55 protein-coding genes and 1 tRNA gene (1 of these 56 only partly in view) are annotated in these 55457 nt (G+C 64.7%); 26 read left to right on the plus strand and 30 right to left on the minus strand.

All coding sequences use genetic code 11. The features are described from left to right. Window positions 1-290 precede the first annotated feature (290 nt). Both V6V88_RS16170 and V6V88_RS16175 read right to left on the minus strand, forming a co-directional pair. On the minus strand, window positions 291-611 hold the full coding sequence (locus V6V88_RS16170; protein ID WP_223575976.1) for a hypothetical protein: 321 nt from the start codon (window positions 609-611) through the stop codon (window positions 291-293). Between the two features lie 92 nt (window positions 612-703). Beyond that, window positions 704-1102, minus strand: coding sequence for a hypothetical protein (locus V6V88_RS16175; protein ID WP_223575977.1), 399 nt, complete (start codon window positions 1100-1102; stop codon window positions 704-706). 123 nt (window positions 1103-1225) lie between these two features. Between V6V88_RS16175 and V6V88_RS16180 the strand changes: the two genes are divergently transcribed. Continuing rightward, window positions 1226-1531, plus strand: coding sequence for a DUF2513 domain-containing protein (locus V6V88_RS16180; RefSeq protein WP_223576514.1), 306 nt, complete (start codon window positions 1226-1228; stop codon window positions 1529-1531). A 40-nt stretch (window positions 1532-1571) separates the two neighbouring features. On the opposite strand, the gene V6V88_RS16185 is transcribed toward V6V88_RS16180, so the two are convergent. The 3 genes from V6V88_RS16185 to V6V88_RS16195 all read right to left on the minus strand — a co-directional run bounded on the left by V6V88_RS16185 (window position 1572) and on the right by V6V88_RS16195 (window position 3528). Continuing rightward, entirely contained in the window at window positions 1572-1865 is a 294-nt protein-coding gene (locus tag V6V88_RS16185) for a hypothetical protein (protein WP_223575978.1), read from the minus strand. 93 nt (window positions 1866-1958) lie between these two features. After that, on the minus strand, window positions 1959-2345 hold the full coding sequence (locus tag V6V88_RS16190; protein WP_223575979.1) for a Rid family hydrolase: 387 nt from the start codon (window positions 2343-2345) through the stop codon (window positions 1959-1961). Window positions 2346-2370: 25 nt separating this feature from the next. Continuing rightward, the gene (locus tag V6V88_RS16195; protein WP_223575980.1) at window positions 2371-3528 is read right to left on the minus strand and encodes a DSD1 family PLP-dependent enzyme; all 1158 of its coding nucleotides are present in this window, start codon (window positions 3526-3528) and stop codon (window positions 2371-2373) included. Window positions 3529-3651: 123 nt separating this feature from the next. Between V6V88_RS16195 and V6V88_RS16200 the strand changes: the two genes are divergently transcribed. Continuing rightward, window positions 3652-4566: a LysR family transcriptional regulator gene (locus V6V88_RS16200; RefSeq protein WP_338615617.1), complete on the plus strand. Its 915-nt coding sequence runs from the start codon at window positions 3652-3654 to the stop codon at window positions 4564-4566. A 13-nt stretch (window positions 4567-4579) separates the two neighbouring features. Here the strand turns inward: V6V88_RS16200 and V6V88_RS16205 are convergent, their stop codons facing one another. After that, entirely contained in the window at window positions 4580-4978 is a 399-nt protein-coding gene (locus V6V88_RS16205; protein WP_223575981.1) for a RidA family protein, read from the minus strand. A gap of 166 nt (window positions 4979-5144) precedes the next feature. On the opposite strand from V6V88_RS16205, the gene V6V88_RS16210 reads away from it, so the two are divergent. Continuing rightward, window positions 5145-5453 carry a hypothetical protein gene (locus V6V88_RS16210; protein WP_223575982.1) on the plus strand — a complete coding sequence of 103 codons (309 nt, stop codon included), beginning with the start codon at window positions 5145-5147 and terminating at the stop codon, window positions 5451-5453. A 25-nt stretch (window positions 5454-5478) separates the two neighbouring features. Here the strand turns inward: V6V88_RS16210 and V6V88_RS16215 are convergent, their stop codons facing one another. Together V6V88_RS16215 and V6V88_RS16220 are read right to left on the minus strand one after the other, a co-directional pair. Next, the gene (locus V6V88_RS16215) at window positions 5479-5736 is read right to left on the minus strand and encodes a hypothetical protein (RefSeq protein WP_056324457.1); all 258 of its coding nucleotides are present in this window, start codon (window positions 5734-5736) and stop codon (window positions 5479-5481) included. Between the two features lie 100 nt (window positions 5737-5836). Next, window positions 5837-7486 carry an MlaD family protein gene (locus V6V88_RS16220; protein ID WP_223575983.1) on the minus strand — a complete coding sequence of 550 codons (1650 nt, stop codon included), beginning with the start codon at window positions 7484-7486 and terminating at the stop codon, window positions 5837-5839. 161 nt (window positions 7487-7647) lie between these two features. Between V6V88_RS16220 and V6V88_RS16225 the strand changes: the two genes are divergently transcribed. Further along, entirely contained in the window at window positions 7648-8133 is a 486-nt protein-coding gene (locus tag V6V88_RS16225; RefSeq protein ID WP_056324451.1) for a GNAT family N-acetyltransferase, read from the plus strand. A 50-nt stretch (window positions 8134-8183) separates the two neighbouring features. Here V6V88_RS16225 and V6V88_RS16230 read toward each other — a convergent pair whose 3' ends face one another. From V6V88_RS16230 to aqpZ, 3 genes are all read right to left on the minus strand, one after another. Next, a complete protein-coding gene (locus V6V88_RS16230; RefSeq protein WP_056324448.1) occupies window positions 8184-8492 on the minus strand; it encodes a hypothetical protein in 309 nt (102 codons plus the stop codon). Window positions 8493-8560: 68 nt separating this feature from the next. After that, window positions 8561-9418 (minus strand): 3-deoxy-8-phosphooctulonate synthase, encoded by an 858-nt coding sequence (kdsA, locus tag V6V88_RS16235; RefSeq protein ID WP_338615620.1) that lies wholly within the window; start codon window positions 9416-9418, stop codon window positions 8561-8563. A 134-nt stretch (window positions 9419-9552) separates the two neighbouring features. Beyond that, entirely contained in the window at window positions 9553-10266 is a 714-nt protein-coding gene (gene aqpZ / locus V6V88_RS16240) for an aquaporin Z (RefSeq protein WP_056324443.1), read from the minus strand. Between the two features lie 203 nt (window positions 10267-10469). Here aqpZ and V6V88_RS16245 point away from each other — a divergent pair, with 203 nt between their 5' ends. Next, a complete protein-coding gene (locus V6V88_RS16245; RefSeq protein WP_155721887.1) occupies window positions 10470-10607 on the plus strand; it encodes a hypothetical protein in 138 nt (45 codons plus the stop codon). Here V6V88_RS16245 and V6V88_RS16250 read toward each other — a convergent pair. Together V6V88_RS16250 and V6V88_RS16255 are read right to left on the minus strand one after the other, a co-directional pair. After that, entirely contained in the window at window positions 10595-11815 is a 1221-nt protein-coding gene (locus V6V88_RS16250) for a diguanylate phosphodiesterase (RefSeq protein WP_223575984.1), read from the minus strand. The two genes, V6V88_RS16245 and V6V88_RS16250, sit on opposite strands and share 13 nt — an antisense overlap. Before the next feature lie 302 nt (window positions 11816-12117). Then, a tRNA-Leu gene (locus V6V88_RS16255) sits at window positions 12118-12204 on the minus strand. A gap of 47 nt (window positions 12205-12251) precedes the next feature. Between V6V88_RS16255 and dapC the strand changes: the two genes are divergently transcribed. From dapC to V6V88_RS16280, 5 genes are all read left to right on the plus strand, one after another. Next, complete coding sequence (dapC, locus tag V6V88_RS16260; protein WP_056324436.1) at window positions 12252-13448, plus strand: succinyldiaminopimelate transaminase; 1197 nt, start codon at window positions 12252-12254, stop codon at window positions 13446-13448. A 24-nt stretch (window positions 13449-13472) separates the two neighbouring features. Continuing rightward, complete coding sequence (gene dapD, locus V6V88_RS16265) at window positions 13473-14294, plus strand: 2,3,4,5-tetrahydropyridine-2,6-dicarboxylate N-succinyltransferase (protein WP_062840712.1); 822 nt, start codon at window positions 13473-13475, stop codon at window positions 14292-14294. After that, window positions 14294-15433 carry a succinyl-diaminopimelate desuccinylase gene (dapE, locus tag V6V88_RS16270; protein ID WP_223576050.1) on the plus strand — a complete coding sequence of 380 codons (1140 nt, stop codon included), beginning with the start codon at window positions 14294-14296 and terminating at the stop codon, window positions 15431-15433. Before dapD ends, dapE begins: the two co-directional genes overlap by 1 nt. A 95-nt stretch (window positions 15434-15528) precedes the next feature. Next, window positions 15529-16434, plus strand: coding sequence for a 50S ribosomal protein L3 N(5)-glutamine methyltransferase (gene prmB, locus V6V88_RS16275; RefSeq protein ID WP_056324427.1), 906 nt, complete (start codon window positions 15529-15531; stop codon window positions 16432-16434). Then, window positions 16431-18365, plus strand: a complete 1935-nt coding sequence (locus V6V88_RS16280; RefSeq protein WP_280003969.1) for an ATP-binding cassette domain-containing protein — start codon at window positions 16431-16433, stop codon at window positions 18363-18365. The genes prmB and V6V88_RS16280 overlap by 4 nt, the downstream gene beginning before the upstream one ends. A gap of 140 nt (window positions 18366-18505) precedes the next feature. Here V6V88_RS16280 and V6V88_RS16285 read toward each other — a convergent pair whose 3' ends face one another. From V6V88_RS16285 to V6V88_RS16295, 3 genes are read right to left on the minus strand one after another with little or no spacing between them, the layout of a single operon-like run. Then, a complete protein-coding gene (locus V6V88_RS16285) occupies window positions 18506-18811 on the minus strand; it encodes a chorismate mutase (RefSeq protein WP_056324424.1) in 306 nt (101 codons plus the stop codon). 5 nt (window positions 18812-18816) lie between these two features. Continuing rightward, window positions 18817-21111: a UvrD-helicase domain-containing protein gene (locus V6V88_RS16290; RefSeq protein WP_056324422.1), complete on the minus strand. Its 2295-nt coding sequence runs from the start codon at window positions 21109-21111 to the stop codon at window positions 18817-18819. After that, window positions 21108-22316, minus strand: coding sequence for a fatty acid desaturase (locus tag V6V88_RS16295; protein WP_062840708.1), 1209 nt, complete (start codon window positions 22314-22316; stop codon window positions 21108-21110). Before V6V88_RS16295 ends, V6V88_RS16290 begins: the two co-directional genes overlap by 4 nt. A gap of 367 nt (window positions 22317-22683) precedes the next feature. Here V6V88_RS16295 and V6V88_RS16300 point away from each other — a divergent pair, with 367 nt between their 5' ends. Next, entirely contained in the window at window positions 22684-23064 is a 381-nt protein-coding gene (locus V6V88_RS16300) for a hypothetical protein (protein WP_280003971.1), read from the plus strand. On the opposite strand, the gene V6V88_RS16305 is transcribed toward V6V88_RS16300, so the two are convergent. Together V6V88_RS16305 and purN are read right to left on the minus strand one after the other, a co-directional pair. Beyond that, window positions 23048-24409, minus strand: coding sequence for an RsmB/NOP family class I SAM-dependent RNA methyltransferase (locus tag V6V88_RS16305; RefSeq protein ID WP_280003980.1), 1362 nt, complete (start codon window positions 24407-24409; stop codon window positions 23048-23050). The two genes, V6V88_RS16300 and V6V88_RS16305, sit on opposite strands and share 17 nt — an antisense overlap. 934 nt (window positions 24410-25343) lie before the next feature. Then, a complete protein-coding gene (gene purN / locus V6V88_RS16310) occupies window positions 25344-26000 on the minus strand; it encodes a phosphoribosylglycinamide formyltransferase (RefSeq protein WP_128828820.1) in 657 nt (218 codons plus the stop codon). Between the two features lie 158 nt (window positions 26001-26158). Between purN and V6V88_RS16315 the strand changes: the two genes are divergently transcribed. From V6V88_RS16315 to coaBC, 4 genes are all read left to right on the plus strand, one after another. After that, window positions 26159-27124, plus strand: coding sequence for a bifunctional riboflavin kinase/FAD synthetase (locus tag V6V88_RS16315; RefSeq protein ID WP_063955488.1), 966 nt, complete (start codon window positions 26159-26161; stop codon window positions 27122-27124). Further along, window positions 27114-29981 carry an isoleucine--tRNA ligase gene (gene ileS / locus V6V88_RS16320; RefSeq protein ID WP_338615626.1) on the plus strand — a complete coding sequence of 956 codons (2868 nt, stop codon included), beginning with the start codon at window positions 27114-27116 and terminating at the stop codon, window positions 29979-29981. Before V6V88_RS16315 ends, ileS begins: the two co-directional genes overlap by 11 nt. Before the next feature lie 2 nt (window positions 29982-29983). Then, window positions 29984-30514, plus strand: coding sequence for a signal peptidase II (lspA, locus tag V6V88_RS16325; protein WP_062840705.1), 531 nt, complete (start codon window positions 29984-29986; stop codon window positions 30512-30514). A 156-nt stretch (window positions 30515-30670) separates the two neighbouring features. Next, window positions 30671-31867, plus strand: coding sequence for a bifunctional phosphopantothenoylcysteine decarboxylase/phosphopantothenate--cysteine ligase CoaBC (gene coaBC / locus V6V88_RS16330; RefSeq protein WP_056324402.1), 1197 nt, complete (start codon window positions 30671-30673; stop codon window positions 31865-31867). A 159-nt stretch (window positions 31868-32026) separates the two neighbouring features. On the opposite strand, the gene V6V88_RS16335 is transcribed toward coaBC, so the two are convergent. The 6 genes from V6V88_RS16335 to V6V88_RS16360 form a co-directional block, all read right to left on the minus strand. Beyond that, window positions 32027-33016 carry a tripartite tricarboxylate transporter substrate binding protein gene (locus tag V6V88_RS16335; protein ID WP_062840704.1) on the minus strand — a complete coding sequence of 330 codons (990 nt, stop codon included), beginning with the start codon at window positions 33014-33016 and terminating at the stop codon, window positions 32027-32029. A gap of 114 nt (window positions 33017-33130) precedes the next feature. Next, a complete protein-coding gene (locus tag V6V88_RS16340; RefSeq protein ID WP_062840703.1) occupies window positions 33131-33820 on the minus strand; it encodes an AroM family protein in 690 nt (229 codons plus the stop codon). Beyond that, window positions 33817-34746: a DUF1177 domain-containing protein gene (locus V6V88_RS16345; RefSeq protein WP_062840702.1), complete on the minus strand. Its 930-nt coding sequence runs from the start codon at window positions 34744-34746 to the stop codon at window positions 33817-33819. Before V6V88_RS16345 ends, V6V88_RS16340 begins: the two co-directional genes overlap by 4 nt. Continuing rightward, window positions 34743-35447, minus strand: a complete 705-nt coding sequence (gene pepE, locus V6V88_RS16350) for a dipeptidase PepE (protein WP_062840701.1) — start codon at window positions 35445-35447, stop codon at window positions 34743-34745. The genes V6V88_RS16345 and pepE overlap by 4 nt, the downstream gene beginning before the upstream one ends. 71 nt (window positions 35448-35518) lie before the next feature. After that, complete coding sequence (locus V6V88_RS16355; RefSeq protein ID WP_062840700.1) at window positions 35519-36286, minus strand: IclR family transcriptional regulator; 768 nt, start codon at window positions 36284-36286, stop codon at window positions 35519-35521. A 144-nt stretch (window positions 36287-36430) separates the two neighbouring features. Further along, the gene (locus tag V6V88_RS16360) at window positions 36431-37471 is read right to left on the minus strand and encodes a metal-dependent hydrolase (protein ID WP_223576054.1); all 1041 of its coding nucleotides are present in this window, start codon (window positions 37469-37471) and stop codon (window positions 36431-36433) included. 107 nt (window positions 37472-37578) lie between these two features. On the opposite strand from V6V88_RS16360, the gene V6V88_RS16365 reads away from it, so the two are divergent. From V6V88_RS16365 to V6V88_RS16415, 11 genes are all read left to right on the plus strand, one after another. Further along, window positions 37579-38217: a DedA family protein gene (locus V6V88_RS16365; RefSeq protein WP_062840698.1), complete on the plus strand. Its 639-nt coding sequence runs from the start codon at window positions 37579-37581 to the stop codon at window positions 38215-38217. Window positions 38218-38230: 13 nt separating this feature from the next. Further along, entirely contained in the window at window positions 38231-38782 is a 552-nt protein-coding gene (locus tag V6V88_RS16370; RefSeq protein ID WP_223576055.1) for a hypothetical protein, read from the plus strand. A gap of 105 nt (window positions 38783-38887) precedes the next feature. After that, window positions 38888-39514, plus strand: a complete 627-nt coding sequence (locus tag V6V88_RS16375) for a dUTPase (RefSeq protein ID WP_196589514.1) — start codon at window positions 38888-38890, stop codon at window positions 39512-39514. A gap of 349 nt (window positions 39515-39863) precedes the next feature. Next, on the plus strand, window positions 39864-41918 hold the full coding sequence (gene tssI / locus V6V88_RS16380; protein WP_223576056.1) for a type VI secretion system tip protein TssI/VgrG: 2055 nt from the start codon (window positions 39864-39866) through the stop codon (window positions 41916-41918). Further along, the gene (locus V6V88_RS16385; RefSeq protein WP_062840694.1) at window positions 41881-42783 is read left to right on the plus strand and encodes a DUF4123 domain-containing protein; all 903 of its coding nucleotides are present in this window, start codon (window positions 41881-41883) and stop codon (window positions 42781-42783) included. Before tssI ends, V6V88_RS16385 begins: the two co-directional genes overlap by 38 nt. An 86-nt stretch (window positions 42784-42869) precedes the next feature. After that, on the plus strand, window positions 42870-45113 hold the full coding sequence (locus V6V88_RS16390; protein ID WP_223576057.1) for a hypothetical protein: 2244 nt from the start codon (window positions 42870-42872) through the stop codon (window positions 45111-45113). Between the two features lie 18 nt (window positions 45114-45131). Beyond that, the gene (locus V6V88_RS16395; RefSeq protein WP_338615631.1) at window positions 45132-46154 is read left to right on the plus strand and encodes an SUMF1/EgtB/PvdO family nonheme iron enzyme; all 1023 of its coding nucleotides are present in this window, start codon (window positions 45132-45134) and stop codon (window positions 46152-46154) included. Then, a complete protein-coding gene (locus V6V88_RS16400; RefSeq protein ID WP_338615633.1) occupies window positions 46151-47185 on the plus strand; it encodes an SUMF1/EgtB/PvdO family nonheme iron enzyme in 1035 nt (344 codons plus the stop codon). Before V6V88_RS16395 ends, V6V88_RS16400 begins: the two co-directional genes overlap by 4 nt. Beyond that, window positions 47182-48216, plus strand: a complete 1035-nt coding sequence (locus V6V88_RS16405) for an SUMF1/EgtB/PvdO family nonheme iron enzyme (protein WP_338615635.1) — start codon at window positions 47182-47184, stop codon at window positions 48214-48216. Before V6V88_RS16400 ends, V6V88_RS16405 begins: the two co-directional genes overlap by 4 nt. A gap of 8 nt (window positions 48217-48224) precedes the next feature. Beyond that, window positions 48225-49247 (plus strand): SUMF1/EgtB/PvdO family nonheme iron enzyme, encoded by a 1023-nt coding sequence (locus V6V88_RS16410; protein WP_338615637.1) that lies wholly within the window; start codon window positions 48225-48227, stop codon window positions 49245-49247. Next, on the plus strand, window positions 49244-50278 hold the full coding sequence (locus tag V6V88_RS16415; protein ID WP_338615639.1) for an SUMF1/EgtB/PvdO family nonheme iron enzyme: 1035 nt from the start codon (window positions 49244-49246) through the stop codon (window positions 50276-50278). The genes V6V88_RS16410 and V6V88_RS16415 overlap by 4 nt, the downstream gene beginning before the upstream one ends. A gap of 22 nt (window positions 50279-50300) precedes the next feature. On the opposite strand, the gene V6V88_RS16420 is transcribed toward V6V88_RS16415, so the two are convergent. The 6 genes from V6V88_RS16420 to V6V88_RS16445 all read right to left on the minus strand — a co-directional run. Then, window positions 50301-51413 carry an NADH:flavin oxidoreductase/NADH oxidase gene (locus V6V88_RS16420; protein ID WP_223576060.1) on the minus strand — a complete coding sequence of 371 codons (1113 nt, stop codon included), beginning with the start codon at window positions 51411-51413 and terminating at the stop codon, window positions 50301-50303. Between the two features lie 95 nt (window positions 51414-51508). After that, a complete protein-coding gene (ehuA, locus tag V6V88_RS16425) occupies window positions 51509-52279 on the minus strand; it encodes an ectoine/hydroxyectoine ABC transporter ATP-binding protein EhuA (RefSeq protein WP_223576061.1) in 771 nt (256 codons plus the stop codon). Continuing rightward, complete coding sequence (gene ehuD, locus V6V88_RS16430; protein WP_056324341.1) at window positions 52276-52947, minus strand: ectoine/hydroxyectoine ABC transporter permease subunit EhuD; 672 nt, start codon at window positions 52945-52947, stop codon at window positions 52276-52278. The genes ehuA and ehuD overlap by 4 nt, the downstream gene beginning before the upstream one ends. Further along, window positions 52944-53597, minus strand: coding sequence for an ectoine/hydroxyectoine ABC transporter permease subunit EhuC (ehuC, locus tag V6V88_RS16435; protein WP_062840689.1), 654 nt, complete (start codon window positions 53595-53597; stop codon window positions 52944-52946). Before ehuC ends, ehuD begins: the two co-directional genes overlap by 4 nt. Before the next feature lie 9 nt (window positions 53598-53606). Then, window positions 53607-54518, minus strand: a complete 912-nt coding sequence (gene ehuB / locus V6V88_RS16440) for an ectoine/hydroxyectoine ABC transporter substrate-binding protein EhuB (protein ID WP_081101021.1) — start codon at window positions 54516-54518, stop codon at window positions 53607-53609. 177 nt (window positions 54519-54695) lie between these two features. Next, window positions 54696-55457, minus strand: partial view of an ABC transporter substrate-binding protein gene (locus V6V88_RS16445; RefSeq protein WP_062840688.1) — the 3' portion only. 393 nt of this gene lie beyond the right edge of the window; 762 of the gene's 1155 nt are visible here — the last part of the coding sequence; its start codon lies off the right edge, out of view; its stop codon occupies window positions 54696-54698.

The raw sequence follows: 55457 nt of genomic DNA on the forward strand, positions 1-55457 counted from the left end.
GCCGGAAACGGCACCGCACTGATCGAAAATCGCAACGCTTGTGATCGTGTGCCGACACTATCGTTATATTCCCCTCACAAGTCAACATAATCCTAAAAAACACGTGCCAATAATGCAACAAAGAGAAACTGCGCGGTTATTCTGCACGTTTTTAAAGGGTAAACGAGTCCCTGCATAGGTGTTAACACCCATACATCATAAAAAAACAAACAAGGCTTATATAAATGCCATCAAAAGCGCGTACGACCTGCAATACGCCGTTCGGATGACACTATGGTTTGCCGCCAGGCTTACTCGTCGATAGGTAAACCCAACAAGTCGAGCGCCGCGCCAAAAGCATCGGGGCCCGAGCAAAGGAAAACCGCCACGTCGCCGGGGTTCATATTTTCCAGCACTTGGTCGATCTGTTCTTGAGCATTATCAACATTGTCGACATTGGCGGCGTGTATATCCGCTCCGGCATCGACTTTTTCGCGAGGCACGATGTCTGCGATTGCATTGAGATCAGCCACGCCCATGACGACATAAGCGCTGATGCTCTCGCCGTCCAGGGTGGTGTGCAGCTCGACGCCGCCCGCTACGTCGGCAACGTGCCGACTGAGTATTTCCATTTCCATCTTCCTTGATTTGCGGGCTGAACCCGCCTGGGCACGCACCTCACAGGTGCACACGCACGCCCAGGCGCGACTATAACAGCCTTAGGCTAACGTTTCTTGACACTGGGGCCAAGCGACTGGCGAGCAGCCCCGGAAGTGGCCGCCACGGTACGCCAACGCACCCCGGCTTCGGCCAGCACCCGGGCCAGCGGCTTCTGCGCGGCGAGGAACGCCGTCTTTTCGTCGGCGGCCAGCTTGCAGATGAACAACTGAGCCTGGAGTTGCGTGCGGCGCGCCTTGCGGTTGTCGGCTTCCTTGGCGAGCCATTCGCCCACCCAGGCCGCGGCAGCCTCGGCATCGCCTTGCTGCTTGACGTGCCCGAGCAGGTCGTAGACGGTCACGCCGTCGATGCGCTCATCCTCGCCGCGGGAGAGGAACAGCTTGGCGGACTGGCCCGTGTAGCCTGGAACGACCGCCAGACAATCCCGTTCTGCGGGTTTTTTCATGGTGTTTTCGAATGTGGTTTAGCAAGAACCCCGGACTGTAACGCAGGCGCGCCCGCCGTCCTATTGCCGTTGCGGAAGTCTGCTATCGTCAACGTGTTCTTTCATCCCAACATGGTGGACATCATGCAACGCGATTTCGATCTGGTCGTCACGATTCTGGGCGCCCTGCGCGACGCCCCCGGCCCCAACCTGAGCACGCACGACATCAAGAACGCCGCCCTGGCGCCGCACCCCGAAGAGCAAGGCCTGCAGCTCATCGCGCATCATCTGGACCTGCTGGAAGATGCCGGCCTGGTCAAGCAGATCAGCGAGACCGCGGCGACCGCTGGCGCCGCGCGCTGGCGCATCACTTGGAAGGGCTACGACGCCCTGGAGCAGGATGAGGACGACGAAGACGACGACGACGAGGACTTCGACGCCGAAGAATGAGACGCTGCGCCGAAAGGCGCAACCGGACGATTCGCGCGGCTTAGCGCAATGATTGATCCGTTTGCCGGCGTTGCCGGATGCGCCGCGTCAACAGCGCCGCCGCGGCGCCGATCACCAGGCTGAACATGAATGCGGCGATCGACAGCATCGCCGCCAGCTCATCGAATCCCCCCTGCCGCGCCAACACCAGCACGGCCACGAATATCGCCACCGACCACGCCACAAGGCCGATCAGCAGCTGCTTGACCGTCCGCAGGCGGCCGCACAAGGCGCCGCCTGCAAGTGCGGCGGCCACCATGGCAGCCATGGACCAGAACAGATACTCGTAGTGCATGGGGACGGTCTCCGCCAAGGGCATTGAGGCGCACGCATTATAGGCGGCGCCTGCCTGCCGCCCTTTGCTCTCCTGTCCGGCCGTGAACCCCGATCAGGCCAACGCCACCACGCTGATTTCCACCAAAGCGCCGTAGTGCAGTTCTCGGGTGGGCACCATGGCGCGGGCTGGCCGGTGGCTGCCAAAGCATTCCTCGTACACCGCGTTGACCTCATCCCACAGGCTGACGTCCGGGATGTACACGGTCACGTTGACCACCGACGACAGCGAGGAACCGGCAGCGTCCAGGATTGCGCGCACGCTGCGCAGCGCCTGCCGCGTCTGGCCTGCCGCATCCGCCGCCAGAACGGGGCGCACGCCAGGCGCGGCTGGCGGCAAAAAGCCCAACTGCCCCGAGACGAAGACGAACCCGTTGGCGCGAATCGCCTGAGAATAATGGCCCGCGGGCGGGGTGGCGTCGGGCGTTTGGATGAGGTCCATGCGAGCGTCCTTGATGATGCGCGGCTCACCAGCCACGGAAGCGTTCCCAGCGCGCCACCACGCCCGGCTCGCCGGTACGCACGACCTCGTAGGCGTCGTGCTGAGCGCACGTTGCGCACGCGTGGTTCGGCACGATACGCACTTTGGCGCCGATCGGCAGGTCGGGCAACACCGCGTTGCTGCCGGGGCGTACCTTGATGATGCCTTGCTCCTGGTTGGTTTCGGCAAGCAGCACGTCCGGGTAGACCGCGCCGTCCACGTCGCACACCAAGCCGTACAACTGGTCCACCGGCTGTTTTGCCGTGCCACGGTCCCGCGACATGGCCATCCACCCAGCGTCCACCAGGATCCAGCCCTTATCGGGCTGATGGCCGATAACGGTGGTCAGCACCGTGGCGGCGATGTCGTCCACGCTGCACACGCCCAGGCCGGCCATCACGAGATCAAAAAAGACGTACACGCCGGCACGGACTTCCGTGACGCCTTCGAGGTTGCGGGCAAAGTGCGCGGTGGGCGTTGAGCCGACGCTGACCACCGCGCACGGCAACCCCGCGTCGCGAATCACCTGCGCGCAACTTACGGCGGCCCACCGCTCCTGTTCGGCCATATCCGCGATCGCCTCGACGCTACGGCAGCCATACGATTCGCCCGCGTGCGTCATGACGCCGCGCAGGCAGGCGCCCTCTTCGTGCAGCACGCGCGCAATGGCCAGCAACTGGCCGGTGTCCTTGGGCTGCACACCGGCGCGGTGCCCGTCGCAATCGATTTCGATCAGCGCCGGGATGGCATCGCCGGCAGCCTTGGAACGCGCCGACACCGCGCGCGCGGCCTCGATGCTGTCGACCACCACCGTCAGATCGATGCCGCGCTGGCGCAAGGCCAGCACGCGATCAAGCTTCGACGGAGACACGCCGACGGCATACAACAGATCCGTGACGCCAGCGGCCGCGAATTGCTCGGCCTCCTGCAGCGTCGAGACGGCGGCTGGCCCTTGCGGGGTCGTCATGAGACGGCGCGCGACCTCGATGGATTTGGGCGTTTTCAGATGGGGACGCAACCTGACGCCGTGGCCGGCGATCAGCGCGTTCAGCCGGTCGATGTTTCGCGTCATGCGCGTTTCGTCCAGCAGCAGGCAGGGCGTTTCCAGCGAATCCAGGGTGGGCGCGGGGCTTTCCAGGGTCATGGGAATCTCTTGAGGGATGAGGGGCACGGGCACGGCTGGCCCGTTGGGATCAGGACGAAGTATGGCGCGCTCGCCACTTCCCATGTTTAATTCGAAATTAATATCCCATTAAGACTGGCCTGAATGATTACGACCGACGACCTGCGCTTTTTCCTGAGTCTTTCCACTGCCGGATCGCTGGCGCAGGCGGCGCGCTCGCTGGACGTGACGCCCCCAGCGGTAACGCAGCGGCTCAATGCGCTGGAAAAGCGGTTGGGCGTGAGACTGGTGAACCGATCGGCCCGCGGCATCGCACTGACCGACGAGGGCCGCCTGCTGGCCATGCGAGCGGGGCAGATAAGTCATGACCTGACGGTGCTGGCCGATGAACTTGCGGGCAGGCGCGGCGTTGTGGCGGGGCATCTGCGGGTGGTGGCGCCGCTGGGCTTTGGCCAGCGCTACATCGCCCCGCTGGTGGCCGACTTCCGAGCGCGCAGCGAGAACGTAACGGCCAGCCTGACGCTGTCGGACGGCCCTCCCCGCCTGGCGTCGGACAACTGGGACGTCATGGTGCACATTGGCGAACTGCGCGACTCCACCCTTGTCGCGCACCCGCTGGCGCCGAACCGGCGCATGCTGTGCGCGTCGCCCGCGTACCTGAAGCGGCGCGGCACGCCGGCCATGCCAGAAGACCTGCGCAACCATGACTGCATCGCTCTGCGCGAGAACGACGAAGACGTGACCCTGTGGCGGTTCAGGCGCGCCCGGGGCGCAGCAGTCGGGGTTCGCATCGCGCCCGTGTTGTCGTGCAACGCGGGGGCCACTGCGCTGGAGTGGGCGTTGGGCGGACACGGCATCGTCGCGCGTTCGGAGTGGGACGTGGCCACGCACGTCCGTACGGGCGCGCTGGTCCCGTTGCTGGCCGGCTGGAGCCTGCCCGATGCGAATGTGGTGGCGCTGGTGAAATCGCGGCAGGAACTGTCCGCGCGCACGGCAGGGTTTCTGGCGGCGCTGCGCTCGGCCTTCGCCGCGCCGCCCTGGCGCGGCGGGGCGTCCTAGGCGGAAGGACAGCTCAATCGAGCATCGCTTCCGCTTCGATCTCGATCAGCCATTCGGGCAACGACAACCCGCTGACGATGATCCACGACGATGGCGGCGGATCGACCTTGAAGCGGTCGCGAAGGGCCTGCGCCACGACCTCCTGTTCGGTGCTGACCGTCTCGCAAATGTAGATCCGCAGCATGATGACCTGCGACAGATTGCCGCCTGCGGCCGCCAGGACACGTTCCACGTTGTCCAGCGCCGCTTCGGTCTGCACTTGCAGCCCGGGTCCGACCGTGCGCTCGTTGGCATCGACGCCGACCTGACCGGACAGCAGCATGCGGCGTTGTCCGGTAACGATCACCGCCTGGCTGAAACCGTACTGCACGGAATTGAACACCGTATCGGGATTGACGACGACTCGGGACATGGGCTTCTCCTGTGCGGTCCGGCGTGGGACGGCTGGTCATTCTAGCAACCGCGCTGCGGGCGACGAAGCGCCAGCCGCACCGCGCGTCGAGTCGACCAAACGCGGTATGGAGCCGCGGCACGGCGTTTGCTACGCTGAACTGGTCTGTTCAGCCAGGGTCACGGCCATGAGCGAGAAGATCCGAGTTCTATGCATCCAGCCCGCCACGACGTCCGCGCGTTTCGCGTTCCTGGTGATTGCCCTGAAATGGTCATTGGGCGCCACGCCCCGGCCGTCGCGCCTGCAGATCGGCCCGCATGATCTGGCGCCCCAAGGATCGGAAGGCGCTTTCTGGCAGTTTGCCCTGCGGCACGCCTTTTCCAACCAGTCCATTCTGGTCACACGCGGTGAGCATTGGGATGTGTCGGCGTCGGTGGACGGCGACGAAGTCCGCGCCTTCGGGCGGACTTTTGCGCTGAGGCAGTGTCTTTTCTGACCCCGCGGTGCGCTACGCCTGCGTCTCAGGCGTCGACAGGCCCCTTGCGGTGATACGCCGCAAGCTCTTCGGCCGTCCAGCGCTGGCGCGCTTCGTCCTGACAGCAGGTGCGATATACCAGCGCGCCGACGTCCAGAAAACGCTTCACGTCGGCGTCCGACAGCTTTCCCTGCACGTGCAACAGGCAGTCGGCCAAGGTGGAAAGCACGCCGTCCCAGCCGTCAAACCTGCCAGGCGCCACCGGCAACGTGATCATGCGCGCCATCATTTCACTATGGTCCATGATGAGTCTCCCCTCTGTCGCGGCGCCGCTCGATCCGCTATCGCCTGGCGCCCCCAGGATGGCTTGCAGCAAGTGTCGTTCCTGAGGGGCAACGTAGGGTTCAACGCGTTGGCGCCCGCCCGGTCACCGGATCCGGCGCGCGTCCCCGCAACAGCGACCCCGGGTGCGCTTGCAAGTAGTCGGCCAGTTCGCGCAACGACCGCGCGGTGCGGGCCAGTTCCTGCAGCAGCGTGCTTGTGTTGACCGGCAAGCCCGCATCGGGACTCAGCAACCCGCCCACGGCGCCCAGCGATCGGCTGGCTTGGCGCAGCATCGCGGACGCCTCGGGCGCAAGCTGCGTGTCCAGCCGCTTGACCAGTCTGGAGGTGCCCTGAAGCAGGTTGCCCAGTTCCGCGCCCAGGCCCTCCAGCGGGATCTTCTCGATCTTCGTCAGAATGGAGTTCAGTTGCAGTTGCAGCTGATCGAGGTTGTTTGGCACCGTGGGGATGAAAGGCGCCTCTTCCATCTTGAACGTGACGGGCTTGGCATCAGGAAACACCGCCATCGCAATGTACAGCTGGCCCGTCAGCAGGTTGCCGATGCGCAATTGCGCACGCAGGCCCTGTTCGATCATGGCCGCCATCAGCTTGCCGCTGGGATGCTCCAGCGACGATCCGGAATACTCCCGGATCTCTTCGAAGGTCTTTGCGCCCAGCCGCTCCGGGTACAGCGTGGCATCCACCAGCGCGTAGAACTGGTTGGTCGTGCGGTCCAATTCCAGCCCGATGGCGTCGACCTGCCCGACCGAGGCGCCGAACGCGTCGATCGGGGCGCCGACGGAAAGGCCGCGCACCGACTGGTCAAACCGCATGCGGATATGCAACGGCATGCCATCCGGCTGCGCCCGCGCAGCGGTTTCTGAGGAGTAGATGACGAACGTGGCCTCCGGCTCGGCCGCGGCATGATGGCGGGTCTCTATCGAATCGAAGGCGACGCCCCCCACGATCACGGACAGCAGGGATTGCGAGCGCACGTCAAGCCCCCGCGCATCCACCGAAAAATCCACGCCGCTCGCATTCCAGAAGCGCGTGCCTTCGTTCACGTATGCATCGTTCGGCGCATCCACGAACACCTGGATGTCCACCCCCTTGCCGGTGCTGTCCAGGCGGTAGCTCACAACCTGTCCCACCGCGATGCGCCGATAATAGACCGGCGAGCCGATATCCAGCGATCCCAGGTCGTGTCCCTTGAGCGTGAAGCGCTTGCCCGGCCGGTCCTGCGTCACTTCGGGCGGGACCTCCAGGCCAACGAACGCGAATTTGGTTGCCTTGCCGGGATCGACGCCGCCGCGCAGGCCAGCCGGATCCAGGCCGATGTAGGCGCCGGACAGCAAGGTGCTCAGGCCGGAGACGCCGCTAAGCGTGAGCCGGGGCCGCACCACCCAGAACAAGGTGCCCTCTTGCAAAAGGCCTGCCGCATCCTTGTTGAGCCGCACCGTCGCGATCACGCCTGTTCTGTCTGCGTTGAGCGCCACGCGCTCCACAAGGCCGACATTCACTTCCTTGTATCGGACCTGCGTCTTGCCCGCCTCCAGCCCTTCTGCCGTCTGGAAACTGATCGTGGCCTGCGGGCCGGCGTCCATCCAGACCTTCAACACCAGCAGCAAGCCACCCAGCGCCGCGACGATCGGCACCAGCCAGATCCAGGAAAACCGGCGGCCACGGCGGGCCGGCGGGCGCTTTTGAGCGGCAGCAGGAGCAGTCTCGGGCATTGAAGGCATCCTTCGTGAGCACGCGTCCGGACTCTGGGTGCAATCCCGGTAAAGCGTCGCGCCAGCGGGGCCGCCGCGCAACAAGGGTAATCCCGACGTTTGCGCATGCCCGCTGCACAAAGAAAGAGTAGGATAGCCATCCCAGTAAACAGGAAACTTCCGTGAATATCGAAATCCGTCCTGCCGTGCCTTCGGACGCGGCCCAGATCCATGCCTTCATCACCGAACTGGCGGTCTACGAGCGCGCCGCCCATGAGGTGATCGCCAGCGCAGAAGACGTCGAGCGCACCTTGTTCGCGCAAGGCGCTCCAGCCCGCGCGTTGATGTGCCTGGTCGAGGGCAAGGCCATCGGCTACGCCGTCTATTTCTACAGCTACTCAACCTGGCTTGGAAAGAACGGCATCTACCTGGAGGATCTGTACGTCACGCCCGAGCATCGAGGCATCGGTGCGGGACGCGATCTGCTGCGCCATCTGGCGCGCGAGGCGGTGGCAAACGATTGCGGGCGGCTTGAATGGAGCGTGCTGGACTGGAACCAGCCCGCGATCGATTTCTATCAATCCATTGGCGCCCTGCCTCAGGACGAATGGGTGCGCTATCGGATGGCCGGCGACGCATTGCGCAATTTCGCCGAAGGCCGCCGCTGAGGCGGCCACTACGGCAGCCACTTAGGCAGCCACTAAGGCAGCCAGACCGATCAGAACTCCGGCAGGTCGAAAAGCGTGTGCAAGGTGGAGCTGGGCACCGGGACGGATGCGAGATGCTCGCGGCCCCGCGCATCCACCAGCACGCGCACCGCGCGCGATGCGACGGTCAGGCCGTCCACGCTGATTGCGGTCTCGACCTCGGCGCCTTCCTTGAGAAGTTCAATGACTTCGGAGGCTGCCGCCGTCGTGGGCTCCGAGATCCACCCGGGAACGCCGCGCACGGCCTGCCCCCAGCGCACGTAGGCGATATGGCCACTCATGGCCTCCTTGCGCACGGCGACGATCACATACAAAGACATCCAGGCCTCCCTAACGTGTGGCCTGGATCGTATAACAGCTTGGCGTCCGCGGCATGACCGCGCGAGTGTCAGGGCTCGATGTCGATGGGCGCAAAAGACTTCACCAGGTCGTCAAGCTGCTTGAGTTGCGTCAGGAAGGGCTCCAGCTTGTCCAGCGGCAAGGCGCTGGGTCCGTCGCACTTTGCGTTCTTGGGATCGGGATGGGCTTCCAGGAAGAGGCCCGCCAGACCGACCGCCATGCCCGCGCGCGCCAGTTCGGCCACCTGTTCGCGGCGCCCGCCGGATGCGGCGTCCAGGGCCGATCGCTGCTGCAGCGCGTGGGTCACGTCAAAGATCAGCGGACGGTTGCCGGATACGTTTTTCATCACGCCAAAGCCCAGCATGTCGACGACCAAGTTGTCGTAGCCGAAGCTCGTGCCGCGGTCGCAGAGAATCAGCTTGTCGTTGCCGGCCTCGGTGAACTTCTCGACGATGTTGAGCATCTGCGTGGGACTGAGGAACTGCGGCTTCTTGATGTTGACCACGCGTTGCGTCTTGGCCATCGCGACGACCAGGTCGGTCTGGCGGGCCAGGAATGCAGGCAGTTGCAGGATGTCGGCGACTTCTGCGACCGGCGCGGCCTGCCACGGCTCGTGCACGTCGGTGATGACCGGCACGCCGAACTCCTTTTTCACGGCTTCGAAGATCTTCATGCCCTCTTCCAGTCCGGGACCGCGATACGAATGGATGGACGAGCGGTTGGCCTTGTCGAACGACGCCTTGAACACGTAGGGGATGCCCAGTTTGCGCGTCACGCGCTGGTATTCCTCGCAGGCGCGCAGCGCCAATTCCTTGGATTCCAGGACATTGATGCCGCCGAACAGCACGAAAGGCCGATCGTTCGCGCAGGCGATCGAGGAGGAAATTACGACTTCTGGGGCGGTCATGATGGGAATCCTGTAAAGGTAAGGCAGGTGATAGTGCGTAATGTACAACCTGCCTCACCGCCGCATCATCTGGCTGGCCCCATTTTCGTGCCCGCGGTAGCCCTGAATCACGCGCGCGATGCGGATCGGACGTATCATGCGCGCTCGAGCGCCGGATCGCTGACCAGCCGGTAGGCCACCGCCCCGATGATCGCGCCCACGATGGGCGCCACCCAGAACAGCCACAACTGCTCCAGCGCCCAGCCGCCCACAAAAAGTGCCGGCCCGGTCGACCGCGCCGGATTCACGGACGTGTTGGTGACCGGGATGCTGATGAGGTGGATGAGGGTCAGCGCGAAGCCGATGGGAATGGCAGCAAAGCCCGCCGGCGCGCGCCGGCTGGTCGCGCCAAGAATCACGAAGATAAAGCCGGCCGTCAGCACCAATTCGGTCACCAGTGCGGACAGCAATGTGTATTTGCCGGGTGAATACGCGCCATAGCCATTGGCGGCAAAGTGGCTTGCCCGCAGGTCAAACCCCAGCTTGCCGTTTGCAATACATGCCAGGACCGCCGCCGCCGCAATCGCGCCCAGCACCTGCACGATCACGTACGGCAGGATTTCCTTGGCGGGAAAGCGTCCGCCCGCCACCAGCCCCACCGTGACCGCAGGATTGAAGTGCCCGCCGGAGATGTGGCCCACTGCGAAGACCATCGTCAGGACGGTCAGGCCAAACGCCAGCGCCACGCCCAAGAATCCGATGCCCAACTGGGGAAATCCGGCGGCGAGCACCGCCGCGCCGCACCCGCCCAGCACCAGCCAGAACGTGCCGAAGAACTCCGCGCCGCAACGCTTGGGTAATGAATACATGACCACTCCTCGATATCGGAAGCCCTAAGGTAGGGGCGGGCGCGAAGGTAACGGTCAAAATAGCCGGGTGGCGGGCGCCCTGGGATCGGACAGATGGGGGATGCGGGGGGACGACATTCAATGTCCAATTCACCCAGCCTCGTTGACGTCAAAAAACGGCGAGTGCCATGTTTTCAGCGGCCCGCCTTCGCCGGAGGAACACCGTGAAACTGCTACTCGCATTCGCTCCCTTCATCGCCTCCGCGTTGCTGGAGCACCGGATCGGCACGCACGCGGCCCTGGTGGCGGCGACCGCGGCTGAGAACGCCATCCCGACGCCCAAGAAGCGTCAAGCCGCCTGAACGCGCTCGGGCCACCGCACGTCGGGCACTGCATTCAGGGCGGGCTTTGCGAACAGATAGCCCTGAAAGCGTTCGAAACCGGCGGCCTGGAGCCAGCACCATTCCTCGACCCGCTCCACGCCCTCCGCGACGGGCGTGATGCCCATGGCGCTGCAAGCGCGCGCAATGCCGCAAACGATCGCCTGGCGGGGGCCGTCCAGATGAATGTTCTGGATGAGCTGCCGGTCGATCTTGAGCTTGTCCGGCTGAAATTCGGCCAGCAACGACAGGCCCGCGAACCCTGCCCCGAAATCATCGATCGCGACCCCGATGCCTGCCCGGCGCAGGCGTGCGATCGCGTCCCTGAAGGCGAACGGGCGCTCAATGGCTTCCTGTTCGGTGATTTCCACGATCACGTGCTGCGGCAAGAGGTCGCAGGCCGCAATCTGATCCACCAGGCGGCTGACCGCCGACGGGTCTTCGATCAGCGACATCGGCAGCAGGTTGACCGACAGCTTCACATTGTCCAGACCCAACCGCCGCGCCAGTTCGAAAGCCGCGGCTTTCGATTCCAGATCGACGCGGTAACGCTGAGCGGGATCGAGACTGGCGAACATCTGCTCGGGGGATTCTCCGGATCTGCCGCGGATCAGGAACTCGAAGGATGTGACCTCGCGCCGCATGGGATCGACGATCGGTTGCAGCGCAAAGGGATACGCGCGGGCGGGCGCGGCGGGGTCTTCCTGGATCGCAGCCGCGCCGCTCGCCGCAAACCGCCAGCGGGCAGCATCCTCGCCCTCGACGATATGATCGGTCCCCCGCGCGGCGGCATACCAGCCCAGGATCTTCACGACCCGGTCGTCTCCACGCGCCAGACGGGCGGAAACTGTCATTTTGGCAAGAATGCGTGAGGACACCTCTTGCGGGCCGAGCTCGCGCAGATCAAGCAAGGCCATCGCATCGCCACCGAACCGGCGGGCCGGCCCCTGGTCCTGCATCAGCAGCACGACGTTCTTGTGGGCGTCGTCACGCCGTATCGAATCGAAAAGGCGCGATACCGCTTCATCGGGCCCTTCCAGCAACTGCACGAAGTGCACACCGTCAAAGAGCATGATGCCGGTCACGTCCAATGCGGCGTTGCGCGCCCGGGCGGGCGTCAACAGATCGGTCAGATCCTGCGCATTCATGGTGTCGACAGCACGGCTGCGGTATATCAGTGTGGAAATCATGTCGTGCTCTTTCACGAACGGGTCGGACGTTGGACGAGTGCGGCGGCGTTGCCAAGCCGCGCCAGGGTCGGGCACGCGAAGATTGGGCGCGGGGCAAGGAGGCCATGGCGTCCGGGCCCGTTTCAGTGGCGTGGAAGGCGCGTCCGCGGCGGATGCGGATTCGCGGCCAACGGCAAGATGAAGGACGGCGTGGAAAAAGGGAAAATGTTCCCGTCCAGCCATTCCTTCCTAATTCCCGAAATGGTTAGCTCGAAACCTGATAGGTCTGAAACCTAACTCACGGAAAAACATGGGAAGTTTGGTGGTGCGAAGGAGGGGACTCGAACCCCTACACCTGTTACGGCGTCAGGACCTAAACCTGGTGCGTCTACCAATTTCGCCACCTTCGCAATAGGCCAAGCCCGCTATTGTAGCTTGCTTGTTAAAATCTTGCGTCATGAATCCGCGCCTCGATGCCCTGCACCCCTACCCGTTCGAAAAATTGCGCGCGTTGCTGGCTTCTGCCAGCTCGCAGCCGGACGGCATTACGCCCATCAACCTGTCGATCGGCGAGCCCAAGCACGCCGCGCCTGAACGCGTGGCGCAAGCCATCCGCGACGGCATGGCCGGGCTTTCCGTCTACCCGTCGACGAAGGGCGATCCGGCCCTGCGCCGGGCGATTTCGGAGTGGCTGGCGCGCCGCTACAGCATTCCGGCGCCCGATGCCGAAACGCAAGTGCTGCCGGCCCTGGGGTCGCGCGAGGCGCTGTTTGCGTTCACACAGACCGTAATCGATCCCGCGGCCGGTTCCGTCGTGATCTGCCCTAACCCGTTCTATCAGATCTACGAAGGCGCCACGCTGCTGGCGGGCGCGACGCCCTACTTCGTCAACGCCGATCCGGTACGCAATTTCGGCAGCGACTGGAACCAGGTGCCCGAAGACATCTGGAAGAAGACGCGCCTGGTGTTCGTGTGCTCGCCGGGCAACCCTGCCGGCAACGTGATGTCGCTGCAAGAATGGGAAACACTGTTCAAGCTGTCGGACCGCCATGGTTTCGTGATTGCGTCGGATGAATGCTATTCCGAGATCTATCTGGACGAGGGCGATCCCCCGCTGGGCGGATTGCAGGCGGCGCGGCGTCTGGGGCGGGACGACTACCGCAACCTGGTGGTGTTCTCCAGCCTGTCCAAGCGGTCCAATGTGCCGGGCCTGCGGTCGGGCTTCGTGGCGGGCGACGCGGCGCTGATCGGCCGGTTTCTGCTGTATCGCACGTATCATGGCAGTGCGATGAGCCCCATCGTGTCCGCAGCCAGCATTGCCGCGTGGACGGACGAGGCGCACGTGAAGGAAAACCGCCGCCAGTACCGCGAGAAATTCGACGCGGTGCTGCCCATCCTGCAAAAGGTGCTGGATGTGTCGCGGCCTCAGGCTTCGTTTTATTTGTGGGCGGCAACGCCCGGTTCCGATACGGCGTTCGTGCGCGACCTCTATGGCCGTACCGGTGTTACCGTGCTGCCAGGCAGCTTCCTCGCGCGCGAGGCGCACGGCATGAATCCGGGCCAGGGGCGCATCCGCATCGCCCTGGTGGCGCCCTTGGCCGACTGCGTGCAGGCGGCCGAGCGCATCGCCCATTTTGTACATACTTCTGTTTGACCAACCTTTAAAAGCTGAGCCGCTATGACTCTCGACCTGCAGACCACCATTGAACAAGCCTGGGAAAACCGGGCCAACCTGTCGCCTATCGACGCCAGCGCCGAAGTGCGCGAAGCCGTTGAACACACCATCGACGGGCTGGATCTGGGCCGCCTGCGCGTGGCCGAGAAGATCAATGACGACTGGGTCGTGCACCAGTGGATCAAGAAGGCGGTGCTGCTGTCCTTCCGCCTGAACGACAACGCCATCATGGGCCAGGCGCCGCTGCAGTTCTACGACAAGGTGCCGCTCAAGTTCTCGGAATTCGGCGACAACGCATTCAAGCAAGGCGGCTATCGCGTGGTGCCGCCGGCAGTGGCCCGCCGCGGCTCGTTCATCGCCCGCAACGTGGTGCTGATGCCCTCGTACGTGAACATCGGCGCCTACGTCGACGAAGGCACCATGGTCGACACCTGGGCCACCGTCGGCTCGTGCGCCCAGATCGGCAAGAACGTCCACCTGTCGGGTGGCGTGGGCATTGGCGGCGTGCTTGAGCCGCTGCAGGCCAACCCCACCATCATCGAAGACAACTGCTTCATTGGCGCGCGCTCCGAAGTCGTGGAAGGCGTGGTGGTCGAAGAGAACTCGGTGCTGGCCATGGGCGTGTTCCTGTCGCAAAGCACCAAGATCTACGATCGCGCGACCGGCAAGATCACCTACGGCCGCGTGCCCTCGGGTTCGGTCGTGGTGCCGGGCTCCCTGCCCTCGGCCGACGGCACGCACAGCCTGGCCTGCGCCGTGATCGTCAAGCGTGTCGACGCGCAGACCCGCGCCAAGACCAGCATCAACGACCTGCTGAGGGCTTGATGAGCAATTCGGCCGTACTGGATCTGGTCAAGGACCTGATCGCCCGTCCCTCCGTCACGCCCGCGGACGAAGACTGCCAGGCGGCGATTGCCGCCCGGGTCGAACGCATCGGCTTTACCTGCGAAACCATCGCGCAGGGCGGCGTGACGAATCTGTGGGCCCGGCGCGGCAGCGCCGCGCCGCTGACGGTCTTCGCCGGCCACACCGACGTGGTGCCCCCGGGCCCGCGCGAGAAGTGGAACAGCGATCCCTTCGTTCCCACGGAACGCGACGGCTGGCTGTACGGCCGCGGCGCGGCCGACATGAAGAGCTCGATCGCCGCCTTTGTGGTGGCGGCCGAAGAATTCGTGGCGGCTCACCCGCAGCATGACGGCTCGATTGCCCTGTTGATCACCTCCGACGAGGAAGGCCCCTCCATCGATGGCACCGCCATCGTGTGCGACGCGCTCAAGGCGCGGGGCGAGCAGCTGGATTACTGCATCGTGGGCGAGCCCACGTCGGGCGATGTGCTGGGCGACACCTGCAAGAACGGCCGCCGCGGCTCCTTGTCGGGCAAGCTCACGGTCAAGGGCATCCAGGGGCACGTGGCCTACCCGCACCTGGCGCGCAACCCCGTGCACCAGCTTGCGCCGGCGCTGGCCGAGATCGTCAGCATTGAATGGGACCAGGGCAACGAGTATTTCCCGCCCACGACGTTCCAAGTGTCCAACCTGAACTCGGGCACGGGCGCGACCAACGTGGTACCCGGCGAGGCCGTGGCGTTGTTCAACTTCCGCTTTTCCACGGCCAGCACGCCTGAAGGCCTGAAGCAGCAGGTTCACGCCGTGCTGGACAAGCACGGCCTGGAGTACGAGCTGGATTGGGAATTGGGCGGCGAGCCCTTCCTGACCCCGCGCGGATCCTTGACCGATGCGCTGGTGCAGGCGATCCACGCGGAAACCGGCGTGACCGCCGAGCTGTCAACCACCGGCGGCACGTCGGACGGCCGCTTCATCGCCAAGATCTGCCCGCAAGTCATCGAGTTCGGCCCCGGCAACGCCACGATCCACAAGGTCAATGAGCGCATCGAGGTCGCCTCGCTGGAACCGCTCAAGAACATCTATCGGCGCACGCTGGAAAACCTGCTGCTGCCCGCATGATGCCCGCGCCGGCGGGACGCCAGTCCCGCCGCGCACGCTTTCCAGCCCCCTTTCTGGGGGCGTTTTTCCGTTTTCCCCCTGGGACGGTGATTTGAATGCCTGATACGAACGCAACCTCCCGCGACGAACTGCAGACCGTGCGCGACTTGATCCGCTACGGCGTCTCGCGCCTGAACGGCGCCCAGGTGTCGCTGGGACATGGCAGCGACAATGCCTGGGACGAAGCGGTCTACCTGACCCTGCACGCGCTGCACCTGCCGCTGGACACGCTGGATCCGTTCCTGGATGCGCGCGTCGTGCGCGAAGAGCGCGAGCGTGTGCTGGACCTGCTGGACCGTCGCGTGGCCGAGCGCGTGCCCGCCGCGTACCTGACGAATGAAGCCTGGCTTCGCGGCCACAGGTTCTACGTGGACAAGCGCGTGATCGTGCCGCGCTCGCCCATCGCCGAGCTACTGGACGAGGGGCTGTCGCCGTGGGTGCAGGATGCGCTGGCCGTGGAGAACGTGCTGGACATGTGTACCGGCTCCGGCTGCCTGGCGATCCTGGCGGCGCTGGCCTTCCCGTACGCGCACGTGGACGCCGTGGACGTGTCCGCCGACGCCCTGGAAGTCGCGCGCCGCAACGTCGACGACTACGGGCTTGCCGACCGCCTGGATTTGCACGAAAGCAACCTCTTTGATGCCCTGCCCGCGCGCGAATACGACGTGATCGTCTGCAATCCGCCCTACGTGAACAGCGGCTCGATGCGCGCGCTGCCGCAGGAATACCTGCACGAACCGCAGCTGGCGCTTGCCGGCGGCGACGACGGCATGGACCTCGTGCGCCGCATCCTGCAAGCCGCCCCGCAGTACCTGTCGGAGAACGGCGTGCTCGTGCTGGAAATCGGCCATGAGCGCGATTTCTTCGAGGCCGCCTTCCCGCAGCTGTCGCCTGTCTGGCTGGATACCGAGGAAGCCTCGGACCAGCTTCTGCTGCTTACCCGCGAGCAACTGAGCCTGTGATACGCGCCAACGGATTGACCCTGCGCCGCGGCACGAAAGTGCTGCTGGACGGCGCCGAATTTGTCGTGAACCCGGGCGAGCGGGTAGGCATCGTGGGCAAGAACGGCGCGGGCAAGTCCTCGCTGTTCGCGCTGCTGACCGGCGCGCTGGACGCAGACGCCGGCACCTTGTCGCTGCCCGCCGGTTGGCGCATCGCCAGCGTCGAGCAGGAACTGCACGCGGACGACCGCCCTGCCCGCGAGTTCGTGATCGACGGCGACACGCATCTGCGCGCATTGCAGGCGCAGCGCGCGGCGCTGTCCGACGACCAGGGCACGCAGATCGCCGAAGCGGAAGCCGCGCTGGTGGAAGCCGGCGCCTGGAGCGCGGCCTCCCGTGCCGAGCAACTCCTGGCCGGCCTGGGCTTCAAGCCCGCCGAATGGACGCAACCGGTCGAGAGCTTTTCGGGCGGCTGGCGCATGCGCCTTGCGCTGGCCCGCGCGCTGATGGCTCCGTCCGAGCTGCTGCTGCTGGACGAACCCACCAACCACCTGGATCTGGACGCGATGCTGTGGCTGGAGAAATGGCTGGCCGCCTACGAAGGCACCGTCATGCTGATCTCCCACGACACCGAGTTCCTGGACGCGGTCGCGCGGTCGATCCTGCATTTCGACCATGCCAAGCTGACGCGGTATCGCGGCGGCTATGGCGACTTCCTGACGCAGCGCGCCGAGCGCCTGCGCCAGTCCAGCATCGCCTATGACCGCCAGACGCGCGAGGCCGCCCGCCTGCAAGGCTTCATCGACCGCTTCAAGGCCAAGGCGTCCAAGGCCAAGCAGGCACAGAGCCGCGTGAAGGCGTTGGCGCGCATGCAGGTGCTGGCGCCGCTGCAAGCGGAAGCCGGCATCGACATTCGCATCCCCTCCCCCGACCAGGTGCCGGATCCGCTGCTGACGCTTGAGCATCTGTCGGCGGGCTACACGGACGCCGAGGGCAATGCCGTGCCCATCCTGCGCGATGTGACGCTGATGGTTCGCGCGGGCAGCCGCGTGGGCGTGCTGGGCGCCAACGGCGCCGGCAAGAGCACACTGATCAAGACCCTGGCCGAGGAACTGCCCGTGCAGGCCGGCGAACGCCGCGCCTCGCGCGGTCTGGCGATCGGATACTTCCACCAGCATCAGCTCGACATGCTGGACGTGGACAGCACGCCAATCGCGCACCTGGCCCGCCTGGCGCCCGAGGCGCGAGAGCAGGAACTGCGCAATTACCTGGGGGGTTTCGGTTTCTCGGGCGATACCGTCACCAGCAAGGTGGGCCCGATGTCGGGCGGCGAAAAGGCGCGCCTGGCGCTGTCGCTCATCGTTTGGCAGAAGCCCAATCTGCTGCTGCTGGACGAGCCCAGCAACCACTTGGACGTCGAGACGCGCGAGGCCTTGGCCACCGCCCTGGCAGACTTCGGCGGCAGCATGCTGCTCGTGTCGCACGATCGCCATCTGCTGCGCACTACCGTGGACAGTTTCTGGATCGTGGCGGATGGCGCGGTGCGCGAGTTCGACGGCGACCTGGAGGACTATCGCGACTGGCTGGCCGCGCGCAATGCGGACGAACGCGCCGAGGCGCGGGAAAGCGCCGAAAACGGCAGTGACCCCGTCGTCGATCGCAAGGCGCAGCGCCGCGCCGAAGCCGAACAGCGGCAACGCCTGTCCGCCCTGCGCAAGCCGCTGGAGTCCAAGCTGGCCAAGGTGGAATCCGAAATGGAAAAGTTGCGGGGCAAGCTCGCGGCCCTGGACGCGGTGATTGCCGATCCGGACCTGTATTCCGACGCGCGTCGCGCCGAACGCCAGAAGGTCATGGCGGACCACGGCGAACACGGCAAGCGCATGGGGGAACTGGAAGAGCAGTGGCTGGAGCTGCAGGGCTCGCTGGAAGAGATCGACCAGAGCGAAGCCTGAACTAAAAGAAGCAGGCCCACCTATAAGCGGGCTTCAAATAGAAACCGGCCCCGAATTGGGGCCGGTTTTTTTGGGCTAGCTGTTTTCGGCTGGCCTATACCCGCGCACTTGCCTGACAGGCCTCGGGCGCGCGCCTGCGGTCACGAGTAAGGACGCTCGCGCAGGCGGGTGTGGTTGTCGATCACGGTGTCGATCACTTCGCGCAGGATGGTCTCGGCCAGATCGGGCGGCACGCCGGCTTCCAGTGCCAGGCGCCGGATGCGCTCGACCTGCTGGGCCTCGCGCCTGGGGTCCACCAGATCCATCCCGTGGTTGGTTTTCAGTTCGCCGATCATGTCCGTGCAACGGAACCGCACACCCAGCAGCAGCATGATCTGCTGATCGATCTCGTCGACTTCGGCGCGCAGGGACGCCAGCTCGGCTTTGGGGGAATCGTTGTTGGCCATATGTGTCAACCCTGAACAATGTCGAGCTTGGCGATACCAAGCGCCAAGGTTTTGGCGCCGACATCGCGGAAGTGGATTTCCGCCTGGGCGTCCTGTCCCGCGCCGCTCAGGCCGATGATCGTGCCGTCGCCGAAACGCGCGTGACGCACACCCTGCCCCACACGATACTGCTTGTCGCCCACCGTGACGCCGGTAGCGACACCGCGGGGTTGACGCGGCGCAATGGTGTTGGTCGGCTTGCGGCCAAAGGCATCGCCGCGGTTGCCGCCGCCCCACCCCGCGCCGGTCGCGCTGACCGGGGCCAGTCCGGCCTTGGGGGTCAGCCACTTCAGGTGCTGCTCGGGAATTTCATCCAGAAAGCGCGAGCGCATGGCGTATCGCGTCTGGCCATGCAGCATCCGGCTTTGCGCCAGGCTGATGTACAGGCGCTGCCGTGCGCGCGTGATCGCCACGTACATGAGGCGGCGTTCTTCTTCCAGGCCGGCCGGCTCGAGGATGCTGTTCTCGTGTGGGAACAGCCCTTCCTCCAGGCCGGTGATGAACACGGCGTCGAATTCCAGGCCCTTGGCGGCATGCACCGTCATGAGCTGGACGGCATCCTGGCCTTGCTGGGCCTGGTTGTCGCCGGCCTCGAGCGCCGCATGCGACAGGAACGCAGCCAGGGGCGTCAGGTTGTCGCCTGCAACCGCAGGCGCGTCCACCACACCCGGCATGAGCGTGGAGGACGTGTCACCGTCGGGCACCTGGCCGGCGGGCATGCCGTCGTAGTTTTCCTCGGACGCAAACACCGCCGCGGCCGTGATGAGTTCGTTCAGGTTTTCCAGCCGTTCGGCGCCTTCGCGCTCGGCCTTGTAGTGGGCGTTCAGGCCGCTGGCCTCGAGCATGTGCTCGACCATTTCGGGCAGCGGCAGCTCGCGGGTTTCTTCGATGAGCCGATGAATCAGCTGCGCGAACTGGGCCAGATTGGATCCGCCCTTGCCCGCAACCCGCGCTACCGCGCCATACAGGCTGGTGTCGTGCTCGCGCGCGGCATCGGCCAGCTGTTCGAGCGTGCGTGCCCCGATCCCGCGCGTCGGGAAATTGACCACCCGCATCCACGACGTATCGTCGTGCGGATTGGCCATCAGGCGCAGGTAAGCCAGCGCGTGCTTGATTTCCTGGCGTTCGAAAAAGCGCAGGCCGCCATACACCTTGTACGGGATGCCGGCCGAGAAAATGGCGTGCTCGATGACGCGCGACTGCGCGTTGCTGCGATACAGCACGGCGATTTCGCGGCGGTCGCTGCCCTCATGGATGAGGGAACGGATCTCGTCCACGATCCACTGCGCTTCCATGCCATCGGACGGCTGCTCGATGACGCGCACCGGTTCGCCCTCGCCCTGGTCGGTCCAGAGATTCTTGCCCAGGCGTCCCGAGTTGTGGCCGATGAGCGCGTTGGCCGAATCCAGGATATGACCGTACGAGCGGTAATTCTGCTCCAGGCGGATCACGGTGCCATGGGCATAGTCGCGCTCGAAGTCAGCCATGTTGCCGACGTTGGCGCCGCGGAAGGCGTAGATGGACTGGTCGTCGTCGCCCACGGCGAAGATGGCCGCGCCACCGCCCGCCAGCAGGCGAAGCCACTTGTACTGCAGCGTGTTGGTGTCCTGGAACTCGTCGACGAGGATGTGGCGGAACCGGCGCTGGTAGTGCTCGCGCACGGGCGCGTTGCGCGACAGCAGCTCATAGGCGCGCAGCAGCAACTCGGCAAAGTCGACCACGCCTTCGCGTTGGCACTGCGCTTCGTAGAGCTGGTAGATCTCGATCAGGCGGCGGCGGTGCGCGTCGTAGGCTTCGACGTCGGCGGGGCGCAGGCCCTCTTCCTTGGCGCCGTTGATGAAGCGCTGCACATCGCGGGGCGGGTACTTTTCGTCGTCCACGCCGTTGGCCTTCATGAGGCGCTTGATGGCCGCAAGCTGGTCCGTGACGTCCAGGATCTGAAAGCTCTGCGGCAGGCCGGCGTCGCGGTGATGCGCGCGCAGCATGCGGTTGCAAAGGCCGTGGAACGTGCCGATCCAGAGGCCGCGCGTATCGATCGGCAGGATGGCCGACATGCGCGCCAGCATCTCGCGGGCTGCCTTGTTGGTGAACGTGACCGCCAGAAGCCCAAAAGGCGAAGCCTGGCCGGTTTGAATCAGCCAGGCCATGCGGGTGGTGAGCACCCGGGTCTTGCCGCTGCCCGCCCCGGCCAAGACCAGGGCGTGCTGCGGTTCTAACGTTACTGCGGCGCGTTGTTCAGGATTGAGCTTCTCTAGCATCATGCCGCGTAGCGGCGCAGATGTTGAGCGAACTGCTCAAGCCCAGCGATGCCGCTTTGCTGGGCGCGCTGGCACCAGGCCTGCAGGTCATGAAGAAGTTGTTCGCTGCTGGCGCTGGAGCTTTCCCAGATGCGGCCGAGTTCACGGCGCATCTGCACCAGCGTCGACAGCGACTTGTTCTGGGCAATGGCCTTGTCCACGGCAGCCAGTTGCTCGGGCTGCAGGATTTCTTCGTTGCGGTGGATGGCACGGCGCACGCTGTGCAACTTGGTGTAGCCGCATTCGGCGTTGCCTTCCTGGCGCGAGGCCTTCAGCTTGGCCAGCTCTTCGCGGGCGGCGCTCTTGATCACGTCCGCATAGCGGGCCATGACTTCGTAGCGGTGCGTGATCACGCCTTGCAGCGTGCGCAGGTCGATGCCCGTGCGGGAGTCGTCCAGCTTGAGCTTGGGCGCAACCTTCTTGATCTTGGCCAGGCCGAAGAACTTCAGGATGTTGATGTAGCACCAGCCGATGTCGAACTCATACCACTTGGCCGAGAACTTGGCGGACGTACCGTGGGCATGGTGGTTGTTGTGCAGCTCTTCGCCGCCGATCACGATGCCCCACGGGAACACGTTGGTGCTGGTGTCCGGGCTGTTGTAGTTGCGATAGCCCCAGAAGTGGCCGATGCCGTTGACGACGCCGGCGGCCCAGAAGGGAATCCAGGCCATCTGGACAGCCCAGACGGTGACGCCGATGGCGCCGAACAGGGCGATGTCGATGGCGAGCATGGTCAGCACGCCCCACAGGCTGTGCTTGCTGTAGACGTTGCGCTCGAGCCAGTCGTCCGGCGTGCCGTGGCCGAACTTGGCCATGGTTTCCTTGTTGTTCGACTCTTCGCGGTACAGCTCCGCGCCGCGGAACAGCACCTTCCAGATACCGAACAGCATGGGCGAGTGCGGGTCACCTTCTTTTTCGCATTTGGCGTGATGCTTGCGGTGAATGGCCACCCATTCCTTGGTGACCATGCCGGTCGTCATCCAGAGCCAGAAGCGGAAGAAGTGCATGACAGCCGGATGAAGATCCAGACCGCGGTGCGCTTGGCTGCGATGGAGAAAAACCGTGACCGCAACAATCGTGATGTGCGTCACGACCAAAGTGAAAACGACGATCTGCCACCAAGTCGCTTGGGTCAGGCCGCCGGCAATGAAGGAGAGGATGTAATCCATAAAGCTGTTATGAGCCTCGCATGAGAAGTGGCTGAAAGTTTAGCTTACCTTAGCCGTCTGATGACAATCTAGTTTCAAAATAGTTATTGAGAGAAATCAAGGACTAAGCCGCGGTTTTGACCAAAAAAGCCGCGCTCGCGGCGCTTTGGGCGCACGCAGAGCCTTCAACGGCGCCATTCCGGTGTCCACGCCCCTCGGCAGGGAGAGCTGCGACTTTCGCAACGGCACCGGGTTTTGGCTACATTTGGCGATTAAAGTTCCAGTCAGGCAAGCCCGCCGTCTTGAAGACGCCACGATAGCCGGGCACACTGCCCGCCGTCTCGCCCCAAAAACTGTCTCTTTTGTCCCACTAATGTCCCTGAATCTAATGCGTCACCGTTTTTGCATCGCCCTCGCCACGCTTGGCGTGGGGTTTTCGGCCTCTGCCCAGGCGCAAACCCTGAAGTCCGGGGACGTTGCCGTCCTGGCCTCTTACTATGAGATTCGTGGGTCGGACTGCCTGGCGTTGCGGGCGCCGCGCGTCGCGATCACCCAGATGCCGACGCTGGGCAAGGCCAGCATCCTGCAGACGCGCGGACAATCCAACGATTCCGGGCGCTGCGCCTACAAATCGGTGCCGGTGGCGCAGGTGGTCTACCAGGCCGACCGGCCGGGCTCCGACACCCTGTCCTGGGAAGTGAAGTACCAGAACAAGACGATCGGAACCCGCCGCTACAGCGCGACGGTAGGCGTCACGCCGGGTCCTTGACGCCGGCTTCTTCCTGCAAGGGCGTTTCGGCGCTAGCTTCCTCGGCGGCAACCGGCTCGGCAAATTCCGCATCCTTGGCGTCTTCGGCGCTTTCCGAAGCTTCAGCGGCACCGGAAGCCGCTGCCTTCTTCTTGCGCTCGAACACGGCGGCAAAGAACCCGTCGGTGCCGTGCACGTCCGGTCGCAACTGCACGTAAGGACCTTCCAGCTTCAGGGTCTCGCACCGGGCGCCCAGGATTTCGGCGGCGTCCACGCGTTCGAAATCCGGGTGGCTGGCGAGGAACCGGTCGGCCTGGGCTTCGTTCTCTTCGGCCAGCAGGCTGCACGTGGCGTAGACCAGGCGCCCGCCGGGCGCAACGCAGCGCGCCGCGCTGTTCAGGATGCGCTCTTGAAGCTGACCCAGTTCAGCCAGCGCCTCGGGGTGCTGACGCCATTTCAGGTCCGGATTGCGGCGCAGCGTGCCGATGCCGCTGCAGGGCGCATCGACCAGCACGCGTTGCGCCTTGCCTGCCAGGCGCTTCACGCGCGCATCGTTTTCATTGTCGATCACCACCGGCACGACATTCGACAGGCCGCTGCGCGCAAAACGCGGCTTGGCGCGCGCCAGCCGGGCCGCCGAGACGTCAAAGGCGTACAGACGGCCGGTCGAACGCATCAGCGCGCCCAGAAGCAACGTCTTGCCGCCCGCGCCCGCGCAGAAATCGATGATCATCTCACCGCGCCGGGGAGCGACCAGGAGCGCGAGCAACTGGCTGCCTTCGTCCTGGACTTCGATGCTGCCGTTCTCGAATTGGGGCCACCGGTTGATGGCGGGCCGCCCTTGCATGCGGATGCCCCACGGCGAAAAAGGCATCGCCGTCGGCTCATAGCGGCCCGCGCTTTGCTGCAGTTCGGCCAGCATGGCATCGCGCTCGGTCTTGAGCGGGTTCACGCGCAAGTCCAGGCTGGCCTGGCGGTTCAAGGCCTCGACCAGCGTGTCCGGGCTTTCCATGGCGCTCAGGCGCTCGTCCAGCCAATCGGGAATGCTGCCGCGCACGGCGCGGGGCAAGGTTGCCACGTCGATGCGCGACACGCGCTGCAGCCATTCGGCTTCGGCCGCGTCCATGCCCTCTTGCAGGGGTTCTGCGCCCACCGTGGCATTCAGACCCAGGATGGCCAGGCGGCGCGAAGCGGGGCCGACGCCGCTTTCCGCGTATTGGCGGTAGCGGCGAAGGTGACGCAGCACGTCATAAACGGCCTCTGCGACTTCGGAGCGGTCGCGCGCGCCCAGGTTCGGGTGGTGGCGCAGCCAGTGCGACAGCGCAGCGTCGGCCGGATAGGTCCATTGCAGGATCTCGCCCAGCACGCGCTGGACCTGGTCGATGCGGATGGCGCCGTGCGAGAGGCGCGGGCGGTTGGATTGGGGCTTTTGCGGGGCGTGATCGCCGCCACGGTGTTCGCCACGTTGACCGCTGGAGGCACGGGAATCGAAGGAACGGGAATCCGGGCGGCCCTGCCCTTCGCGGCGGTCCTGGCCATACGAATTGCGGTCACCGCCACGGGCTTCGCCGCGCTGCCCGCCAAAGGACGAGCGCGAATCTGGGCGGCCCTGGCCTTCGCCGCGGTCCTGTCCATACGAACCGCGGTCGCCACCGCGGCCTTCGCCGCGCTGTCCGCCGAAGGACGAGCGCGAATCCGGGCGGCCCTGGCCTTCGCGGCGGTCCTGGCCGTACGAATTGCGGTCGCCACCGCGGCCTTCGCCGCGCGGGCTGCCGAAGGACGAGCGCGAATCTGGGCGGCCCTGGCCTTCGCGCCGATCTTGGCCATACGAATTGCGGTCGCCGCCGCGGCCGTCGCCACGCGGCCCGCCGAAGGACGAGCGCGAATCCGGGCGTCCCTGGCCTTCTCGGCGATCCTGGCCGTACGAATTGCGGTCGCCACCGCGGCCTTCGCCACGCTGCCGGCCAAAGGACGAGCGCGAATCCGGGCGTCCCTGGCCTTCACGGCGATCCTGGCCATACGAATTGCGGTCGCCACCGCGGGCTTCGCCGCGCTCCTGGCCGTAGCCGCCGCGATCGCCACCGCGATCGTCACGGGCGCGGTCGCCGGATTCGGACCGGTCGCGGGGCGCCGGTTTGCGGGCGTCGCCCTTGGGGCGGGAGAAGAAGGATCGGCCGTCGCGGCCCTCCGTGGCGGCGCCGAAGGAGCCGGCCAGCCGGGAACGCGGGGATTGGGGTTTGGTCATGGTGTAGTCCAGTGGGGCGCAGGCGCTCGCGCCCGATAAATGCTTTTCAGGCCGTTCAGACGGCCGGCGTCCAGGAAAAAAGGCGCACGGGGTCGCCCTGGACGGCCACGCGGTGATCGTTTGTCAGGGTAACCCGGCCTTCGGCCAGCCAGCGAACGGCAGCCGGAAATGCCTGGTGTTCGACGGCCAGCACGCGCTCGGCCAGCAACTCCGGCGTGTCGCCGGCCAGAACCGGCACGCACCCCTGGGCAATGATGGGGCCGTGGTCCAGGACCGGGGTCACGAAGTGCACGGTACAGCCATGCACGCGCACGCCCGTGGCCAGGGCCTGGGCGTGCGTATGCAGCCCCGGAAACGCGGGCAGCAGGGACGGATGGATATTGACCAGGCGGCCGGCGTAGTGATTCACGAAGCCGGGCGTGAGCACCCGCATGAATCCGGCCAGGATGACGTAGTCGGGCTCGTACCGGTCGATTTCGGCGGCCAGCGCGGTGTCGAAGGCTTCGCGGCTGGCGTAGTCCTTGTGATACAAGGCGGCCGTGGGGATACCCTGGCCGGCAGCCCATTCGAGGCCCGCGGCGTCGGGACGGCTGGCGATCACAGCGGCAATTTCCGCTGGCCAGGATTCGTCGCGGCAGGCCTGGGCCAGCGCCTGCATGTTGCTGCCCCGTCCCGAGATCAGGATGACGAGGCGGCGCTTGATAGAAGATATTTCCGGCAAGATGAAGAATTCCAAGGGAAATCGGGCGGGTCCGCCCCCGTGATCCGGCATCGGAAAACGACCCGCGCGCGCAGCGCGGAAGCGCCGGCGCGAGAGGACGCTGGCGGGATACGAACAAACCCGTAATCCAAAATTGTAAACTCTCGCTCGTGAAACCATCGCTGCGTATCTACCGATCCCTGCCCCCGCCCGACCGGCGCGCCCCTTGCGCGCTGACGATCGGCAATTTCGACGGCGTCCATCGCGGCCATCAGGCCATGCTTGCCCGCGTCTGCCAGGTGGCCCGCGAACGCGGTCTCACCCCGGCCGTGATGACCTTCGAGCCGCACCCGCGGGAGTATTTCGCCACCCTGAACCAGCGTCCGGAGCTGGCGCCGACCCGCATTTCCGGGCTGCGCGACAAGCTGGCCGCGCTGGCACGCTACGGCATCACGCAGGTCGTGGTCGAGCGCTTCAATGCCCGGCTGGCCGAAATGTCGGCCAATGCCTTCATCGAACACCTGCTGGTGCAGGGCTTGCAGACCAAATGGCTGCTGGTGGGCGAGGACTTCCGTTTTGGGCACAAGCGCAGCGGCGACATCGATCTGCTGCGCGAGGCCGGCATGGTGCATGGTTTCGAGGTCCAGACGCTGGCCGATGTCACGGACCGCCAAGGCCACCGCATTTCCAGCTCCGAGGTGCGCACCGCGCTGGCGGTGGGCGACCTGGAGCGCGCCCGTCATCTGCTGGGACACCCCTTCCATATCAGCGGTCACGTCATCCATGGTCAGAAGCTTGGCCGGACCCTGGGCTATCCCACGATGAACCTGCGGGTGGCCGAAAGATGCGCCGCGCGTTCGGGCATCTACGTGGTGCAGGTTCACGGGTTGGCCGACCGCGCGCTGCCTGCGGTGGCAAGCCTGGGCGTGCGGCCGACGGTCGAGGACCGCGGCAGAGTGCTGCTTGAGTCACACTTGCTCGATGAGACCGTCAACGCATACGGTAAACTCGTACGCGTCGAATTCCTGCAAAAGCTGCGGGACGAAGAAAAATTTCCTGATCTCCCTTCCCTGACTGCCGCCATCGCCGAAGACGCGCGAAACGCGCGCGCCTATTTTGCCGTTCATGGACTATAAAAAGACCCTCAACCTGCCCGATACTCCCTTCCCCATGCGGGGCGACCTCGCCAAGCGCGAGCCCGCCTGGATTGCGCAATGGGAGGAAAACCACGTCTACCAGGCGATCCGTGCGGCCAGCCGCGGCCGGCCCCGCTTCGCCCTGCATGACGGCCCGCCCTATGCGAACGGCGACATTCACATCGGCCACGCGGTCAACAAGATCCTGAAGGACATCATCGTCAAGAGCCGCAACATGGCCGGCTACGACGCGCACTACGTGCCGGGCTGGGACTGCCACGGCATGCCCATCGAGATCCAGATCGAAAAGAAGTACGGCAAGCACCTGCCCGTGGCGGAAGTGCAGTCCAAGGCACGGGCCTACGCGCTCGAGCAGATCGACCGCCAGCGCAAGGACTTCAAGCGCCTGGGCGTGCTGGGCGAATGGGATCGTCCGTACATGACGATGAACTACAGCAACGAGGCCGACGAGATCCGCGCCTTGGGCCGTATCCTGGACAAGGGCTACGTATTTCGCGGCCTGAAACCCGTGAACTGGTGTTTCGACTGCGGTTCGGCGCTTGCCGAAGCCGAGGTGGAGTACGCCGATCGCGTGGACCCGGCTGTCGACGTGGCCTTCCCGTTTGCCGAACCCGCCAAACTGGCCAAGGCCTTCGGCCTGGAATCGGTCGAAGACGGCGCCATCGTGATCTGGACGACCACGCCCTGGACCATCCCGTCCAACCAGGCGCTGAACGTGCATCCGGAAATCGAATACGCGCTGGTGCGGGTCACGTCCGAAATCACGCCCAAGTTCGGCCCCCTGCTGCTCATCGCCAAGGAACGCGTCGAAGACTGCCTGAAGTCCTGGGCGCTCGAAGGCGAAGTCATCGCCACGGCGCCCGGCCAGGCGCTGTCCGGCATTGAGTTCCGCCACCCGCTGGCGCAGTTCAACGCCGCCTACGACCGCAAGGCGCCCGTCTACCTGGGCGACTACGTCACGGCCGACTCCGGCACTGGCGTGGTGCATTCGGCGCCTGCCTACGGTATCGAAGACTTCATGTCATGCAAAGAGCACGGCATGAAGGACACCGACTTCATCAGCCCGGTCATGGGCGACGGCAAGTACGTCGAGAGCCTGGCGCTCTTTGGCGGCCTGTCGATCTGGGACGCGAATCCCAAGATCGTCGAAGCCCTCAAGGAAGCCGGCGCGCTGATGCACGTCGAAAAGCACAAGCACAGCTACATGCACTGCTGGCGCCACAAGACGCCCATCATCTACCGCGCGACCAGCCAATGGTTCGCCGGCATGGACGTCGCGCCCAAGGATGGCAACCCGACCCTGCGCGAAACGGCGCTGGCCGGCATCGACGCCACGGCGTTCTACCCTGCCTGGGGCCGCGCCCGCCTGCATGCCATGATCGCCAACCGCCCGGACTGGACCCTGTCGCGTCAGCGCCAGTGGGGCGTGCCGATGGCGTTCTTCGTCCACAAGGAAACCGGCGAGCTGCATCCGCGCACGTCCGAGCTGCTTGAACAGGTGGCGCAGCGCGTCGAACAAGGCGGCATCGAGGCCTGGCAGGCGCTCGATCCCCGCGAGCTTCTGGGCGACGAAGCCGACCAGTACGAAAAGAACCGCGACACGCTCGACGTGTGGTTCGATTCGGGCAGCACGCACGCCACGGTGCTGGGCGGCAAGGACGGAGAATTCGCCGGCTCGCACGGCGCCGAACTCGGCTGGCCCGCCGACCTCTACCTGGAAGGCTCGGACCAGCATCGCGGCTGGTTCCATTCGTCGCTGCTGACTGGCTGCATGCTCTACGGCCAGCCGCCCTACAAGGCCCTGCTCACGCACGGCTTCGTGGTGGACGGCCAGGGACGCAAGATGAGCAAGTCGGTCGGCAACGTGATTGCCCCGCAGAAGGTGTCCGATTCCCTGGGCGCCGAAATCCTGCGCCTGTGGGTTGCGTCCACCGATTATTCCGGCGAGCTCTCCATCTCGGACGAAATCCTCAAGCGCGTGGTGGAAGGCTATCGCCGCATCCGCAACACGCTTCGCTTCCTGCTGGCCAACCTGGCCGACTTCGACGCCGTGTCGCAATCGGTGCCCTACGGCGAGCTTTTCGAGATCGACCGCTACGCGCTCGCCATGACGGCGCAGATGCAGGCGGAAGTCCAAGCGAACTACGAGCGCTACGATTTCCATCCGGCCGTCTCGCGCCTGCAGACCTTCTGCTCCGAAGACCTGGGCGCGTTCTATCTGGACATCCTGAAGGACCGCCTGTACACATCCGCGCCGGACAGCCGCGCGCGCCGCTCGGCGCAGACGGCCCTGCTGGATGTGACGCAGACGCTGCTCAAGCTGATGGCGCCCATCCTGTCGTTCACGGCCGAAGAGGCCTGGAAGGAATTGGCGGCTTCGGCCCTGAAGAACCAGGCCGATGCGGCCCGCACGACGATCTTCACCGAGGTCTATCACGTGCTGCCGCCGTTTGCCGACGCCGAGACGCTGACGGCCAAGTGGGCGCGCCTGCGCGCCATCCGCGCCGAGGTCCAGCGCAAGCTGGAAGAAGTGCGCACGGCGGGCGACATCGGTTCGTCGCTGCAAGCCGAGGTCGACCTGTACGCCAACGGCGAAGACCAGCAATTGCTGGCCAGCCTGGGCGACGACCTGCGTTTCGTGCTGATCGTCTCGCGCGCCACCGTGCACGCTGGCGAAGGCGAAACCCGCATCGAGGTAACGCCGTCGGCTCACAAGAAGTGCGAACGCTGCTGGCACTGGCGCCTTGATGTGGGCCAGGACGCCGATCATCCCGAGATCTGCGGCCGCTGCGTGTCCAACCTGTTCGGCTCGGGCGAAGCCCGCGACAAGGCTTGAACATGGCCCGCCCCTCCGAACACGGGGTGACGGACGCCGCCCCCGCCCGCGCCGCGCCGGCGCGCGTGGGCGGCTGGCTGGCGCTGGCCTTGCTGATCATCGTGCTGGACCAGTTGACCAAGATCTACTTCAACACGGCCTTCCAGTACGGCGAGCGCGTCAACATCCTGCCTTTCTTTGACTTCACGCTGGTGTTCAACCGCGGGGCAGCCTTCAGCTTCCTGGCCTCCGAAGAAGGCTGGCAGCGCTGGCTCTTCACCGGCCTGGGTTGCGTGGCAGCGGTGGTCATCGTCTGGATGCTGCGCCGCACGCACGGCCAGCCGCGCTTTTGCCTGGCGCTGACGCTGATCCTGGGCGGCGCTATCGGCAACGTCATCGACCGCGTGGTGTATGGCCACGTGGTGGACTTTCTGCTCTTCTACTGGAACGACTGGCAGTTCCCCGCCTTCAATCTGGCCGACGTCGGCATCACCTGCGGCGCGGTGCTGCTGGTGCTGGACGAACTGCTGCGCGCCCGCAAGCCGCAAGCATGACAAAAGGGGGGCATGTTGCCCCCCTTTCGTTTCCAGCGGTTTTCGTCTGCATTGATGCCCCCTCTAATCCATGACGAACGGCGCGTTGCGGCAATGCAGAATAAAATCCCTTCCAATTCCTCGATTACACGGCGCTGAACCCGCCGCCACGCCCTCATGCTCGATCTCGCCCGCAAACGCATCGTCCTCGGCCTGACCGGGGGCATCGCCTGCTACAAAATCGCCGAGCTGGTGCGGCGCCTGACCGAACAAGGCGCCACGGTGGACGTGGTGATGACCGAGGCGGCCACGCACTTCATCACGCCCGTCACCATGCAGGCGCTGTCGGGCCGCCCCGTGTTCGTGGACGCCTGGGACGCGCGGGTGCCCAACAACATGGCGCACATCGACCTGACGCGCGGCGCGGACGCCGTGCTGATCGCCCCCGCCAGCGCCGACTTCATGGCAAAGGTGGCGCACGGACTGGCCGACGACCTGCTGTCCACGCTATGTCTGGCGCGTGCCTGTCCGCTGCTGGTGGCGCCAGCCATGAATCGCGAGATGTGGGCCAACCCGGCCACGCAGCGCAACGTCGAAACCCTTCGCGGCGACGGCGTCACGGTGCTGGGACCCGCTGCGGGCGAACAGGCCTGCGGCGAGACCGGCGATGGCCGGATGCTGGAAGCGCATGAGCTCCTGACCGACCTGATCGCCTTCTTTCAGCCCAAGCTGCTTGCCGGCCGCCACGTGCTGCTGACCGCCGGCCCCACGTCCGAACCCGTGGACCCGGTGCGCGTGCTGAGCAACCGGTCATCCGGCAAGACGGGCTACGCGCTGGCGCGCGCCGCGCGCGAAGCCGGCGCCCGCGTCACGCTGATCACTGGCGCGACCTTCCTGCCCATTCCTCGCGGCGTGACCGCCCTGCCCGTCATGACCGCCCGCCAGATGCACGACGCCGTCATGGCCAGCGTGGGCGACGCGGACATCTTCATTGCCGTGGCCGCCGTGGCTGACTGGCGCGTGAAAAACGTCAGCACGCAAAAGCTCAAGAAAACCAGCGAAGGCGGCGGCGCGCCGGTGATGGAATTCGAACCCAATCCGGACATCCTGGCCGAAGTGGCCAAGCTTGAGAACGGCCCGTGGTGCGTCGGCTTTGCCGCCGAAACCGAAAAACTGGCCGAGCATGCTGAAGCCAAGCGCACGCGCAAGGGCATTCCGTTGCTGGTGGGCAATCTGGCGCACAAGGTGATGGACGCCGACACCACCGAGCTGGTGCTGTTCGATGCCCAAGGCACCCACCCGCTGCCGGCCGGCAACAAGCTGGACGCCGCGCGCCGTCTCATCGCCGAAATCGCGGCGCGCATGCCAGCCTGACCGGGGCATCTCGGATACCCCGGCTTGCATCAAGGCGCGCCGGCTTATCCGGCGCCACGCATCAAAAAAAAACGCCAGTCCCGAAAGGGTCTGGCGTTTTGCTTTATGGCGACTATCGCGACCATGGCGGCTATGGAGACTGAAGCCGCCACCCGCGCGTTACTGCTCCAGGCTGATGTTCGCGGCCTTGACGATGTCCGCCCATTGCTTGCGGTCATTGTCCAGGAATGCGCTGAACTTCTCGGGCGTCATGCCGGTGACGGGCTCCGACCCCAGGCCAGCCATCTTCTCGACCAGTGCCGGTTGCTTCAGCACGTCCTGCAACGCGGCGTAATAGGCGGCCAGCACGTCCGCGGGCAGACCGGCAGGCGCGAAGACACCTTGCCACGTCGGCATGTCAAAGCCCTTCAGGCCTTGCTCGTCCAGCGTCGGCACGTTGGGCAACTGAGCGGCGCGCTTGATCGAGGCGACGGCAATCGCCTTGACCTTGCCTTGCGAAGCCAGCGGCGCGGCGGTCGAGATGTTGTCCATCGTCATGGCGATGTGGCCGCCGAGCAGGTCGGTGATGACCGGCGCGGCGCCGCGGTAGGCGGCGTGCGGCACTTTCACGCCCAGCTTGTACAGCATGGTCTCGGCGATCAGGTGGTTCGAGATGCCCACGCCCGCGGTGCCGTAAGTGGCCGTCGGCGTCTTCTGGAAGTATTCCTTCAGTTCGGCCAGGTTATTGGCGGGCACGTCCTTGTTGACGATGACCACATTGGGCTGCACGGCAGCCAGCGTGATGGGCGTGAAGTCGGTGGGCTTGTAGTTCGTGCCCTTGGGGTTCAGGACATGGGTGATGGCCATGGAACCGGCGGCGGCGATGCCGATGGTGTAGCCGTCGGCGGGGGCCTGGCTCAGGCGGTACGCCATGATGTTGCCGCCGGCGCCGGCCAGGTTCTCGACCACGACGGGTTGGCCCAGGCGGGCCGACAGCGGCTCGGCCAGCAGGCGGGCCAGCGTGTCGGCCGAACCGCCCGGCGCAAAGCCCACGAGCAGGCGCACGGGTTTGGCAGGCTTCCAGGCGTCGGCGGCATGGGCCGGGGCAGCCGAGAGCGCGGCAACGGCGAACAGTGCGCCAGCGGCGCGGTGCAGGGTACGGCTGATCATGAAAAAAACTCCCAACAGTTGATTGACGAAGTCGGCTTCGTCTCCTCTCGCCGCTCGCCCGAAGCGGCCGCGCGAGTCCGTGCGGCCAGGGTTTCGGGATTGCGTCCGGCGGCGTTATTCCAGTATTTGAGCCAGGGCCTGGGCCACCAGGCGGTTGGACAGCAGCACGGGGCGCCCCGACGCCTGCGCCACGGCATCGCGCATGCGCTGCGCGTAGCCCATGCAGTGCATGACGATCAGGTCGCAGGACGCCAGTTCGCGCCCGGCCGCCTCGAAGTTGCGGGCGGCCTGCTGCGCGTCGGGCTCGTAGGGCGTGGCGTGCACGACCTGCGTTTCGCATTCCAGCGGCACGGCCATGTGAAAGGCGTCGACCTGGGCCTCAAGCGGAACGACCAGCCCGACCGTGCGGCAGTGCTGCGCAAGGCCGGCGACAAGGTGGTCCACGACTTGCTGCGGCTCCACCACCAGCGTGCGCATGGGCGCGATGGCCGTGCCGGTGCACAGCGGCACCAGCACGTCGTACCCCTGCCCGTCGGCCTCTCGCATCACGTGCGCCAGCCGGGCCTCGGCGGCCGCGGCGTCCAGTTCGATCTGGGAACCGTCTCGCAGGCGCGTGGCAAAGCGGTATTCGCGGGGCCGCGGCGCCAGCGCGGCCAGCCCTGCGGCATCCAGGCCGTCCAGCGCGCCGAATTCGTCGATGCGAACGTGGGCGCCCAGCACGGGTGCCATCTCGGGCACGACGTCGCTGCGCGGCGATTGACCGATGGTGAAGAACGCGACGCGGCGCGGCGTGCGGGCGCTCATTGCGAGACTCCGTCTTCGCGGCCCACGGTCTGCAAGTGCGCCATCGAGCCGTAACGGGCCTGCAGCGCAGCCCACTCGGCGTCGTCGAAGAAAGTCATGGCGCGCTGGCCGTACAACTTGGCGATCTCGATGCAGAAGCGCATGGCGACGTCCGCGTCCACGGCGTTGGTGACACCGGTGGCGCAACCGGGCACGGTGGTCTGCGCGGTCAACGCCACGCCGACGACCGGCGCGTCCGTGACGATAGCCGGCTGCATCAGCGAATTGACGTGCCACAGGCCGTTTTCGTAGGGCGTGATGTCCTGGGTGGTCAACGGCAGCGTGACCGGCAGCTCACCGCTGACCCAGCCCATGACATCCAGCATGGTTTCGGGGATGCGCAGGAGGTAGCCCTGCTTGGCCACCGGGGTCAGCGCCACGCCGCGCTTGTTGACCAGGCGGTTGCCGCGGGTGGTGTCCACCGACAGGATCGCGTCCATGCGCGGATCCACCTCGTGGGACATCATCTCGCGCATGGGGAACGGCGAGCGCATCATCGGCACCGGATGATGCGGCCGCGTGCCGGCGCGCGGGCAGATGTGCGTGCGGATGCGGACCGTGCCGGGCAGCACGTCGCCCTGCTGCGCCATCGCCATCAGCTTGAGCGCGGCGGCGATTGCGACGACGGCGCCGTCGCTGTCGGACACCAGGCCCGTCACCGCGGGGCGCGCGCCGATGCCGCCCAAGCGGCCCACGATGCCCAATTGCGGGGCCGAGGCATCCGCGCCGGGAATCACGATGGACAGGAAGTCGGTGGCAAGACCGTCACGCTCCAGGTGCGTGACCTGCACTTCGCAACGGCCGGCGTCGCGCAGCACCTGCGCCACGGACTCGCCGGTGACGTGCGCGGACGACAGCAATTCGATAACGTCGATGACCTGCTTCATGCCGGGATTTCCACGGGGCCGGGACGGAACATGCGCGGTTCCTCGCGTCCCAGGAAGAGCGGCGCATCGTGCGGACCGACCAGCGCGATCTTGTGGCCACGCACGCGCAGACCGGCGCCTTCGGGCAGGCCGAGCACCGGCATGGCCGGATTCAGCGTGCAGAACTCGGCCAGACGCTGGGCACGCGTTTCACCGCGGTGACCGGGGGGGTGTGCGTTGGTGTAGTGCGGATTGATCTGGAAGGACAACAGGCCCAATGCATCAAAGCCTTGCGGGTCGGTGATGGGCATGTCGTTCGTCGTGCAGATGGTGGGACACGTCAGGTTGGAGCCCGCGCTCCAGCCCAGATAGGCCGCACCCGCGCGCACACGCCGCGTCACGACCTCGAGCAGGCCCTGGCGGCGCAGCTGGCCCAGCAGATTGAACGTGTTGCCGCCGCCGACGATGATGACCGACGCGGCCTCCAGCGCGGCAACGGGATCCTCGGCCGTATGCAGGCCCTGGATGGCCAGCCCCGTGTCGGCCAGCGCGGACGAGACCAGCGCCGTGTAGTCGTCCCAGTTGCGCGTGACCCCGGCGTACGGCACGAACACGGCCGGCGCGCCTTGCGGCAGGGATTCGATCAGTTCGCGGATGTCCGGCATGGCGTGCACCAGATAGCCGGCGTCGCTGCTGGAATTGCTGAGGAGCAGAAGGTTCATGGAAGTCAGAGTCCGAAGGGGTAAGGGTTCCGGGCGCGGCGCATTGCGGCCGGCGCCGTGAATTCAGGCGGTCAGGTCAGCCAGTAGGGATCGTTCAACTCGCGGCCCAGCGCGCCCACCTGCTGCAGGACCGATTCGCGCAGCACGGCCACGCGCGCCGCGTCGGCCTGGAAGGAGACGAACGACAGGCATAGCCCGCGCAGCTCGCCGGTGGCCGGGTCGCGCACGGCGGCGGCCACGGCGCCGATGCCAGGCATGGCCTGGTCGATGGCGACCCCGCAATGGTCGGCGCGCGTCTGCGCCACCAGGCGTGCCAGGTCGCCCACGGTGGCCGGGCAGTCGCGCCCTTCGACGGGCAGTGGCTGGGCGGGGTCGGCGCCATACAGCGCCTCGAATTCGGCATCGGTCAGGCGCGACAGCAGTGCGCGCCCCATCGCGGTGCCGGACGCGGCACGGCGCGAGCCGGGCGGCGACAGCACCTGCACCGGGTGCGAGCCATTCAAGCGTTGCAGCACGACGGTTTCGCGCTGGTTGAGCGTGGAGAGATAGGCGGTCAACCCGCTGTCGTCGGACAAGCGGGCCAGCACACCGCGGCAGGCTTCGTCCAGCGGCGTGGCGGCCATGCCGGCGCGCACCGCCTGCGCCAGCAGCGCGCCGGGGCGGTAGCGGCGCGTGGCCGCGTCCTGGTCGAGCAGGCCGTAGTTCTGCATCTGGTTCAACAGGCGCGACGCCGTGCTTTTGGGCATGGACAGCCGCGCCGCGACCTCCGTGAAGCTCAATTCGGCCGCGCCTTCCGCGTAGAGCGAGAGCACGCGCTGGACGCCGTCAAGAATACTCATACTTGTTCCATAAAACGGAACCTAAGTTCCTTATTAGAGAACAAGAATAATGCAAGCGATGGAAACAGGTCAATACGGCCCCGGAAAGTGAAAGGCCCCCGCATTCGCGGAGGCCTTCAAAATGCGGACAAGTATCCGGGGGGCCTACTTCGTGGCCAGCTCGGACCATTGCACCAACGGCAAGGGCGGGTGCGCATCCAGGATGCGGCCGAGCACCAGCTTCATTTCATCCCAGCCGCCGCGGTTGGTGGGCCAGATTGACGGTGTGATGGCGTTCCATGCGCCGTCCGGCGCACGCTCGGCCATCTTGAAGCGGAACGTGTAATGCCCTGCCATGCCCATGCGCAGATCCGACACCACCAGCGCATCGTCGATGACGTCGTAGCGTAGCCAGTCGTCCGTGAACCAGCGCAAACGTTCATGCAGCGGCACACCGGCCAGGACGCGACCCGCCTCCAGGTTGAGCGGCAGCCGCACCCATTCCGGCGGATGGCGATCAAAGATGCTGCTGACCGATTCGTAATAGCTGCCATCGCCACTCTTGGCGATCACGCGCCACACCAGCGTGTTGAACGGCATGGGGATGGCCCGCACCTGTGTAACTGCAATGCCCTGCGCCTGCATCACCTCGTGCACGCGCTGCTCGGCCGCCATCCTGCCTGCCAGCCCGAAGCCCAGATAAGCGGTGCTGAACACCAGCGCCGCCACCAGCACGCGCCGCGCGATGCGGGTCATACCGGCGATGACCGCAAACACGACGGCAATGAGCAGCGGCACGGTGTACACCGGGTCAATGATGAAGACGGACGACCAGCTCTCCGGCGTCAGCGCGAGCGGCCAGAACAGTTGGGTGCCGTATACCGTGAAGGCATCCAGGATGGGATGGGTGATCAGCACCAGCCAAATCGTCAGAAAGAGCCGCCGCCCGCTATAGGGCACATTGGGCCAGAACTTGCGAATCAGCCACGCCAGCAGCATCGCCAGTCCGGTCAGTACGAACACGGAATGCGAAAAGCCCCGGTGATACGTCATGAGCGACACCGGATCCGGATAGCGCATCAGGACGTCCAGATCCGGCAGGGTGGCCAGCGCCGCGCCATAGACAAGGGCGCGTCTGCCCTGCACGCGCCCCAGCATGGCGCCCTGGATGCCGGCGCCCAGCACCGCTTGTGTAACTGAATCCATGTTTCTCCAACGTCGAGCGTTCCACCAAAAGGCCTACCCGCGATACGGCTGGCCTCGCAGGCGTTAACATACCCGATTGCGTTCAGCTAATTTTCAACTTTGCATTCATGGATGAATACATCACTCAGATCGGCCAATTCATCGAGGCCAACCAGGCGTGGGCCGGACCGATCACATTCCTCCTCACGATGGGCGAGTCCATGGTGCTCCTGGGACTGTTCATTCCCGCCACCGCGCTGCTGCTGCTCACGGGCGGCCTCATCGGCTCCGGCACGCTCGCGCCCTGGGGCGTGATCGCCTGGGGCATCGCGGGCGCCATCGTGGGCGACGCGCTGTCGTACTACTTGGGGCGCTGGGCGGGCCCGAGCGTGTTGCGGCGCTGGCCGCTCAAGCAGCAGCGCACCGGCGTGGCCCGGGCGCGCCTGTTCTTTTACCGCTACGGCTTTGCGTCCGTGCTGATCGGCCGGTTCCTGGGTCCCATCCGCTCCACTATTCCCACCGTGGCCGGCGTGATGGGCATGGCGCACAGCCGCTTCCAGATGGCCAACGTGCTGTCGGCCGTGCTGTGGATGCCGCTGATGCTGGCGCCCGGCTACATCACCGCGCGCAGCCTGGGCACGGCGGAAAACGCCCAGCAGATCGCCATGATGATCGGCGCGGGGCTGTCGGTTTTGCTAGGATGCGGGCTTCTCCTCGCCATGGTGCGCAAGCGCCGCCAACCGGTGCGCGTGCGGCGGGGCAATTGATCCGGAGAGCGTCATGGCCATCGATGCCGAGCCCAAGAACGGCGATTTCGCGCGCTATATCGAAGAGTTGACCAGCGCCGGCGGCACCTCGCCCGGCCGCATCGCAAGCCGTCGCGACGCCCGCAGGCAGACGTCCCCGGTGACTGTGCCCATCCCCGTGGCGGCGCCTCCCTCTCCCACTTCGGGCTCGCTGTCGGAAGCGCCGTGGGGCAACACGGCGTCGTCCACCCCGCAGTCGCGCTCCGCATCGCAAGCGCCTCTGGCAACCATGCCGGGCCAGCCCGACGAAGCCAACGTCACGCTTGCCCGTCAGGCGGGACGGCGCAAGCTCGGCGTCGTGTTGACCGTGGCCGGCATCATGGCGGGCTGGGCCGCCGCCAACATCGCCTTCCGTGCGCTGCACAGCCCCCAGTTCGAACTGGATGCGCTGATGCCCGCCCTATTCCTGGCGTTCTTTGCCTTCATGCTGTTCAAGGCAGCCCGAGGCGCCCGCAATCCCCGCAAGACGCCCCTGAACAAGTTGCCGCCCCTGACGCCTTCCTCGTATCGCAAGGACGGCGCCTGACGCGCCCGCGGGCGTTGGTGCTAACATTTCCGGCCATTGAACCTGCCCCACCCCGGAGTGAAAGTGAACAACGTAGTCGGATTGAACCAGGCCCAGGCGGCCACGATGCTGAAGCTGCAAGGCCACCTGAACAGCATGATCAATCCGGACTGGGTCAATGGCGGCGCCCGCTTCCTGCGCGCCGCCTTCGTCGAGTCGGCCGAAGCGCTGGAACACTACGGCTGGAAGTGGTGGAAGAAGCAGACCATCGACCTGCCGCAGGTCCAGATGGAACTGGTCGACATCCTGCACTTTTACCTGTCGCACACGATCGTTCAAGCGGCGGGCGACGTCGAGGCCGCCGCGCGCGCGCTGGTCGCTGACCTGGCCTCGCCCGCCACCGTCACGCTGGACGGCAAGTCCCATGACCTCGCCGCCCTGAACGTGCCGGAATTGCTCGAGCTGATCGGCGGCTTGGCGGTATGCGGCCGCGCCAGCTTCAAGGTCCTGGAGCAGACCATGACCGCGTGCGACATGACCTGGAACGACGCCTACACGCAGTACGTGTCCAAGAACGTGCTCAACATCTTCCGCCAGCAGCACGGCTACAAGGAAGGCACCTACATCAAAGTCTGGAAAGGCGAGGAAGACAACGTCGTGCTCGCGCGCCTGCTGTCGCAGCAGGATCCGGCCAGCGCGGACTTTGCCGAGATCCTGCGTCGCGAACTGGAAGCGGCCTACGCGCGGCTGTAAGCCGCTGCTGCCCTCTTGAACACCCCGCGGCCAAGCTTTAGCCAAATGCCGCCTTCCTGCGCCGAAGAATAGTAGGCGCCTAGCGCCGTACATGGCCCCCTCGCACTCGGCACTTCCCCATTACTTCGAACCTTGGGGAAGCGTCGCGCCTGGCCTGCCTCGGTGTGGGAATAAAAAAACGAACCGATGTCAGCCTCCGACCTCTACGTGGGAGGCCGGGAGCTCCAGGCACGGCCGAATCCAAAGCCCCCGCATTTGAGCGCAGTTTAGATATCCTCTGATTTCCTTCCATGGTCCCTGGCAATACAAGTGACGTTTGACACTTGATTGACTCCCATGGAAGACAAGGATGGCCCACCAGAGTGACTTGCGCTTCACCTTCCGCGTGGTCGACGGGATGGAATTCGACGTCATCGAATTTACCCTGGACGAAGCGCTGTCCGAGACCTTCCGCCTTGAACTGGACCTGGCCAGCCCCGATCCCGCGGTCGACTTCGGCCAAGTGCTGGACCGGCCCGCGCTGTTCACACTGTGGCACGGCGAACAGCCGGTGCGCTACGTCCACGGCCTGGTCAGCGCGCTGGAACAGGGCGAGACTGGTTTCCGCCGCACCCGCTACCGTGCCGTCATCGAGCCCGAACTGGCACGGCTCAAACTGTCCTCGGATTGGCGCGTCTTCCAAACCCAGAGCGTCCCGGAGATCATCGAGGGTGCGCTCAAGCGCCATGGCATTCTCAACCATGACTTGATCGTCACCAATCAGCACCTGCCTCGCGAGTACTGCGTGCAGGCTGGCGACACCGATTACCAATTCCTGGAGCGCATTGCACGCGAGGAAGGTTTTTACTACACCTTCCTGCATAACGCCGATGGCCACCGGCTGATTCACAGCGACCGGCTGGCTGTCCAGGGCAGCATCGGCGACGCCCCGGTGCTGTACAACCCCAACGCCGGCGGCGACGCGGCCGCCCCAGCGCTGCGCCGCTTTCGCTACGTCGAGAACGTACGCACCGCGCAACAAACCCAGCGCGACTACGTGTTCACCAACCCCGGCTACGACCAGCAACACAGCCTGCGCGGCCGTGATCTTGCGCAGGACGCTCGTCGGCCTTACGAGCGCTACGATTACCCCGGCCGCTACAAGAGAAACGAGGCTGGCAAACCCTTCACCGAGAACCGCTTGCGCGGCCACCGCCGCGACGCGCGCATTGCCCGGGTCGAAGGCGACGACCCACGGCTGCTACCCGGCATCTCCTTCGAGCTGGCAGGCCACCCCCGAGATGAGTGGAACAGCGCCTGGCGCCCGGTGCGCATCCAGCACCACGGCATTCAGCACACCAGCCAGGCCGAGGACGGCGCCGATTCCGAGCAGGGCACCCGATACAGCTATGCTGCCGAACTGGTCACCGACTGCACCGAATGGCGCGCCGAGCCGCTACCCAAGCCGCGCATTGACGGCAGTCAGCCGGCCACCGTCGTCGGCCCGCCCGGCGAAGAGATTTACTGTGATGAATGGGGCCGGGTGAAGATTCAATTCCCCTGGGACCGCCTGGGCAACTTTGACGGCCAAAGCTCCTGCTGGGTACGTGCGGTGCAGAACTGGGCTGGCGCGGCATGGGGGCACATGGCCATCCCGCGCATCGGACAGGAGGTGTTGGTCAACTTCATGAATGGCGATCCCGACCAACCCATCATCGTTGGCCGCACCTACATGGCCACCCAGCCACCGCCCTACGACCTGCCCCGGCACAAGACCCGGATGACGATCAAAAGCCAGACCCACAAGGGCCAGGGCTTTAACGAGATGCGCTTCGAGGACGAGGCCGGGCTGGAAGAAATCTACTTCCATGCCCAGAAGGATCAGAACAACCACGTCAACAACGACGAAACCACCTTCATCGGGCATGACCGCGTGGAGCGCGTCGAAAACGACGAGACCATCCATATCGCCGGCAACCGCGCCCTGAGCGTCGCCGGCACCGACACGACCCAGGTGCAGGCAACCTCGACGCTATTGGTGCAGGGGAAACGCACGGTAAATGCTCAAGCCGACGACGTCCTGCATGTCGGGGGGGACCAAACCACGAGCATAGGCGGCAGTTATCTCATCCGTGCCGGCAGACGCATGCAACTTAACGCGGGCGACGAACTCGTCCTTGATGGCGGGATCAGTCTCACCCTTCAGGCCGGGGGGCAGGCAATTCGCCTGGACCCAAGCGGAATCCACAGCAGCGTGCCCATCCGCTTAGGCGCCGCGCCGCGTCCGCTGACTTCATGGGACTCCGAACCCTTGACGCTAGCACCGCACGAGTACCTGCGCGCCGCGCAGGAAGGCGCACTGCTTGTTTCCCCAACCTGCGAGTTCGATGCTGATGGACGCTGCAAAATTCACCTACGCCACTGACCGGTTACCCGGGTTGATCCAGCAGGCGGAAATTCCGTTGCCGCCGGACCTGGATCGCCATTGTGTGCTTCTGGATGCCGCAATTGACAACAACTTGCTCGCATCCCTTTATGCGGAACGCGATGCCGAGGGGTGGGCGGTCGAGCCGCTCTTTCTGGGCACCCCGCTTCAACCTTTGAGCAACGTGGGACCACATCTCATCCAGACATGGCGCGGCAGCCGTGTCATCGGCGACATCCTCAGCCGCATGGAACACGAACCGATGGGCATCACCTTGTTCCCCAAGGACGGCGCAACCTGGGAGCAACTCTGCAATCACTGCCGAACATGGCTCAGCGTCACGGGAGAAGGTGAAAGGCCCATGCAGCTGCGCTGGTTTGACCCGCGCTGGACTCGCGCCTTGCTGACGGTGCTGACGCCGGTGCAACGCCAAGCCCTGGCCGGTCCGTGGCAGGCGTTGTCGTGGCACGACATGGGGCGCTGGAACCATTGGGCGTCTGACCCACTCGATGCCGAGGAAGAATGGACACGTCCCGTCTTCGACAAGGCACTGTTGGCCCACCTGGATGATGAACGCCGTTGGGATACCGCCGCCGCGCTGACGCTGGACTACGAGCAATGCTTTCCGCGCGGAGACAGTGATGCGGATCATCGATGGAGCTACCGGACACTAACGGATGCCGCCTGTTATGGCATCACGCAGCTCGCAAGGCTGGAACGCTGGTTTCGCCTTGCCTTGGTCCATGGCCAGGACTTCCATCGTCGCCATCCGCACGTCGAGTCCCTGCTGCGCGACGCTACCCGCCTGCAGTCGGAGCGCCTCTCCTTGCTGGAAGACCTCTTTGAAGAAGGAAAGGCCTCATGACAAGCGCCGCGACGCTCCCTCCCCCCAAACATGCCGACAGCGATCTCGACAGCAAGGCCGAATGCGCACCGCGGTGTTCGGAACCCATGGCCGACATCGTCCACATCACGGGCGAAGGCAACATCTACTACGTGCTGACGGAAAAACAGCAGGCTGCGCTTCGCAAGCAAATCGAAACAGTCGATGCGCTCATGAAGCGGTTCCGGGAAATAATCGCCGACGCCGTCAAGCCGACTCCTTGCGCCGCCTCCAGCGGAAAGGCAAGTGTAGACACCTGTCCCTGCCAGGGCTGCCGCAAGCTGCGTTGGGCCAGGCAAGCCGAAGCCGCGGGCTTGATGGCACTCGACGACATCACGCCAACAGCCGAGCTGGAAAGAATCGAATCCGCCGAAGACATCCGAGGGCGCCTGTCTCAGCTGCGCGAACAGCGCAAAGAATTTGCCGATATGTGCAATTGGTGGAACCGGGAACTCACCTGCAAGATTGGTCAGCACATGCCGACAGCCATCGATGGCATCATCGCCGACCTCGAAAAACAACTGCCTGCCGCCGTCAAAGACACCGAAACCACCGCCAGCGCCACCATGCCATCGGTTTCGGAAGGTGGCCGAGAGCAGCGGCAACGTCAAGTCACCGTCGCCGCCGACAGAAACGGCATTGTCGAAATCATCGTCGTCAGCCGTCCCGACAAGCACTACTACATCCCGCAGCGCTACCTCACCGTGCTTCGCGAGCACTTCCGCGTGGATGTCAGCGTGCTTAATGCAAAATCCCCGCTAAACGACGACGACTTGCGGATTCGCGGCAAGCAGCTGATCACCCGAATCCGCGAACGGGTGGCCCGCGGGCTAAACGAAGACAGCGCCAAACCGCTTGGCAACCTGGAAGCCAAGCTTGTGACATGGACTGCCAAGGACGACTGCGCGCTCAATGCGTTGCACTTGGAAGCGATCAACTTGAGCTCGAACAAGCACGACAGCGCCCCTTACGCTGCCAACGCAGAAGCGCATTTGCTGCGATTTGCCGCGCAGGCCAGTGTGGGGTTCACGGGCTTTGACCCCAAGAACGGGGAGATATCCGTTGGCATGAAGGCGCAGGCAAGCTTTTCGCTTGCCGAGGGCAAGATCAGCCTGGAGCGATACCTTCCCAGCCAAGGCGGATACGATTGCTTCTTTGCCTATCGCAATGCCGACCGTCAAATGATTTACCACCGCTTCGGCGCCTTCCGCATCAAGGGCGCGCTGGAGCTGAGCTGCTTTGTCGGGGCAGTGGCCTCGGGGTCCGCAACTCCGGGCGTCAAGTGGAAAAGCAGCCCCGCAGGTGGCAGCGCCCTGCTGACATCGCCTGAGCTCAGCAGCCGCGGCGGTGCGGTCAGACTGCAGGGAAGCGCCTTCGCCGGCGCACAAGCGGGCGGTTCATTGATGGGTGCATTTGAATGGATGTCCCCCGAAAACCAGCATCACCCCGCCGCCACCTGGCAGGCGTTGCTTGAGGTAAAGGGCGAAGGCAACGTGGCCTTCGGCGCGGGCGCGGAGCTGGACTTCAAAATCGTGATGACCGGCCTTCGGCTGTATTTCCACGTCAAGGCGCAGGTGGTGCTCGGGCCTGGCGCAGCAGGCGGCTTCGCGACCATGGTCAACCTGGAACACATCGGCAACCTCATCATGGTGGTCTACCGCAACCTGAGCAGCATCGATTATCGGCACCTTCTGAGCATTGATGAGAAGGCCTTTACGTTGTTCGCTCAAGTCGTGATGAAGACGTTGAGCACCCCCGGCGCCACCATCGAATCGATACTCAAGGGAGGGCTAGCGTCGATTGAAAAATGGTGGGATGACCGCAACGATCGTATCGGCGCAGCCCAGGGACTCGCCAAACGCATTCTCGAAGGTAAACCGCTGGAAGTTCATGGTCAAAGTATTGCACTCAATGAACTCCCGCCCGAAGTCATGGGGCCGGCAATCTACACGTTGGGGGTCGACTATGTGCTGACCTACAGCGAGGACCGCGAACGAGCAATCATCAAGTTGCTGCGCGCCGTGCGGACCTGGCGGCACTTCTACTTGACGCTGGAGCGCGTGAACGAAAGCGGAACGCGCGAATCGGCCGAGGATGGACTCAAACACATCAGAAGCTTCCTGAATGATCAGCAGACAAGGGAGTTATCGCGGTTCCTTGATGCGCTGGCTGCTTACACCGGTCAAGCCCCGGTCAATACCCTGTTGGCGATGTCGCCCTGGAATCCTGTCCTTCCTCATAACAAACATGGAGTGCTGGTGACGGCGCACAACAAAGAACTTCTTCGCCGCGGCTCAAGCATGAAAGCCTGAACTTAGGGAATTTTATCGATGCACCGTCTTCTATTGCCCGTGGCAGGGGCGTTTGCGCTGAGCGCCTGTCACGCCCCACCAGTCGACAGCCAGAGCCTGTCCGCGACTCACGTCACCGCCATCGCCAAGCGCATCGAACAGCGCTACCGCCAGCATCCTGCCGAAGAACGCTTGGCCTTGCTCAAGCAGGTCGTCACCGCCATCGACAATATGGTCTTTATCGAAGGCGGCACCTTCGAGATGGGCGATTTTGGCTGGGTGAGCGAATACGACCCCACCAACATGTGCGAATGGCCATGCGGGCAGGAGCTCGACGCGTTGTTGCCGCTGGTGCCCGAAGCCGATGCCCGTCCCTTGCACAAGGTCCGCCTCGACAGTTTCTACATGGCCAAGCACCACACCACCGTTGGCGAGGATGATCGCTATCGTCTGATGAATGGTAAGCCTCTCGGCGACATGGAGCTCCTCGAAGAAGAGAGGGCGCGTGGTTTGACCGAGCCCTACCGCGTCCGCGAAGCAAGGCAGTTCAAGCCGGACTTCCCGGCGCGTGCTCATTGGCAGGACGGTAAGGATTACTGCCTGTGGCTCGGCGAGATGAGCGGCCTGCCCGTGGATCTGCCCACCGAAGCGCAGTACGAGTATGCCGCCCGCTCCGGAGGCCGCTATGTCGTCTATCCCACCGATACCGGCAGCCTGGACTATGGCCGAAATGTGCACAGCACGGTGTTCGGCACTTTCCGTTTGGTCGCCGTCGGTTCATTCCCCCCGAACCCGATCGGCCTCTACGAAATGGGCGAGAACGCCAGATCATGGATGAACGATTGGTACGACCCCCAGTACTACCAACACTCGCCGGTCGACAATCCGCGCGGCCCGGAAAGCGGCACAGAGAAAGTCATGCGAGGCGGCATCTACAACGAAACCACTCAGTTCTCAGCCATGACCACGTTCCGCTTTGCTGAGACGCCGACAATGAAAGACTACTACTCCGGAATCAGCTATCGCTGTTCCATCCAGCAAGCCGAGCCATTGAAAAAATGAAGCTCGCGATGCACCGTCTTCTATTGCCCGTGGCAGGGACGTTTGCGCTGAGCGCCTGTCACGCCCCCCCTGTCGACAGCCAAAGCCTGTCCGCGACTCACGTCATCGCCATCGCCAAGCGCATCGAACAGCGCTACCACCAGCATCCTGCCCAAGAGCGCCTGGCCTTGCTCAAGCAGGTCGTCACCGCCATCGACAACATGGTCTTTATCGAAGGCGGCACCTTCGAGATGGGTGATTTTGGCTGGGTGAGCGAATACGACCCCACCAACATGTGCGAATGGCCATGCGGGCAGGAGCTCGACGCGTTGTTGCCGCTGGTGCCCGAAGCCGATGCCCGTCCCTTGCACAAGGTCCGCCTCGACAGCTTCTACATGGCCAAGTACCACACCACCATCGGCGAGGATGATCGCTATCGACTGATGAACGGCAAGCCCCTGTACCGTTCGGAACTCACTGACGAGGAGAGAGCCCTCGGCTTGACCATCCCGTATCGCATCAGCGAGGCCCGCCAGTTCAAACCTGATTTTCCAGCGCGCAGCCAATGGCAAGACGGCAAGGACTACTGCCTGTGGCTGGGCGAGATGAGCGGCCTGCCCGTGGACCTGCCCACCGAAGCGCAATACGAGTATGCCGCCCGCTCCGGCGGCCGATATGTCGTCTATCCCACCGACACCGGCAGCCTGGACTATGGCCAAAATGTGCACAGCGGGGAGTTCGGTACCCACCGTTTGATCGCCGTCGGTTCATTCCCGGCGAACCCGATTGGCCTCTACGAAATGGGTGAGAACGCCAGATCATGGGTGAACGACTGGTACGACCCCCAGTACTACCAACACTCGCCGGTCGACAATCCGCGCGGCCCGGAAAGCGGCACAGAGAAAGTCATGCGGGGTGGCATCTACTACGAAACCCCTCAGTTCTCAGCCATGACCACGTTCCGCTTTCCTGCGACGCCAACATTGAAAGACTACTACTCCGGAATCAGCTATCGCTGTTCCATCCAGCAAGCCGAGCCATTGAAAAAATGAAGCTCGCGATGCACCGTCTTCTATTGCCCGTGGCAGGGACGTTTGCGCTGAGCGCCTGTCACGCCCCCCCTGTCGACAGCCAAAGCCTGTCCGCGACTCACGTCATCGCCATCGCCAAGCGCATCGAACAGCGCTACCGCCAGCATCCTGCCCAAGAGCGCTTGGCCTTGCTCAAGCAAGTCGTCACCGCCATCGACAACATGGTCTTTATCGAAGGCGGCACCTTCGACATGGGCGATTTCGGCTGGGTGAGCGAATACGACCCCACCAACATGTGCGAATGGCCATGCGGGCAGGACCTCGACGCGTTGTTGCCGCTGGTGCCCGAAGCCGATGCCCGTCCCTTGCACAAGGTCCGCCTCGACAGCTTCCACATGGCCAAGTACCACACCACCGTTGGCGAGGATGATCGCTATCGTCTGATGAATGGTAAGCCTCTCGGCGACATGGAGCTCCTCGAAGAAGAGAGGGCGCGTGGTTTGACCGAGCCCTACCGTGTCCGCGAAGCAAGGCAGTTCAAGCCGGACTTCCCGGCGCGTGCTCATTGGCAGGACGGCAAAGATTACTGCCTGTGGCTGGGCGAGATGAGCGGCCTGCCCGTGGACCTGCCCACCGAAGCGCAATACGAATATGCCGCCCGCTCCGGCGGCCGATATGTCGTCTATTCCACCGACACCGGCAGCCTGGACTATGGCCGAAATGTGCACACTGGGGAGTTCGGTACCCGCCGTTTGATCGCCGTCGGTTCGTACCCGCCGAACCCGCTTGGTCTCTACGAAATGGGCGAGAACGCCAGATCATGGATGAACGATTGGTACGACCCCCAGTACTACCAGCACTCGCCGGTGGACAATCCGCGAGGCCCAGAAAGCGGCACAGAGAAAGTCATGCGGGGCGGCATCTACAACGAAACCCCTCGGCTCTCAGCCATGACCATGTTCCGCTTTCCTGAGACGCCGACAATGAAAGACTACTACTCCGGAATCAGCTATCGCTGTTCCATCCAGCAAGCCGAGCCATTGAAAAAATGAAGCTCGCGATGCACCGTCTTCTATTGCCCGTGGCAGGGACGTTTGCGCTGAGCGCCTGTCACGCCCCCCCTGTCGACAGCCAAAGCCTGTCCGCGACTCACGTCATCGCCATCGCCAAGCGCATCGAACAGCGCTACCACCAGCATCCTGCCCAAGAGCGCCTGGCCTTGCTCAAGCAGGTCGTCACCGCCATCGACAACATGGTCTTTATCGAAGGCGGCACCTTCGAGATGGGTGATTTTGGCTGGGTGAGCGAATACGACCCCACCAACATGTGCGAATGGCCATGCGGGCAGGAGCTCGACGCGTTGTTGCCGCTGGTGCCCGAAGCCGATGCCCGTCCCTTGCACAAGGTCCGCCTCGACAGCTTCTACATGGCCAAGTACCACACCACCATCGGCGAGGATGATCGCTATCGACTGATGAACGGCAAGCCCCTGTACCGTTCGGAACTCACTGACGAGGAGAGAGCCCTCGGCTTGACCATCCCGTATCGCATCAGCGAGGCCCGCCAGTTCAAACCTGATTTTCCTGCGCGCAGCCAATGGCAGGACGGCAAGGACTACTGCCTGTGGCTGGGCGAGATGAGCGGCCTGCCCGTGGACCTGCCCACCGAAGCGCAGTACGAGTATGCCGCCCGCTCCGGCGGCCGCTATGTCGTCTATCCCACCGACACCGGCAGCCTGGACTATGGCCGAAATGTGCACAGCACGGAGTTCGGCACCTTCCGTTTGGTCGACGTCGGTTCATTCCCCCCGAACCCGATTGGCCTTTACGAAATGGGAGAGAATGCCAGATCATGGGTGAACGACTGGTACGACCCCCAGTACTACCAGCACTCGCCGGTCGACAATCCGCGCGGCCCGGAAAGCGGCACAGAGAAAGTCATGCGGGGTGGCATCTATTACGAAACCACTCAGTTCTCTGCCATGACCACGTTCCGCTTTCCTGAGACGCCGACAATGAAAGACTACTACGCCGGCATCAGTTATCGCTGTTCCGTCCAGCAAGCCGAGCCATTGAAAAAATGAAGCTCGCGATGTGCCGTCTTCTATTGCCCGTGGCAGGGCTGCTCGCCCTGAGCGCCTGTCACGCCCCACCAGTCGACAGCCAAAGCCTGTCCGCGACTCACGTCACCGCCATCGCCAAGCGCATCGAACAGCGCTACCGCCAGCATCCTGCCGAAGAACGCTTGGCCTTGCTCAAGCAGGTCGTCACCGCAATCGACAACATGGTCTTTATCGAAGGCGGCACCTTCGAGATGGGCGATTTTGGCTGGGTGAGCGAATACGACCCCACCAACATGTGCGAATGGCCATGCGGGCAGGATCTCGACGCGTTGTTGCCGCTGGTGCCCGAAGCCGATGCCCGTCCCCTGCACAAGGTCCGCCTCGACAGTTTCTACATGGCCAAGTACCACACCACCATCGGCGAGGATGATCGCTATCGACTGATGAATGGTAAGCCTCTCGGCGACATGGAGCTCCTCGAAGAAGAGAGGGCGCGTGGTTTGACCGAGCCCTACCGTGTCCGCGAAGCAAGGCAGTTCAAGCCGGACTTCCCGGCGCGTGCTCATTGGCAAGACGGCAAAGATTACTGCCTGTGGCTGGGCGAGATGAGCGGCCTGCCCGTGGACCTGCCCACCGAAGCGCAATACGAATATGCCGCCCGCTCCGGCGGCCGATATGTCGTCTATCCCACCGACACCGGCAGCCTGGACTATGGCCGAAATGTGCACAGCGGGGAGTTCGGTACACACCGTTTGATTGCCGTCGGTTCATACCCCCCGAACCCGATTGGCCTCTACGAAATGGGTGAGAACGCCAGATCATGGGTGAACGACTGGTACGACCCCCAGTACTACCAACACTCGCCGGTCGACAATCCACGAGGCCCGGAAAGCGGCACAGAAAAAGTCATGCGAGGTGGCATCTACTACGAGACCCCTCAGTTCTCAGCCATGACCACGTTCCGCTTTGCTGAGATGCCGACAATGAAAGAGTACTACTCCGGAATCAGTTATCGCTGTTCCATCCAGCAAGCCGAGCCATTGAAAAAATGAAGCTCGCGATGCCCTATCGGCGCTAGCGCTGGCCGAAGCGCGTCTCGCCGAACAACGCCTTCAACTCGCGCGGCTGCGACCGCCAGTATTGCTTTGGCGCGCTGACCTGGCCGCCCAGCTGGGCGGCCGCGTGCCACGGCCAGCGGGGGTCGTAAAGCATGCCGCGCGCCAGCGCGACCATGTCGGCCTGGCCCTGGGCAATGATGTCCTCGGCCTGCTGGGCCTCGGTGATCAGGCCCACCGTGATCGTAGGCATGCCGATCCGGCGCTTGATTTCCTCGGCGAAGGGAACCTGGTAGTTCGGCCCGACCGGGATCTTCTGCTGCGGCGACACGCCGCCGCTCGAGACGTCGATGAACTCACAGCCGCGCGCCTTCAGCGCTTCGGCGAAGGTCAACGTCTGCTCCAGGTCCCAGCCGCCCTCGACCCAGTCGGTCGCGGACACGCGCACACCCAGCGCCACCGATTGCGGCACGATCTCGCGCAGGGCCTGGAAGACTTCCAGCGGAAAGCGCATGCGGTTCTCCAGCGATCCGCCGTAGGCGTCGTCGCGCTGATTCGACAGCGGCGACAGGAACTGGTGCAGCAGATAGCCATGCGCGGCATGCACTTCGATGGCGTCAAAGCCCAGGCGTAGCGCGCGCCGGGCGCTGTCGACGAACGCATGGCGGATGCGCTCGAGGCCCGCCGCGTCCAGCGCATGCGGCGCGGGCTCGTGGGCGTTGTGCGGCACGGCGGACGGCGCCCATCCCTGCCAGCCGCCAGCGCTTTCGGGAACAAGCTGGCCGCCGTTCCAAGGCGCGTCGCTGGAAGCCTTGCGGCCGGCATGGCCCAGCTGGATGCCCAGCTTGATGGGCGAGTAACGGCGCACGGCGGCAACCACCTTGCCCAGTGCGGCTTCGGTCTCGTCGGACCACAGGCCCAGGTCTCCGGGAGAGATGCGGCCGTCGGCCTCGACCGCGGTAGCCTCGGTAAAGAGCAGCGCGGCGCCCGACAGCGCCAGGTGCCCCAGGTGAATCATGTGCCAATCCGTGGCGCAGCCCACTTCGGCGGAGTATTCGCACATGGGTGCGATGACGATGCGGTTGGCTAAGGCGACATTGCCGATTGACGTGGGGCTGAACAGATGGCTCATGCAGAAAGGCTCCGGGTGCGTTGGACGACACAGCATAGCGCCCGGCCGGGCAAACGCCGTCAATCCCAACGCCCCCGGCAGGGTTACCGCATCGCCTACTGCCCTTCGATCACCGAATCCAGGAACTGGCGCGTGCGCGCTTCCTTGGGCTGGCTGAACAGCACGGACGACTCGGCATCCTCGACGATGTTGCCCTGGTCGAAGAACAGCGTGCGGTCCGAACTGCGTTCGGCGAACTTCATCTGGTGCGTGACGATGATCATCGTCATGCTGCGTCGGGCGGACAGGTCGCGCAGGATCTGCAGGATTCCGCCGACCAGCTCGGGGTCGAGCGCGGACGTGACTTCATCGAACAGCATCACCTGCGGGCACATCGCCAGCGCGCGCGCGATGCCCACCCGCTGCTTCTGCCCGCCCGATAGCTGCGCGGGATAAACGTCGAGCTTGTCGCCCAAGCCCACCATTTCCAGATACTCGACGGCGCGATCGCGCGCCTGGTCGCGCGGCATGCCCAGCACGTGCAGCGGCGCTTCCATGGCGTTGCCCAGCGCCGTCATGTGCGGGAACAGGTTGAAGTGCTGAAACACCATGCCGATCTTGCCGCGCACCTGGCGCAGGTGCGCGGAGTTGACGCCGGCAGGCCGGCCCTGCGCATCCGTCCACATCGGCTCGCCATTGATCTCGATGTCGCCGCTGGTGGGCGGGTCCAGCGTCATCAGCACGCGCAGCAACGTGGACTTGCCCGAACCCGACGGACCGATGACAGCCACGGTCTGCCCCGCCGGGATCTCGAGGTTGATGCCTCGCAGGACTTCCACGTCTCCAAAACGCTTGTGCAGATTCTTGATGCTCACGCTGGCGCTCATCGCTTTCCTCCATATCGTTGCAGGCGGGCCTCCAGGCCGCGCACGCCCCAGGCCGCGACCAGGCTCAGCGCCAGGAACAGCAGGCCCACCAGGGTCAGGGGTTCGGTGTACCGGAACGTCGCGGATCCGATCATCTTGCTTTGCTGCAGCAGTTCGACCACGGTGATGGCCGACAGCAGCGGCGTGTCCTTGAACATCGCCACCAGATAGTTGCCCAGCGCGGGCACCACCGGCGGGATCGCCTGCGGCAACACCACGCCCACCGCCGTGCGCCAGCGCGACATGTTCAGGGCCGTGGCCGCTTCCCACTGGCCGCGTGGCACAGCTTCAATGCCGGCGCGGTACACCTCGGCGCAATAGGTGGCGTAGTGCAGGCCCAGCGCCACGATACCCGTCATGAGCGGGGACATCTGCGCGCCGGTCAGCGGCAAGACATAGAACAGGAAATACATCTGCACCAGCAGCGGCGTGCTGCGCACGAACTCGATGAAAAACGCCGTGGGCATCGACACGATGCGCAGCCGCGACCGCCGGAGCATGGCAAGCACCAGCCCCAACGTCACCGCCACCAGCATGCCGAGCACCGTGGCCTGGATCGTGATGACGAGCGCCGACCCCAGCGTGGGCAGGATTTCCAGGGCGAAAGACCAGTCGAATATCGGTGTCATCGGACTCGGACCCTCCGCTCAAGCAGGCGCACGCCCGCGGTGATCAACAGGGCCACGGCAAAGTACATCAGCAACATCAGCGTGAAGATCTCGGTCGTGCGCAGGGTTTCGCTGCGCAGCAGCTGGCCGCGGAACGTCAGGTCGGTGATGGTGATCAGCGACACCAGGGCCGTGTTCTTCAGGAGCTCGATCAGCAGGTTGCCCGCGGGCGGCAGCATGGCCGGCACGGCTTGCGGCAGCACGATGCGCTGCATGATCTGACGGCGCGTGAGGTTCAACGCCACGCCGGCTTCACGCTGCCCGGGCGGCACGGCCCGGATGGCGCCGCGCACCACTTCCGCCCCATAGGCGCCCGCATTCAGCGCCAGCACCACGATGCCGACCAGCATGGCCGGCAGCTGCACGCCAAAGAGCGGCAGCACGAAGTAGAACCAGAAGAGCTGCACCAGGGCCGACGTGCCGCGAAAGACCTCGACGTAGATCGACGCCGCCCAACGCACGGGCCGCAGGGACGACAGGCGGCCCAGCCCCGACAGCAGCGCAAGCGGCACCGCCAGGACCACGGCGCCCGCCATGATCTGCAGCGTGACGACCAGCCCCTCGAGCAGGGGCGGCACAAGCTGCGCGATATGTTCAGACATCAACTGCATCGGCGCCCCTTACTGTCCGCTGCAGAGCTTGTCCGCGGTCACCCCTTGGGGGAGTTCGTCGGCCGTAAAGCCGAACGGCTCGACGAGCTTCTTGTGTTCGTCGGTGCCGATGAACTTGGCGAGCTCGGCGTTGAAGGCGTCCGCGAAGGCCTTGTCGTCCGTGCGGAAGGCATAGGCGCCGTAACCGCGCACGCCCTTGCCGTCGATGACCGGGTCCGTGAACGGCTCGGCCTTTTCCAGCCCGCTGCCCGCCTGCGTCTTGCCCATCAGGTCGTTGATGGTGAGCGCGGTCGCGGCATAGGCATCGGCGCGGCCGGCCTGCACCCCGGACAGCGCGCTGACCGCATCCGGAAACACGACCACCTGCCCTGCCGGGATGTTGACCTTCTGCGCGTAATCGCCCTCGATCGCGCCCACCACCACGCCAAGCTTGGCATCGGGGTTCTTGGCCACGTCTTCGTAACTGTGCAGGTTCTTGGGATTGCCGTCCTTGACGAGGAACGCTTCGCCCACGCCATAGGTGGGGTTGGAGAACGCCACCTGCTGGCAGCGCTCGGGCGTGATGTACATGCCTGCCGCAATGATGTCGAAACGCTTGGCCGCAAGCCCCGGGATGAGCGAACCGAATTCGGTCAGGACCCCTTCCACCTCGTTGATGCCCATGCGCTTGAGCACCACCCGGGCGATTTCCACCGACTCGCCGGTGACCTTGGCCTCTTTGCTGTCCATGTAGGCAAACGGCGCCTCGTTGGCGTAGCCGATACGGATCTTTCCGGCCGACTTGGCGGCTTCCAGCGTGCTGGCGCTGCTGGCTGGCGCATCGCCTGCTGCCGCGGTCTTGTCGCCGCCCGAGTCCGAACACGCCGCGAGAACGCCCAGGCCAAGGGCCAACAGCAGTCGTCTGGATTGGATGAGGGTCATGAATCTTTCTCCCGAATTTATTTCTAGGTACATGGCTTCGCTAAAAATAATACGCTAAGAAATGATTTCGACACGAATGATATAGATGTGAAAAAGCAGGCCTAAGCCTGCTTTTGACGTTCGTTGCCCTATGACGCGTTAGGACACGTTACGAACGGTAGATAGATATGGCACCGTTTATTGGGCGTAGGAAAAGCGTCCATTCTTGACCGTGCCCATCACCCGGGCGCGCTCATCGAATCCCTGGTGGTTTTCCTTGGTGATGTTCAGCACGCCATTGGGAACGACCAGGTCACGGGTGTTTTCCAGCGCGTCGCGCAGCGCCAGGCGGAACTCGGGCGTGCCGGGCTTGGCGCCCGTCTTGAGCGCCCGAGACACCGCCGAATCCAGCAGCATCCAGGCGCCATAGGCGTCCCCGGCGAACTGGGTCAGCGTATTCGGGCCGTATTGCTGCTCGTACTTGTCCGCGAAGGCGACCGCGACCTTTTTGACCGGGTTGGAATCGGGCAACTCGCGCGCCACCACACCTGGGCCGGTGGGGAACAGGGTGCCCTCCACGTCCTTGCCGCCGACCTGCAGGAATTCAAGCGTGCCGATGCCGTGCGTCTGGTAGACGGCGCCGGTGTAGCCGCGTTCGAGCAGCGTCTTCTGGGGCAGCGCGGCTGGCGTGCCGGAGCCGGCGATGAGCACCGCGTCCGGCTTGGCGGCAATGACCTTGAGCACCTGGCCGACCACCGACGCGTCGGTGCGCTGAAAGCGCTCTTGCGCGACGAGTTTCAGGTCGGACCCGGCCGCGGCCGTGAACTCCTTCAGCCAGCTGTCGCCATACGAATCGGCAAAGCCGATGAAGGCCACGTTCTTCAGGCCCTTCTTCTTCATGTCTTCGACCAGCACCGTGGCCATCAGCGAGTCGTTCTGCGGCATCTTGAAGGCCCAGGT

This window comes from Achromobacter sp. E1 (assembly GCF_037039475.1).
In the GTDB taxonomy this organism is placed as follows: Bacteria; Pseudomonadota; Gammaproteobacteria; order Burkholderiales; family Burkholderiaceae_B; genus Achromobacter; species Achromobacter mucicolens.

What these genes read in the sequence shown, in the direction of transcription:
- V6V88_RS16170 (WP_223575976.1), bottom strand. Translation starts at nt 611, where the DNA reads ATGGAAATACTCAGTCGGCACGTTGCCGACGTAGCGGGCGGCGTCGAG.
- V6V88_RS16175 (WP_223575977.1), bottom strand. Translation starts at nt 1,102, where the DNA reads ATGAAAAAACCCGCAGAACGGGATTGTCTGGCGGTCGTTCCAGGCTAC.
- V6V88_RS16180 (WP_223576514.1), top strand. Translation starts at nt 1,226, where the DNA reads ATGCAACGCGATTTCGATCTGGTCGTCACGATTCTGGGCGCCCTGCGC.
- V6V88_RS16185 (WP_223575978.1), bottom strand. Translation starts at nt 1,865, where the DNA reads ATGCACTACGAGTATCTGTTCTGGTCCATGGCTGCCATGGTGGCCGCC.
- V6V88_RS16190 (WP_223575979.1), bottom strand. Translation starts at nt 2,345, where the DNA reads ATGGACCTCATCCAAACGCCCGACGCCACCCCGCCCGCGGGCCATTAT.
- V6V88_RS16195 (WP_223575980.1), bottom strand. Translation starts at nt 3,528, where the DNA reads ATGACCCTGGAAAGCCCCGCGCCCACCCTGGATTCGCTGGAAACGCCC.
- V6V88_RS16200 (WP_338615617.1), top strand. Translation starts at nt 3,652, where the DNA reads ATGATTACGACCGACGACCTGCGCTTTTTCCTGAGTCTTTCCACTGCC.
- V6V88_RS16205 (WP_223575981.1), bottom strand. Translation starts at nt 4,978, where the DNA reads ATGTCCCGAGTCGTCGTCAATCCCGATACGGTGTTCAATTCCGTGCAG.
- V6V88_RS16210 (WP_223575982.1), top strand. Translation starts at nt 5,145, where the DNA reads ATGAGCGAGAAGATCCGAGTTCTATGCATCCAGCCCGCCACGACGTCC.
- V6V88_RS16215 (WP_056324457.1), bottom strand. Translation starts at nt 5,736, where the DNA reads ATGGACCATAGTGAAATGATGGCGCGCATGATCACGTTGCCGGTGGCG.
- V6V88_RS16220 (WP_223575983.1), bottom strand. Translation starts at nt 7,486, where the DNA reads ATGCCCGAGACTGCTCCTGCTGCCGCTCAAAAGCGCCCGCCGGCCCGC.
- V6V88_RS16230 (WP_056324448.1), bottom strand. Translation starts at nt 8,492, where the DNA reads ATGTCTTTGTATGTGATCGTCGCCGTGCGCAAGGAGGCCATGAGTGGC.
- kdsA (WP_338615620.1), bottom strand. Translation starts at nt 9,418, where the DNA reads ATGACCGCCCCAGAAGTCGTAATTTCCTCCTCGATCGCCTGCGCGAAC.
- aqpZ (WP_056324443.1), bottom strand. Translation starts at nt 10,266, where the DNA reads ATGTATTCATTACCCAAGCGTTGCGGCGCGGAGTTCTTCGGCACGTTC.
- V6V88_RS16250 (WP_223575984.1), bottom strand. Translation starts at nt 11,815, where the DNA reads ATGATTTCCACACTGATATACCGCAGCCGTGCTGTCGACACCATGAAT.
- dapC (WP_056324436.1), top strand. Translation starts at nt 12,252, where the DNA reads ATGAATCCGCGCCTCGATGCCCTGCACCCCTACCCGTTCGAAAAATTG.
- dapD (WP_062840712.1), top strand. Translation starts at nt 13,473, where the DNA reads ATGACTCTCGACCTGCAGACCACCATTGAACAAGCCTGGGAAAACCGG.
- dapE (WP_223576050.1), top strand. Translation starts at nt 14,294, where the DNA reads ATGAGCAATTCGGCCGTACTGGATCTGGTCAAGGACCTGATCGCCCGT.
- prmB (WP_056324427.1), top strand. Translation starts at nt 15,529, where the DNA reads ATGCCTGATACGAACGCAACCTCCCGCGACGAACTGCAGACCGTGCGC.
- V6V88_RS16285 (WP_056324424.1), bottom strand. Translation starts at nt 18,811, where the DNA reads ATGGCCAACAACGATTCCCCCAAAGCCGAGCTGGCGTCCCTGCGCGCC.
- V6V88_RS16290 (WP_056324422.1), bottom strand. Translation starts at nt 21,111, where the DNA reads ATGATGCTAGAGAAGCTCAATCCTGAACAACGCGCCGCAGTAACGTTA.
- V6V88_RS16295 (WP_062840708.1), bottom strand. Translation starts at nt 22,316, where the DNA reads ATGGATTACATCCTCTCCTTCATTGCCGGCGGCCTGACCCAAGCGACT.
- V6V88_RS16300 (WP_280003971.1), top strand. Translation starts at nt 22,684, where the DNA reads ATGCGTCACCGTTTTTGCATCGCCCTCGCCACGCTTGGCGTGGGGTTT.
- ileS (WP_338615626.1), top strand. Translation starts at nt 27,114, where the DNA reads ATGGACTATAAAAAGACCCTCAACCTGCCCGATACTCCCTTCCCCATG.
- lspA (WP_062840705.1), top strand. Translation starts at nt 29,984, where the DNA reads ATGGCCCGCCCCTCCGAACACGGGGTGACGGACGCCGCCCCCGCCCGC.
- coaBC (WP_056324402.1), top strand. Translation starts at nt 30,671, where the DNA reads ATGCTCGATCTCGCCCGCAAACGCATCGTCCTCGGCCTGACCGGGGGC.
- V6V88_RS16335 (WP_062840704.1), bottom strand. Translation starts at nt 33,016, where the DNA reads ATGATCAGCCGTACCCTGCACCGCGCCGCTGGCGCACTGTTCGCCGTT.
- V6V88_RS16340 (WP_062840703.1), bottom strand. Translation starts at nt 33,820, where the DNA reads ATGAGCGCCCGCACGCCGCGCCGCGTCGCGTTCTTCACCATCGGTCAA.
- V6V88_RS16345 (WP_062840702.1), bottom strand. Translation starts at nt 34,746, where the DNA reads ATGAAGCAGGTCATCGACGTTATCGAATTGCTGTCGTCCGCGCACGTC.
- pepE (WP_062840701.1), bottom strand. Translation starts at nt 35,447, where the DNA reads ATGAACCTTCTGCTCCTCAGCAATTCCAGCAGCGACGCCGGCTATCTG.
- V6V88_RS16355 (WP_062840700.1), bottom strand. Translation starts at nt 36,286, where the DNA reads ATGAGTATTCTTGACGGCGTCCAGCGCGTGCTCTCGCTCTACGCGGAA.
- V6V88_RS16360 (WP_223576054.1), bottom strand. Translation starts at nt 37,471, where the DNA reads ATGGATTCAGTTACACAAGCGGTGCTGGGCGCCGGCATCCAGGGCGCC.
- V6V88_RS16365 (WP_062840698.1), top strand. Translation starts at nt 37,579, where the DNA reads ATGGATGAATACATCACTCAGATCGGCCAATTCATCGAGGCCAACCAG.
- V6V88_RS16370 (WP_223576055.1), top strand. Translation starts at nt 38,231, where the DNA reads ATGGCCATCGATGCCGAGCCCAAGAACGGCGATTTCGCGCGCTATATC.
- V6V88_RS16375 (WP_196589514.1), top strand. Translation starts at nt 38,888, where the DNA reads ATGCTGAAGCTGCAAGGCCACCTGAACAGCATGATCAATCCGGACTGG.
- tssI (WP_223576056.1), top strand. Translation starts at nt 39,864, where the DNA reads ATGGCCCACCAGAGTGACTTGCGCTTCACCTTCCGCGTGGTCGACGGG.
- V6V88_RS16385 (WP_062840694.1), top strand. Translation starts at nt 41,881, where the DNA reads ATGCTGATGGACGCTGCAAAATTCACCTACGCCACTGACCGGTTACCC.
- V6V88_RS16390 (WP_223576057.1), top strand. Translation starts at nt 42,870, where the DNA reads ATGGCCGACATCGTCCACATCACGGGCGAAGGCAACATCTACTACGTG.
- V6V88_RS16395 (WP_338615631.1), top strand. Translation starts at nt 45,132, where the DNA reads ATGCACCGTCTTCTATTGCCCGTGGCAGGGGCGTTTGCGCTGAGCGCC.
- V6V88_RS16400 (WP_338615633.1), top strand. Translation starts at nt 46,151, where the DNA reads ATGAAGCTCGCGATGCACCGTCTTCTATTGCCCGTGGCAGGGACGTTT.
- V6V88_RS16405 (WP_338615635.1), top strand. Translation starts at nt 47,182, where the DNA reads ATGAAGCTCGCGATGCACCGTCTTCTATTGCCCGTGGCAGGGACGTTT.
- V6V88_RS16410 (WP_338615637.1), top strand. Translation starts at nt 48,225, where the DNA reads ATGCACCGTCTTCTATTGCCCGTGGCAGGGACGTTTGCGCTGAGCGCC.
- V6V88_RS16415 (WP_338615639.1), top strand. Translation starts at nt 49,244, where the DNA reads ATGAAGCTCGCGATGTGCCGTCTTCTATTGCCCGTGGCAGGGCTGCTC.
- V6V88_RS16420 (WP_223576060.1), bottom strand. Translation starts at nt 51,413, where the DNA reads ATGAGCCATCTGTTCAGCCCCACGTCAATCGGCAATGTCGCCTTAGCC.
- ehuA (WP_223576061.1), bottom strand. Translation starts at nt 52,279, where the DNA reads ATGAGCGCCAGCGTGAGCATCAAGAATCTGCACAAGCGTTTTGGAGAC.
- ehuD (WP_056324341.1), bottom strand. Translation starts at nt 52,947, where the DNA reads ATGACACCGATATTCGACTGGTCTTTCGCCCTGGAAATCCTGCCCACG.
- ehuC (WP_062840689.1), bottom strand. Translation starts at nt 53,597, where the DNA reads ATGCAGTTGATGTCTGAACATATCGCGCAGCTTGTGCCGCCCCTGCTC.
- ehuB (WP_081101021.1), bottom strand. Translation starts at nt 54,518, where the DNA reads ATGACCCTCATCCAATCCAGACGACTGCTGTTGGCCCTTGGCCTGGGC.